This is a genomic window from Maribacter sp. 6B07 (assembly GCF_002700155.1).
Lineage (GTDB): Bacteria > Bacteroidota > Bacteroidia > Flavobacteriales > Flavobacteriaceae > Maribacter > Maribacter dokdonensis.
The window spans coordinates 2277305-2334975 of sequence record NZ_PDUT01000001.1 but is presented as its reverse complement, the minus strand read 5'-3'; the positions used below and the strand labels follow the sequence as shown (position 1 = coordinate 2334975).

Sequence of the window (57671 nt, the reverse complement as noted above, 5' to 3'; positions counted from 1 at the left end):
ATAAATGAACCTTTTCCAACTCCCGATTCAGAACTCGTCTTCCTCGCTAGCGGGGTGCAAATCTACAACCTATTTTCTAATGTACAAGACTTTTTTGCAAAATAAATACAAGGTTTTTTATAACGCCCCATACCCCCCTGATTCAACGGAGGTTAGAAAACAAGGAAAGCTACACATTGCTTCAATTTTAAGCATCTGAATTTAAATGACACTTAAAGACCTTATGTTTTACATAGCTTTTTTAATCAAGAAAAGAAATTCCATACCAAACCAAAACGTATAACAAAGTCCCGATAAGGGTAATTTGGTGCAGCATAATAATCATAACCAGAAAACGAAGCGTTAAAATGTTCTGCCTTTAAATAAATTCTAGTCTGTTGTATTCTTGCATTAATAAAGAAATCCAACAAAGGGTACCCACCCAACTCTTCTTTATTTTGAACATAAAATTCACCCAGTACAGGATTATACCCATTCATATTATAGGCAGTAAAGTATTTAAAGGTTACACCCGTCTGTAAAAACATTGCTTTCTTAAAAACATCAGAAGAAAAATACAATGTGTTTCTAGTTACCAGTTGCGGAACATTGAGTACTTGAGAATCTTGAGTCACATTTTGATACATGACCGTATTATTCAATGCAAACATTCCAACCTTAAATTCTTTTTGATATTTCACTTTTAGATGAGATACCGTATTACCCTCTTGCAACGGTTTTATAAATGCATTATCCAACCCATCGGCAATTACCTCTTCTGATACAGGGGCAAAATATGTATAGTTATCTAAATTACTATACTTCACCATTAAGTGTCCCCAAGTTTTGGACAACAACTCACCTTTTAAACTACTTGCTCTTTCCTTTTCAAAAACATTACTATTATCCCAGTTATAATTAAAATATTCACTTTGATACAATAAGTAGTTAAAATTGGGCAACCTAGTAGAATTGTGCAGGGCGAACCTCACCTTATTATTATCATTAATATTATAGGTTGCAGAGGCATTGAACACATTACCCGCCAACTCACCTGAAAGATTATATTTTAAATCCGCATTAAAATCAAAACCACCTATTCGTTTCTCATACTTTCCCACCAGTCCAAACTCAGTTCCGTTCAACCTATTGGGTATTACCGTTCCATCTGCTTCAATAAGCCTGCTATTGAAATAATAATCGTAATTATACATATTAACACCGCCTGTTAGCCTACCAAGTGCCTTGTTGTAAAATTCTATATCAACCTCGTTATAAAACGTCTTCAAAATTGCCTTATCATCTATAGCACTTAAAATTGCATCACCAAATAATGTATCATTCGATGTTTCTATAAACTGATAATACTTGGTCTCATAATCAAAACTATGTCCTATAGATAATGCCGTTTTTTCAAACCGGGTAGAATCTAACCGTTTTCTCACCAATTTATATTGATGGTCTAAGTAATATCTTTTACCTAATATCTTATTTTCAGCATCATCTAACAAGACATCTACCCTTGGTCTATTTATAAAATCCTCATCACCAGATTCAAATTGCTCTTCTTTTTCTGCCAAGCCTCCATTTTCTTCAGACGAAATATTCTGTGCAGCTATGTGCGCTCTTAACGAATATCTACCGTTTTTAGATAAATAATTTGTAGTAGTTATAAAATTACCTGATTCTATTTGAGTATCATTATACTTACCAAGGGAACGAAAGCCTATATAACCAATAGAAAAATTTAACCTTCTAGAGGTATTGAAAGTCAAATTTGCGTCTAGTAATTGACCTTCTTCCAAAGTTGTTTTAAAAAACAACTCGGTCATTGGGGTGGCTACATTATAATAATTAATTTGTTCTTTCTCTAGGTATTTACGGTCTTTTGCCAGTGCCCCAAGATTTGGATAGCTCCCCACCCTTTCAAAATCAACCCCAAGTTCGTTATAGGCTTGCCCAATGTTGGAAAAAGACATTAACTCAAAGTCATCTTCACGCAAGTAGTTATACTTATATTCCTTTTGGATAGTCAAGGTTGTATCTAAAAAAGTAGTATCTCTTTCAAAAGAAATTATTTTATAATCTTCTATAGTTAAAGTTATAGAATCATTTTTAAGCTTGTCTTTTGGATTTATTGGCTTTGTTTTCTTTACCAATGAAAGCGAATCGCCTTTTTTCTGTGGTTTTCCAATTACATCTTGTCCTAAAACAATTGACGTTGTAAAACACAATAAAACTAAAATTATATATTTCATGAAGCAATGTTACCCTTGCAAAGTTAATTTTTTTGTTGCTAAGTAAATGTGAAAGTTTAAGGGAGTTTAAATCAGTGGTCTATAATTGTTTGACCAAAAAGTAATACATCGAGATAATTAAATATATAATTTCGTATTAACAAATAAAAGTGGAGACACAATACTTGAGTCAAGTACTAATTAAAACATACAGCAGACTATAAAATTTACTCAGTTAAAAATGAAATTGCGGTAGCATCAAAATTATAATGATATGTTCGCCAATAGAACCCATCTCCTTGAAACTCCCATACTACTTGTTTGGTATCTGTTACTTCTATAACACCAAAAGTGCCAGAAGTAATCAAGGTATTTCCATTATCTAGACGAATTGCACCGGAGACCCTAGGAGCATACAACCCTTCTCTAGTATATTCCCAAACTACATCCAATTCATTATCCGTATTAGGTTGCAGATTAAATTGAGACGGCACATTAAACTCATAGACTACCGACTGTTCAGAACCTCCATTTCCATTTCCAAAGACCAAAATATTACCTTTTCCCGGGACATCTTCATCTAAAATATTCGGGAAATGCACATTATAAAAAAGTCTGTTACCCTCATTATCATAAGTGTTTGGATTACCGAACCTATAAATTAAATCACCTCCTTTACCATAGCGGCCACCACTACTCGTTTCAGATTCATCAACTGTTGTACTATGATCTATAACCCAAATTTCACTATAATTATTTACACTTAAATAAATAAGGTCATTATCTTCATCATAATCCAATCCATTAGCATGCATAATGTCGCCATCAGGATTTTCATCATCTCTTAGTATATCAACATAGTTTATATTGATCAATTGGGGGTTTTCATTTACTAAACCATACTTCGATTTAGAGGCGTCTACATTTTGCACAATATGATCCCACGAATCCCATTTCCAAACAATTTCACTGGAATTTGAATCTATTTCAATTATAGATTCAGTATAAATTTTTTCTTGATTTCCCAAATAACCTATTTCATCTAACTCGGTCCTAGTTTTTAAATTCCAAACAATAGCCAGAATGTTTCCATTCGGTAACATTTCTACATCATGGTGGATTAAATACTTCTCATTAGATAAGGTATACTCCCATTCAACATTGCTATCAGGATTAAGAATTTGAATAACACCTCCAAATCCTCCAAAACTAAATTCAGGTGAGACCACCCCTAAAGACGCCAATAATTGTCCATTATTTAACAATTCCACATCATTCCCCAATCCATATTCAAGCTGCCATTCATGTACAATTATAGCCGAATCCTTTTGCATTAAATAAACACGATCATATGTAGCTTCATTAATTAAAACAAGTCCATCTTTTGACAAATCTTGGTCATAATCCAAAACTTCCCCTGTGGCACCCCTAATCGGATAGACAACTTCTACAGGAACAGGTGATACATTTTCATCTTCCACGACTTCTTGATCAATTTTCTTTTCATCAGTAATATCATCTGAAGAACAAGAAAAACAAAACAACAAGGACAACAACGCAAAAAAGACAATTTTGAAAATAATATTTGCTCTCATGAATACCAAAATTAACCAGATTAGTCTTGCTCAATAACCTTAAAAGTAACTTAAAATAAAGAACCCCGCAAAAAGCAGGGTTCTTAATCAAAAACTTAATCAAGTTTAATAACCTTCATTCTGAACCATGTTTGAATTTGCATTGATTTCAGATAATGGAATTGGCCAAGCAAACGCATTATTTGGGTACGTTAGGGTACTTATTGTATTACCCAATGAGCCTGTTGCATCTACCGACTGTCCCGTTCTCATTAAATCATCGAAACGAAAACCTTCAAAAACCAACTCTTTTCTTCTTTCATTAAGAATATCATCTTTAGTTACCGAAGTATAAGCAGCTGCTCCTCTATTTGATGTAATCAAATTAAGCTGAGTTAATGCATCGCCACCAGTTTCAAATAATGCTTCTGCATAATTTAAAATTACTTCTTCATATCTAAATAATGGAATATTATCAGAACCAGTAGCCGTATCTGGGTATTTACCCATATTTCTTAATGCCGTTCCACCATTTTGATAACCCAATATACCTAACCTAACATCACCTTCATCATAAATATCTATTAAATCAGAATAAGCTTGAACATCTCCATAACCTGCAGGTTCATCACCTGGATACCTATAGATATAAGACAATGCATTTGAACCTAAATTATCAGAACCACTAAAAGCAAGTTCAAACAAAACATTAGATCCACCGTCTGCTGCCCAACTAGAAACATAAGAATCTGCGCCAATAATCGAATATAATCCAGAATTAATTACAGCTTCAGAAGCCGTAACAGCTCTAGACCAATCTCCAAAATATACAGCAACTCTAGCTTCAAGAGCCTTTGCAACATACTTAGAAACTATGATTTTAGAAGTATCATATGAAGAATCCATCATACTAAAAGCCATCTCCAAATCAGCATATATGGCTTGCTTAACTTCTTCTACAGTTGCTCTTGAAGGAAATAAGTCTTCACCTTTGAAGGTCGTTACAATTGGAACTCCCAATGTACCACCTGAATTTTGCTGTCCGTAAATTCTAATCAAATCATAATTACCTAGCGCTCTCAAAGTCAACGCTTGACCTTGTATATGCGCACCATAGTCTAAATCACCTTCTAAGGTAGATAAATCGGTATTGATGATAATATTAACATTTGACATCATTTCAAATACGTCATCCCAAACATAACCAGTATTTGAGTTGTAGGAAAATTGAGATTGCGTACTGAATCTACCTGAGTTACCATTAGAAAAACAATTATCAGATCTTACCTCATTAGTAGCGATTATATCTCTACCATAATATTCATCATCAGTAAGCACATTATGTGCTCCCTTTAAAATACTATATAAGTTATCCACTTTGGTTACACTACCTTCAACACTCTTACTTTGAGATAATGTTGGCTCTAAATCCTCACTAGAACATGAACTGACAATTACCGCCATTGAGGCTAGTAATATTATTAAAAATTTATTTTTTCTCATTTTTTTCTTTTTTTAGAAGTTCAAATTAACACCAACCGAGATTGTTCTTGCAGGAGGAGTTTCCAAACCAGTTTCACCAGGAGTAACATCACCACCTTGACTATCAACATCAACTTCTGGATCAAACAACAAATTATCATCTTTAACCCATGTAAAAAGATTATTACCTCTTACAAAGAATCTCAATTTATTTATACCTAATCTATCTACCGTTTGTTGAGGAAGATCAAAACCAACAGTTAATGACCTAAGTCTTATAAAGTCTCCATCATATAAGTATTTAGAATGTCTTTGCCATCCAGCATCTCCGGTTGTAAACTTACCATTACGAGCAACATCACCAGGCTCTTGCCATCTATCTAATAATGAAGTATATCCATTAAAAGCAAGAATCGGATATACGTTAGAAGTATTCAAATACCTATGCCATCCTTCATAGATTTTATTACCACCTGAATAGTACCCATTAGCGCTTATGAAAACATTTTTATATTTGAAATTTAAGTTAAGACCGGCTGTAAAAGTTGCTACCGCGTTACCTCCTTGAAAAACAGCTTCTGCTTCATTAAAATTAGTTGTTTTTTCACCATCAATACCGTTAATAAACCACTCATCTACACCTGTTTCAGTATTTACACCTGCCCAAGTTGGCATATACCACTCTCTAACAGGATGACCAGTTTCAATTCTAGTAGTTGTAGTTGTGATAGTTCTTTCAACACCATTTGGATCCACCGGCAATTCGGTAACCTCATTATCAACAGTAGCGAAATTACCACCAACTGTAAATTGAACATCTTCAGTATTTACGACATTGAAATTAAAATCTACTTCAATACCTTTGTTAGTCAACTCTCCTATGTTAGCATATTGACTTGCAAAACCAGTAGTTTGAGATAATGGAACATCTAACAACAAATCTTCTGATGTTCTTTGAAAATAAGCTACACTACCACTAAATACGTTATTAAACATTGCAAAATCTATACCAACATCGAAAGTTTTAGACAACTCCCAAGTTAAGTCCTCATTACCAAAAGTATCTACATATTGAGCACCTTCACCACCATAATCAGCACTAAAGCCAAATAAGGATTGATATTGGTTCAAATCTATATTTGCATTACCTGTAACACCATAAGATCCTCTTAATTTAAGATTATCAATAACTTTAGAATCTGCTAGAAAATCTTCTTTTGCAATATTCCAAGCTGCACCTACAGAATAGAAGTTACCCCATCTATTATTCTCAGCAAATCTTGAATTACCCTCTCTACGGTAAGATAAATCTAAGATATACTTACCTCCAAACGCTGCATATTTGGCAAGACCCATATATGCTCCAACATAAAAATCGTTGTAACTAGAACTTACCGAAACAGGCGTACCAACATTATCCAAATAATATAGACCATCATCAGCGAAGTTATTACCGGCACCTCCTAAGAAATATCTGCGATTTGATTGATATTCCTGTAAAACTTTAAAGTCAAATCTGTGATCATCATTGATATCAAAGTTATAATCAAAATAATTTTGAAATACATAAAATACATTGGTTCTATCATATTGCTCCGCATCACCAGAAGTAGGAACACCATAGCCATAATTTCTATTAGAATAATTTCTATAGTTATACCCTTGGTAATCCACATTAAATGAAGATCCAAAAGAAAGACCATTACCTAAATTCCAATTTAAATTGTTATTAGATATAATTCTTGTAAGCCTATTTTCATAGATATTATTTTCATTGTTGTACAATGGATTTGGCAGAGAACCACCAAATTGATTAATAGAGCCATCTGCATTATATGGCAACAACAACGGAGACAAGAAATATTTAGCAGATCTTGGGCTTTCAAAATAAGCACTAGTCTCTAAAAAAGCATTTTGCAAAGAATGCGTTGCAGAGTTATTAGAACTAAAAGTTATGTTCTCCGTTAAATCCTTAGAGAAGTTTATCGCTCCCGAAATTCTCTCGAATGAAGGTCCAATCACCGTTCCTTCTTGATTCATGTAACCTACAGAACCATAAAACGTATGATCTTCACCACCACCTGAAGCAGAGATACTATGTTGCTGAACGGATGCCGCATCATTTCTAACAGCTCTATCCCATCTAGCCTCTGGTCTACCGGCAGCATCCCAATCAGCAAAACTTGAAGCCAATAATTGATCAATAGCCTCTTGTTTAGATGCAGTTATACCGTCATTATAATAAGCCTCTGCAGTCAGCTCCAATCTATTAGCCGCAGTTAAAGGCACTGGGCCAGTAATTGCATCACGCTGAAAACCATAACTAGAATTCACATCAAATACAGTTTGACCAGCTTTACCTTTTTTAGTAGTAATCAAGATTACACCATTCGCACCTCTAGCACCATACTGAGCAGTTGCAGAAGCATCTTTCAAAACTGTAATAGACTTAATGTTATTATTATCAAGACCCGCCAATGGAGACAACGAAGAGAAAGCTGCACTTGCCCCCGCATTATCATTACTTACCGGCGCACCATCAATAACATATAACGGCTCATTACCAGCAGTAATTGAACTAATCCCACGAATTCTAATATTCGCAGTTGAGCCTGGAGTTCCTGAGGTTGCAGAAACCGAAAGACCAGAAACATTTCCTTGCAAAGCCTGTTCCACACTTGGCGTAATTATCTCTGACAACTTATCAGAATCTACTTCAACAATCGACCCAGTAATATCAGATCTCCTTTGCGAAGTATACCCGGTAACAACAACTTCTTCCAATGCCTCAGCATCTTCTTCCAATTGTACATTAATGGTATTGGAAGCTCCAACACTCATCGTCACTGTTTTTTGACCTAAATAAGAAAATCTTAATTTTTCGCCTTGATTTACGTTAATGGCATAGTTACCATCAAAATCTGTTTGAGATCCGTTCGTTGTACCAACAACTACAACAGACACTCCCGGTAAAGGCAAACCGCTTTGATCGGTTACAACACCGGTCACTGTTTTTTCCTGTGCAAAGGAAAATGTCATGAAGAACACCAATAAAGGCGTCAACATCCACGTCAACTTCTGTTTCATAAAATTTGTTTTTGAATTAGCTTGCGCCAAAAGTCCAAAAATTTGCTTAGTATTCCAAAAGCTATCTTAACCCAAAAAAGTTATATGTTAAAAAAACACTTATTATTATTTTTTTTTCTGTATTTCATCGATTTTGTTGAAAATAAAACAATTATTTAACAATAAATCAATATTTAAAATTCAAAATTTTAAGTTAAAAAAAACATAATGCTTCTTAAATTTTACAAAAACATTAACGAAACCGGTACTGACGAGGCGGGAAGAGGTTGTTTAGCGGGACCTGTGACCGCTGCAGCAATAATTCTGCCAGAAACATTCGAGAATTCAATTTTAACAGATTCAAAACTGTTATCAGAACACAAAAGACAACTTCTAGAGCCATTATTAAAAGAAGATTGCATTTGTTTTGGAATTGCCCATATACAGCCAGAGATCATAGATGACATCAATATTTTAAATGCTTCTATTCTAGGAATGCACCAGGCAATATCCAAATTATCGCAAATCCCAAGCCATATCATTGTTGACGGCAACAAATTCAAACCTTATAAAAAAATATCCCATACCTGCATTGTCAAAGGTGATTCTAAATATTTGAGTATTGCCGCAGCTTCTGTCTTAGCAAAAACAGCACGTGATGCCTATATGCTGAAATTGCACGAAGAATACCCTATGTACAACTGGAAAAAGAACAAAGGTTACCCTACCAAAGAGCATAGAGAAGCAATTAAAAAATATGGTATAACCAAGTACCACAGAACAAGTTTCAAGCTTTTGCCAAACAACTAATATAGTTTTACAAATAGTATAACTTTGTATAAATTTCTATTCATGAGACCTTTTCTAGCATACCTAATTATTGCCTTTATTTGCTATAGCTGTACTTCCAAAAAAAAGAACGATAGTTCACCTTTAAAGGTAATACCTGAAAACGCTAGCTTAATATTTCAAATCAATGATTTTGAATCGGTTAAAAATGAATTTTCTTCCAATGAAATTCTGAACGGTTTAACACTGAATAAACCATTTTCCACTTTAAAGAACACCCTTAAAGACTTAGGCCTTTTATCCAATCAAAAAAGCGGATTGGTTGCGCTCTCGGTGGACAGCTTAAATATAGATTACACATATATCACAAAAGATAGTCTCTCCATAGATAACTGGGCAGAACTAACCAGTAAAAGTAAAGAGGACCTCACTTTCAACGGCTACACGGTTACAAAATACACAGTTGATAATGCAATATTCTACACCACATATCTTAATGATTTCTGGATTATGTGCTCTTCTCAACCCCTACTTCAAGAAAACATTAATTCTGTAAACTCACCTCAAAAAAACAGTTCATTTAAACAACTTTACGAAGTATCCAACCATGAAAAGCTCATTAACATTTGGCTTGATATAGATAAAGGAACCACAATGCTTAACAATCTTTTAGGCAAAGACCAAAAAGTCTCCAATTTTGGCAGTTGGTTAACACTTGATGTCACTGTGCATGGTAACGAATTAGTTTTAAGCGGCATAGCACAGCCAAATGACCTTAATCAATATTACTTGTCATTATTCAAAAATATAAAACCTATAGATAACAAAGTTTGGAATTTGGCTCCTAGTAATAGCAAATACATAACCTCATTTGGTTTTGATGAATTCAATAAGTTCATTGAAAATAAAACGCTAAACAACTACCCCACCCAACCTTTAGATTCACTATTAAGTACTGTTGAGGAAATTGGTATTTCCGAAATTGACCAAGAAAAAATGCTGTTTTTAAAAACTTATGGTACCGCTACTTTACTTGACTATTTAAATACCGAAAAAGTAAGTACTGAAGAATTCAGTGGTAATGAAATATGGGAACTACATTCTGACAATACTATTTTTGCAACACTAAAACCTTTAATTGGTGATATCACATTCACCTTCGCCAGTATTACCGAAAACACCTTTATTTTTTCAACATCTAAAACCACCCTAGAATCAGCCATTTCCAAAATAAAGACTGGTGACACCTTTGATAAGACACCTATATATAAAACCATTGAAACCAACCTTGCCCAATCATCGAGTGTGCTTTCAATTTCTAATTTTGACGGCAACGCTACCTTCTTAAACGAATCAGTTTCTAAAACCTTGGGTAGCTCGTTCAGCAATAGTCATTTAAAAGATTATGTTTTTGCATCACAGATTATCGCAGATAATGGTTTCTACCACACTAACTTCTTAATTAAAAAAGTTACTAATGGAGATGTTCAAAACACAGTTTCACAAGCATTTGAAATTCAATTTAATAATGACCTTGCTACATTGCCCCAATTTGTAACCAACCATAATAATGGTAGAAAAGAAATTATAGTACAGGATCAAGAGAATATACTTTATTTAATTTCCAATACCGGCAAAATTCTCTGGAAGAAACAGTTAGATGGTACAATTCAAGGAAAAGTACACCAAGTAGATCTTTTCAAAAATGGTAAATTACAATTGGCATTTACTACAAACAACGAGTTTTTAATTTTAGACAGAAATGGAAAAGAGGTAAAACCGTTTAAAATAAACTATTCTGGCGGCAACCTTAATCCACTAGCGGTTTTTGACTACGAAGGAAATAAAAACTATAGATTCATAGTCACACAAAACAAAAAAGTACATATGTACAATAATGAAGGTAAAACAGTAAAAGGATTTACATATGATACTGCCGAAGCCAACATACTAAATTCTCCCCAACATTTTAGAATTGGAAAAAAAGACTACATTGTTCTTAAACTTGATAATGGCAAACTAAAAATATTAAATAGAGTTGGCAAAACCAGGATAAACATAAAAGACAAGTTTTCATTTTCCGATAATGAAATTAGGTTATACCAAAACAAATTTACTTTTACCTCGATGGATGGTATTTTATACCAAATTGACTCTCAAGGAAAAATTTCATCGAGCAATCTAAATCTAGCCAAAGATCACGGTATAGATGCCACATCTAGAACTTTAGCCATAATGAACGACAATATCTTACAAATACGAGACAAAAAGGTTGAACTTGAGTTAGGGGTTTATACCAAGCCCGTTATTTTCTACCTCAATGATAAAATCTATGTATCTGTAACGGATATTCAAAATCAGAAAATATACATGTTTGACAGCCAAGCCGAAGCCATACCAAATTTTCCGATTTTTGGTAATTCCGTCATTGATATGGCAGATATGAACAGAAACAAAAAGCCCGAACTTGTATTCAAGGATCAAGAAAATAGTATTAAGGTTTATAAAATACGATAACACACCGAAAGTTAAGGTCTACAAACATTTATATACCGACCATACATTTAATCAACATAATTCTTAGGATTTTCATAAATTTAAATAGTTATAATTCAGAACCTTAACTATTATAAAATGAAAACTAAATTATTATTTACACTTGCCCTTTTAACTTGTATCACCACCTCTATAGCTCAAGATAATTGTAGTAAATTCTACCCCATGAACGAAGGTGTTTCTATGGAATACACTAATTATAATAAAAAAGGAAAAGTAGAGGGTGTAAGCTCATATAAGGTCGTAGAGGCCATAAATAACGGAAACGTCACTAATGCCACCATGGCTATAGACCTGAAAGATAACAAAGGGAAGGACGCTTATAGTACCACGTACAATTTAACGTGTACCGGAAACATGGTAACCCTAGATTACGAATCTCTTCTACCCTCTGAAATGATGGAACAGTATGGCGATATGGATATTGAAATATCGGGTAATGATATAGAAATACCAAATGACCTTAGCGTTGGCCAAAAACTTAACGATGCCAATGTTGCCATGAAAATTAGTATGAGCGGTATAAATATGAATATGACCGTTGACATGACCAATAGAAATGTAGAGAAAAAAGAAAGTATCAGTACTCCTGCCGGTACTTATGACTGTTACGTACTATACAGTGAAAACCGATCAAAAATGATGATGGCAAACCAAGTATACCCTTCTAGAGTGTGGCTTGCAGAAGGTGTGGGTATGGTTAAACAAGAAACTTATAAGAAAAATGGAGACCTTATGAGCAGTACCTTACTTACTGCACACAGCAAATAGACTAATGTCAAAACATAAAAAAACCGAGGCTTACACCTCGGTTTTTTCATTTACCTCAGCTTCAAAAAGTATTTGAAAATGCTTTAATAATTTTTGCTTCACTACTTCCAAATTAACTTCTTTCTTACCTAACTCCACGTTTAAAGAAGTAACCGCCTTACCTTTTATTCCGCACGGGATCATTAAATCAAAATAACCTAAATCAGCATTGACATTTAACGCAAAACCATGCATAGTTACCCAACGCGATGCTCTTACACCCATGGCGCAAATTTTGCGTGCAAACGGAGTACCAACATCTAACCACACTCCAGTTTCACCAGGCGAGCGCTCCGCTTTCAATCCATACTCCTTTAAAGTCAAAATGACCATTTCTTCCAAAAAACGAAGGTATTTATGTATATCCGTAAAGAAGTTATCCAAATCTAAAATAGGGTAACCTACTATTTGTCCAGGACCATGATAGGTGATATCCCCCCCTCTATTAATCTTATAGAAAGTGGCTCCTTTATCCGCCAAAACTTTTTCATCTACCAAAAGATTGGAAATGTCTCCGCTTTTTCCCAAAGTATACACATGGGGATGTTCAACATAAAGAAAATGATTGGGAGTTGCTAAATTCAACTCTTCTCTCCTATTGCGTATTTTAAGATCAAGCGTCTCTTGAAATAGCTGTTCCTGATAATCCCAAGTTTCTTTATAGTCTTTAAGACCTAAATCTTGTACTTGTACCTTCTTGTTCATTTTACAAAGGTACGAAAAGCTATAGCCTATTTCTCTAATTCCACTTCAATGACTACAGATTCTGGGTCTTTCATCATTTCTAGAAAATTAACTTCATGTACCATAGTTTTTCCATCCATGGAAAATGTAGCTTCTTCTATGTTGGTAGATTTTACACGTCTTGGAAAATGATACTTAAATGTATATGTAGAGCTAGATAAAAACATTTCTGCACCTACTAAACTATCTATGCTCCTTTCAAATAATGTTTGATCAAGAATTACTGTCTCTCGTTTGAATTTGTTCTTCTTAAAAGTATAGTTGACCTTTGTTGCTTCTTCTGGAGCACCACCCGGCATAGCATTACCCCCAGCAATGGGACCAATGGAACTTGCATTTTGAAAAGAATTAAATGCATCATTGACTTCTGATACTTTGTTGAATTCAGTAAACATATCAAAATTCATTATTCCTTTATCCGGATCAACGTTCATATGAAGTTTAAAAGGCTCTAATCTTTTTAATTTTTCTTGCTCCTCTAAAGGTAATTTAGCTATGCTATCTTTCTTTTCTATCAACAAATCTCTAAATACCAAAGTGGAGTCTATAGCCTTTTCCAATTTTGTAGAATCTGTTTCTGGCAACATTTGCAACATTTCGCCCCCATCAAAAGAAATACTCATTTTGCCTGAGCCATTTTCATTAAAATAAATTTCTTCTGTAAAATTACAGGCAACAAAGAATACTGTTATTAAAACAGCAGTGAAGGTTTTTAAAAGTTTCATGAAAGATTTTTCTAATTAGGATTGTTCAAAATGACCAATGCGGCAATTACGCCAGGCACCCAGCCGCAAAAAGTTAAAAGTAAAACAATTAGAAAAGAACCACAACCTTTGCCCAAAACCGCTAAAGGAGGAAAAAAAATGGCGAGCAATACGCGAATTAAACTCATTTGATTATTATTTTGATTGATTGATGTACCTTATACGTCGCAAGTATAACCACTTTGTTACAAAAACCAATCTTAAAAACTATCATTATTTAACCAATGCCTAAAAAGTTATTTTTAATTTACCTGCTATTTTCTTTTTCCTATTGTGCCGCACAATATAGTTTTAAAGGTCAAATTGCAGAACAACAGTTTGGCAAAACTATATACCTTTCCATTATTGAAGATTACAGAAAGTTCGACAAAATTTCAATGGAACAGATTTTAAAGAAGACTACAACAGATTCTTTGGGCTATTTTAATTTTAGCGGAGATAATTTAATGGACCAAAACAGGATTTATAGAATACACGTGGATGAATGTTCTGATCTTGGCACTAATTCCGATCATTTTTTTGGTAGTTGTGAATACAGCAAAAGTATCTTGTTCATTGCCAAAAACACCGACACCATTATGTTTCCGACATCATTTGACAATGAGACGCTATGTGAAATTTCTTCCACTAATTCTTCATCTTCTATGTTTTTGGATATTGATGTCCTAAAAGAGCAAATGGCATATGAATTCAATGAATTTAGAAGTAATGCAAGTAAAAAATTAAACTCAAAAAAATGGTTTACCTCTTTGCAAGATTATGGAGCTAACCTAAATGAACCACTGGCAGAATTATATATTTATAGCTTTTTATCCGATAGAAAAAATGATACTTACTCCTATTACTTAGCTGATATCAACAATTCGGATTATTATACATCTCTAGGTAATCGTTTACGTTCTAAATACCCAAAAATTAACCTGACTACATTATATAATAACGAAATAGCGATTGACCAACAAATTGCTGACCGTAAAGCCCCTTCAGCCAAACTATGGCAATGGGTATTGCCGTTTTTACTTGTTATTTCTATCGGGTTCAATATCTTTTTAATTCTAAAATCAAAAAAAGATAAAACAAAACTACAAATTTCACCTTTGACCAAACTTACAGAGCAGGAACAAAATATAGTATCCCAAATTCTTAAGAGCAAAACCAACAAAGAAATTGCCAATGACATGTTTATTAGCGTTAGCACCGTAAAAACACACATAAACAACGTTTATAAGAAATTGGGGGTAAGTACAAGAGATGAAATAAAGCAACGTTTTCAATAACCCTATAAATCTCCACCCTGGGTCTAGTACCCATTTCCACCCCTTAAAACCTAATTTTCCCTAATAATTTCTAGAATTTTCAGATCTAATCTAAAATTATAGATCATGAAATTTTCCTTATTAATTATTGCATTTATTTTAAGCTACACTACTACAATCAATTCTCAAAAAATTAACCAAGAAGTGCATATTGAGAATCAACAACCATTTCTACTTGGCAAAATTACACCCGAAGCTCTTTCCGCAAACACCTATAAAACTTGGTATCTTCCTAATTTCAGCAACTATCAAGCTGATACCGAAAAAATAAAACTCATTAAAAAACACTTAAACGCTTACAAAATATTAATATTTATGGGCACTTGGTGTGGTGATAGCAAACGAGAGGTTCCGCGATTTTTAAAAATTCTGGAGCAAGCTGAATACCCTAATGAAAACTTAAAAATCATTGCCCTTGACAAAAGAAAAGAAGCCTATAAAAAAAGTCCACAAGGTGAAGAGTGGGGATTAAACATTAGAAGAGTTCCTACTTTTATTTTTTATAAAAATGGCAGAGAAATAAATAGAATTATTGAAACTCCCATCACCAGTTTAGAAGACGACATTTTAAAAATTGTTAGCCAACAAGTCTACCTACCCAATTATGGGACATCATTACATTTTGACTGACAACAATTGATATCATCTAGCTTATGATTAATCGAGTATTTTATAATTAACTAAAACCTTTACAACTATTCTTACGTTAGATAATTATGAAATACTTGAACAAGTTATCCCTTATACCGCTAATAGGTCTTCTGTTTACTATATTACCATCTTGCAGCCAAACCGAAGATATTAGATCCGCACCTTTTTCAGAAGATCTAAACAACCAAGAAACCATAAACTATTTGGCTCTTGGCGATAGTTATACCGTTGGAGAAAGCGTTGCGTTTGAAGACAGCTTCCCAAAACAATTGAGTTCCACTATTGAAGAAAATAAAAACTATAAGGTCAATACTACTGTTATTGCACAAACCGGCTGGAGAACCGATCAATTATTGGCATCAATTGGTGGTAGAGCATCTGCCGAGTATAATTTAGTCACGCTACTTATTGGTGTAAACAATCAATTTCAATCTAGACCATTTTCTCAATATGAGACAGAATTTGTAAAATTAATTGATAAAGCCATTAGTCTTGCGGGTAATGATTCTAACAAAGTAGTCGTGCTTTCAATTCCAGATTACTTTTATACGCCTTATGGCCAAAGTAACGGTGATGACCAAATCTCAAGGGAACTTGACAGGTATAATGATTTTGCCAAATCTACCTCAAAATCCAAAGGAGTTACGTTTCTAAATATTACCGATATTACCAGAAAAGGTTTAAACGAACCTGAATTGGTAGCAAATGATGGTTTACACCCTTCTGCCCTTGCATATGAAAAATTTGTTGAAAGACTCTATCCTTTAGTGCGTTCTAGATTGAAAGATTAAGACATATCGATTATATTTGCCAGCTAAATAAACGACGGCATGCAATTATCGGAGCAAGAGCTTATCAGAAGAGAAAAATTGGAAAAACTAAGAGCATTGGGTATCAATCCTTATCCAGCTGCTTTATACCCTGTAAATGCTACATCGGCAAGCATTAAATCTAATTATGAGGAAGATAAACAGGTTATTGTTGCCGGTAGACTCATGTCTCGTAGAATTCAAGGTAAAGCTTCTTTTGCCGAGCTACAAGATAGTTCCGGTCGTATTCAAGTTTATTTCAATAGAGATGAAATCTGTACAGGTGATGATAAGTCTTTATACAATGATGTCTATAAAAAATTATTGGATATTGGTGATATTATCGGTATTGAGGGTGACCTATTTACTACCCAAGTAGGCGAAAAAACCATTATGGTCAAGAAATTTACCATGTTGAGCAAATCGCTAAGACCTTTACCATTACCAAAAAAAGATGCAGAAGGCAAGGTCTATGATGAGTTCAATGACCCAGAATTACGCTACCGTCAACGTTATGTAGATTTAGTGGTGAACCCAAAGGTCAAAGAAACATTCATTAAAAGAACCAAGATCACCAATAGTATTCGTGAGTTCTATAACGACAAAGGATATTTAGAGGTTGAAACACCAATTTTACAACCAATACCAGGTGGTGCTACGGCACGCCCTTTCTTAACGCACCATAATGCGCTGAACATTCCTTTGTATTTACGTATTGCCAATGAACTTTACCTAAAGAGATTGATCGTTGGTGGGTTCGATGGTGTTTATGAATTTTCAAAGGATTTTAGAAACGAAGGTATGGATCGTACCCATAATCCGGAATTTACGGTAATGGAACTGTATGTAGCCTACAAAGACTACAATTGGATGATGAATACCACTGAAAAATTATTGGAGAAAATTGCGATGGATGCCAATGGGACTACTAAGGTAACCGTAGGCAAACACGAAATTGAATTCAAAGCTCCGTACGCAAGAGTACCTATTTTAGAGGCTATAAAAATACACACAGGCATTGATGTTGCCGGTATGCCAGAAGAAGAACTACGTGAAACGGCTAAAAAATTAGGTCTAGAGGTTGACGAAACTATGGGTGTGGGCAAACTGATCGATGAGATTTTTGGTGAAAAATGTGAGCACCATTACGTGCAACCAACATTTATTACAGATTACCCAAAGGAAATGAGCCCGTTGACCAAAGAGCATAGAGACAACCCTGCTTTAACAGAACGTTTTGAGCTTATGGTAAATGGTAAGGAGTTGGCAAATGCTTATTCTGAGCTTAATGACCCAATTGACCAAAGAGAGCGTTTTGAAGATCAACTGAAGTTGTCCGAAAAAGGTGATGACGAAGCTATGTTCATTGACCAAGATTTCCTTAGGGCATTGGAATACGGTATGCCACCTACTTCTGGTATTGGTATAGGTATAGATCGTTTGGTTATGTTGATGACCAACAATGCATCTATACAAGAAGTATTGTTCTTCCCGCAAATGAGACCAGAAAAGAAACCTCTTCAATTATCCGATAATGAAAAGGTTATTTTTGATATCCTTAAATCAGAAAAGAAAATGCAATTAGACGCGCTTAAAAACAAAGCGGATCTAAGTAACAAAGCATGGGACAAAGGCATTAAAGGGATTACAAAACAGCAACTGGCAAAAATCTATAAGGACGACGATGTTCTTTTTGTTGAAATATTAAAATAGCCATTTACCGTAAAAATAAAAAATAGTAGTTTAGAAGCTGGCAAAACCAACCAGCATGAATTTAAGCAGTAAAATAGGTCTGTTTACAGGTCCTATACTATTTTTTATAATCATTTTTTTACCAAGTGTATTGATTTCAGATAGTGCGGACGCCGTCATTGCCGTTGCACTTTGGATGGTTATATGGTGGGTAACTGAAGCGGTTTCTATTTCCGTAACCGCACTATTACCCCTATTGCTCTTTCCAATTTTAAAAATTATGCCAGTTGGTGAAGTTGGAGCAAACTACGGTAGCCCCATAGTTTTTTTATTCTTTGGCGGCTTTGTAATGGCACTGGCGTTAGAGAAGGTAAATCTGCATAAAAGAATAGCACTCACTATCATTAAACTTACCGGTACCTCTGCCAATAAGGTGGTATTAGGTTTTATGATCGCTACTGCCGTACTGAGCATGTGGATCAGCAATACTGCAAGTACGGTAGTTATGTTACCGATCGCCATGTCGGTCATCAATCTATTGATCGAAGATGAAGACGGATTCACTACAAGAGATCGCAATTTTGCCTTAAGTGTAATGCTTGGCATTGCCTTTTCTGCCAATGCGGGTGGTATTGCAACGGTGATTGGCACCCCTCCAAATTCTGTCTTAATAGGTTTACTTGAAAACCAATATCAAATAGAAATATCATTTTTAAAATGGATGACTATAGGGCTACCCTTTTCCCTTATCATGATTTCCATTTGTTACTTTGTTCTCGTAAAAGTCTTTTTCCCTACTCGGGGTTTAAAATTTAAGGCTTCAAAAACCATTATTCATGAGGAACTGGATAAATTAGGACCTACTTCTGGGAAGGAAAAAATGGTCTTATCCATTTTTGGGGTCACAATATTTCTGTGGGTGTTCAGAACATTGATCAATTCCATTTTCCCCAATTTAGGTCTATCGGATACCCTTATAAGTATTTTTGCCGCTATAGCGTTATTTACACTGCCGTATAATCTAAAAAAAGGAGATTTTATTTTAGAATGGAAAGACACCCAAAAACTGGCTTGGGGAATTTTAATACTATTTGGCGGTGGTCTATCACTGGCAAATGGCATGTCCGTTTCGGGTATTGTAGATTTGGTTGCCCAAGTTATCGCAGAAAGCAACCTAAGTATATTGCTTACGGCTTCTTTACTGATCGTTCTAATGCTATTTATGACAGAATTAATGAGCAATGTTGCTCTTGTTGCAGTATTAGCTCCTGTTGTTGCGGGAATAGCCATAGGGCTGGGTCTGCCCATAACCTATCTACTTATTCCCATCACTATTGCAAGTAGCTGTGCTTTCATGCTACCAATGGCCACGCCACCAAATGCCATAGTTTTCGCTAGCGGGTATATTAAGGTACATGAAATGGCACGCGCGGGGATAATTCTTAATCTTATAGCGGTTCTCTTACTGATCCTCTTATTTCAATTTTTTCTACCTCTTTTATTTTAATAAGAATTTATTATAAAAATAAAGCCCTTGCATATTGCAAAGGCTTTATAATCGACTAATTCAGAATGAAAAAATGTTTATTCCTATTTAAAAGACGCCTATTGATCATGATTGTTACAAATAGGCTTAAGAAATTATTAACTATTTGTTACAGATATTATTTCAATCTTTGGAAGATTACCTAACTAACTCACAAATGAAAAGAAAATTACTTGTAAAATTATTACTATTACTGTGTGTTTTTGGCTACCAGAATGCTGACGCCCAAATTTTCAAAAAGAAAAAGAAAAACACGGAACAAGAAGCTAACAAGCCTTCTAAAGATAAAATTCAACCTTATAACAAGGTTATAACAAAAGATGCCAAAAGTGATTCAGGTCTATTTACTACCCACGTAGTAGATGAAAATCACTATTTTGAAATTCCAGATTCCCTATTCAATAAAGAAATGCTTATGGTAAGTCGTATTTCCAAAACTGCATCGGGCATTGGTTTTGGTGGTGGAAAAATAAACACCCAAGTACTTCGCTGGGAAAAGAAAGATAAAAAAGTATTACTTCGTGTAGTATCCCATGATGTTGTTGCCGCAGATTCTTTACCGGTACATGAAGCCGTTGTAAATTCAAACTTTGAACCGGTTTTATTTTCCTTCGATATTAAAGCTATTCAGAAAGACTCGCTCAACCCTACAACCGTAATCGAAGTAAACGATATTTTTACGAAGGACACCAAAGCTTTTGGTATGCCAGATAGGTATCGCAAAAGATATAAAGTATCTCGTTTAGATGAAGGCAGAGGGTATATAGAATCTATTAAGAGTTACCCATTAAATGTTGAAGTACGCCATGTGAAAACGTATTTGGCGAGCAACCCTCCAAGTAATTCTACCTTAGGTTCAATTTCTGTGGAAATCAATAACTCTATGGTACTATTACCTGAAGAACCTATGAAACGCAGATATTTTGATGAGCGTGTAGGTTGGTTTGCACGTGGCCAAGTAGATTATGGTCTAGATGCTCAAGAGAGCAAAACGATCAAGTTTTTAGATAGATGGCGCTTAGAGGTTAAAGATGAGGATATAGAGAAATTCAAAAATGGCGAACTAGTTGAACCAAAAAAGCAAATTGTATACTATGTAGATAGGGCTACACCTAGAAAATGGGTACCTTTTATTAAGCAAGGTATTGAAGATTGGCAAACCGCTTTTGAAGCTGCAGGTTTTAAGAACGCCATTATTGCAAAAGAACCACCTACAGTTGAGGAAGATCCAGAATGGTCTCCTGAAGATGTGCGTTATTCAGTGGTACGTTATTTAGCATCACCTATACCAAATGCCAATGGTCCGCATGTTAGCGATCCCCGCAGTGGTGAAATATTAGAATCTGATATTAACTGGTACCATAATGTAATGACCTTATTGAGAAACTGGTATTTTGTACAAACAGCAGCTATCAATCCTGCTGCCAGAGGTGTATCTTTTGATGATGAAGTTATGGGTCGCTTAATTAGATTTGTATCATCACATGAAGTTGGCCACACGCTTGGGCTTCCACATAATATGGGCAGTAGTGTTGCATACCCTGTAGACTCCCTTCGTTCTAAAACGTTTACAAAAAAATATGGTACGGCACCATCAATAATGGATTATGCCCGTTTTAACTACATTGCGCAACCTGGTGATGAAGGTGTTGCCTTAATGCCAGATATTGGGGTATATGATAAATATGCCATTCAATGGGGGTACAAACCAATTTTAAACACTACAGCAGAAGAGGAAAAAGCTATTTTGGACCAGTGGATCTTAAAACATGCAGGTGACCCTCTTTACCGTTTTGGCCATCAACAAGTAGGTGATATAGTTGACCCAAGTTCACAGACCGAAGATTTGGGAGATGACGCTATGAAAGCTAGTGAATACGGTATTGCCAATTTAAAAAGAATTGTTCCCAAACTCATAGAGTGGACCGCAGAAGATGGTAAGAACTATGAAGACCTTGATAAACTTTATGGGCAAGTATTCGCTCAGTTCAATAGATATATGGGCCATGTTTCCAATAATATTGGGGGCGTATATGAGCACCACAAAACCTATGATCAAGATGGCGCCGTGTATACCGCCGTACCTAAAGAACGCCAGCAAAGAGCCATGGCTTTTCTTCAAGAACAGTTATTTAATACTCCAATGTGGATGCTAGACCAAGATATTTTGGAGCGTACAGAGTACTCTGGCTTTTTAGAACAAATGCGGGCTATGCAAGTACGTACATTAAATAATGTATTAAGCTTAGGCAAAATGGCAAGGTTGATAGAAAATGAAACAATGGATAAGTCCGAAGCTTATTCCCTTGCCCAAATGATGAGCGAATTAAGAAAAGGTATATGGTCTGAAACAAGGAGTGGCAAAACGGTAGATACCTATAGAAGGAACCTACAAAAAGCCCATATTGACCGTTTAGCATATTTGTTGACTGCAGAAAATCAAGCCAAGGCTTCGGATTTTGGTGGCTACAGAAAATCAACAGTTGTCAACACCAGTCAATCTGATATTCGAACCATTGCGAGAGCCGAATTGAATATTTTGAAGCGCGATATTAGAAACGCACGTAACAGAACCTCTGACTTGATGACAAAATATCATTACGACGATGTTTCTGAGCGTATTAACGATATTTTAGACCCTAAATAATTGCATGTAATTGTGGTCAAGATTTCAACGTTATCGATGAAAAACCAATATCATCGATGAATGAAATGTGTTAACCACATTTTAAATATTCTAGACATCAAAAAAAGCCCATTACACAACAATGGGCTTTTTCATGCGTTTATCTTTTTTAGATTAGTAAAGAATTTAAACCCCCAAATCATGACCAATAAAATAAAAAGTCTTATCTACCTAGCTTGTTTTATCTGTGCTTCTGTTGTTTATCACCAGAACACAAATGATACCGTTAATGAAGATATTGTAACAAACACCTACGAACAAGAGGCTGACATCGTTATTAATCCATACAAAACGATGGAAGGACGAACACAGACCAATTAAAAAATTCAAAGAACATACCTACTTAAAAGCGCGGCCCAAAAGCCGCGCTTTTTAATTATCATAATTTATCTTTTTCCGTTAAAAAACTATTAAAAATTAAATTACACTTAAACCTAATTGAAAATTTCATGTCAAAGTAACAAATACATAAAAAAATAAACATGAAAAAATTAGTAATGGCCATATTGATTATGGCAGGCATAACTGCAACGGCACAAGATCACCAAAGAAAAGGAAAAAGAGGTGACATGAAAGATTTGACTCCTGAACAAGTAGCAACTATTCAGACCAAAAAAATGACTTTGGCCTTAGACCTTAATGAATCTCAACAAGGAAAAATCAAAGCAATACTTACTGAAGATGCCACTGCTCGAAAAACAAAAATGGAAGAGAGAAAAGCCCAAAAAGAAGAAGGTAAAAAGGTATTGACCGCAGAAGAAAAGTACGCTATGCAAAATGAGCGCTTAGACCATCAGATTGCCAGAAAAGAGCAAATGAAATCTATACTTGATGACGAGCAATATGAAAAATGGGAAAAAATGGACCATAGACGAAAAATGCGAGGTAAAAACAATGAAGGTAGAAAAGGAAAACGCTCTGCCAGACAATAGCTGCTTATACAAACCCAAAAAAAAGACTTGCTTTCGGCAGGTCTTTTTTGCATTTAATCGATATCTCAAACTTTCCAAAACACCTTATAAACCAAGGCTAAACCCTTAAACCATACATTCATGGATGAAATTGCATATTTGACCAATAAATTTTAAGCTAACACCTTTATGCTTGTACTTAGAATCTTCAAATTGAAGACAGCAACATGCGTCTCAATTTAGATTTTAAGACACCAAACCATGATAGCAAAAAAAATAGGTTATTTATCTCTACTTATAGCCTTTACTCTTTTAACCGGTTGCCAACAAGAACTTTACAAGTCTAATAACAAATTTAATATTCCGGAAAAAAGTACAGAGGAGCCTTTGGTTCAGTTTTTAATAGAGCCAACAAATTACAGCGCTATTTTAGAAACTGAAAACTTGGCAAAGGCTTTTGACTATTCTAAAATTGCACACAAAACGTTATGGGTAAATCAATTTAACGAAAAATTGAATATTGCACCAACCACAAGGGTCGTTACCGTTCATGAAACTGCAGGTTTAAGTACCGTTGCCATTGACAGTCTCTTAAAATTCGTTTCTAAAGGTGGAACCTTATTGATTACCAAAGCAGCAAAAGATGCACGTATGTCCTATTTTTTTGGCATGACCCCTGGGGCTGATTGGTCTACGAACAAAGTAGCTTCGGGCCTGTTCTTTAACAAACCTTTGTTTCCAGGTATGCAAGGTCGCGGCTTTGATAATGAAACAACACATTTAGGTTTCAATACTTCCAATTTCTCCAGTAACGTTAATGTACTGGTATCTGCATATAATGATAATAATTACCCTGTTTTAGTTGAAAATCAAATTGGCAATGGTAAGGTCATCCTGTACAATTCATCCCAAGTACTTAAAAAAGAAATGAGGGGATTGTTATTTTCAGCCAGTTTGCTTGGACTTGAGGGCATACCCTACCCAATTGCAAATATTGGAACGCTTTTTCTTGATGATTTTCCATCGGCTGTTTATGACGAAAATGGTAAAGCAATAACCTTAAAAAATAGAGAGGGAAAATCTGAGTTCTTAAAAAAAGATTGGTGGCCTAAAATGAAAAAGTTTTCCCAAGAAGAAGATATAAAATTCTCTGCATATGTAACTTTTAATCCCGATGACAAGAACACCGGTGAGGCTAACTTTAAAAGTTGGGACCAAACTGGGCTATTGGATGGAAAAAATGAAGATGGCACCAATAAATGGATGACCAACGAGTTTACCAACCGTGGTCATGAATTAGGTTTTCGTGGTTATAACGATCTTTCATTGTCCAAAGAATTATGGCAAGACACTGATCTAATTCTTGAAAATATAAAGGCGTCTGAGAAAAAATGGGAAGAAAATATATCCAAGTCCTTACCCACATCATATGTGGCACCAAATAATAAAATTGATAGTTTAGGGCTAATATCATTAAAAAAAGGTTTTCCTAGTTTAAACTTTGTTCATACCTCTTTCTTAGGAGATTTGTATAAAGGTGGTAATAGGGAGTTTGACCCAGACCCATTGAACAATAGATTTTTTGATTATCCACGTTTAAGTAGTGGTTATACCATTTCAGATAAAGAATTATGGGCTATAGAGTCTACCTATCTATATACAGGAATTTGGTCTCACGCCTTAAGTACTGAAGATGTCGTTGAAATGGGAAATGTCGAAAATGCAATCAATTCACTTAAAAATCATATTGCAGACTACAAGAATAGACACCCCCAAATGCAATTCTTAACCGCTAAAAAGTCTACAGAGGCAGTTATGGATTGGCGCTATCAAAGTATTCGCCATTTAAGTTATGAAGGTCAGTATGAAGTATCTAGTTCCTTAAACTCAGATGCCAATAAAGACTCTTATTGGTTAATGTACGTTAGCGAACATAACAATGTCAAAGTACATGAAAAATTATTCTTTGACCAGACAGAATTTAGCGCAACCCCATTTTTAAATGGTTTTCTATATAGCATTAAAACAAAGTCCCCAAATTTAAGTGTACCAGATATACGACCAGAAATTAGAACATTAATTGGTACAACCTCAACTTTAATCACCAATACAAATAACGATTATAAAGCTTATAACCGGAGTAAGCAGACCATGGTGCCTTTAAAGAAAAAAATCAACAGATTGGTGGTTGAAGAAAAAACCAAAGAGGCAACAAACTTAATGGAAAAACTATTTGACAATAATAAATTCATTAACAGCCAAGAAATAGTTACTTATGCAGAAGGTATGGAGGCTCAAGGCAAAACCGAAGAGCTTTGGTCACAATTAGACCAACTATACCAAAAAAACCCATCAAGTTCTTATGCAGATTTTTCTAGGGACATTAGTATTGTCAGTAATTACCCAACACCTACCATTAAAAAAATGTGGATAGAGAGGCAGATGGAATGGGGACAAAATGACCCCGCCCTTCTTAAAGAATATTATCAAAATTTCAATACCGAAGATAATACCGAAATTATAGAACAAGTACTTAGCGTTCTATATTCTTTAGAACCAACTGATGAGAACCAACATACATACTATGATTTTTTGGTAAAATCCAATAAAGATGATTTGCTACAGAAACTAGATGAAATAGAACCTTGTAGTATATCCAATAAAGATCTGGCCACTTCAATTAGTAAAGCGTATGCAGAGAAACTTAATTTTGACAAGGCAGAACTTTGGCAAAAATGTGGAAATATTTCTCCAGAAGTGGTCAAGGAATGGAAAGAAAAAACAAAGACCATTGCAAGTAAGAAATTTACAGACTTTGAGTACTATCTAAGATATCTACTGGTCAATGATCCAGACAAAGCCTTAGAGGAAGCCCAAGAAATAGAGCCCTGCAGACCCGATTTAATTAGACTATCAAAGAACATTGCTCTTTTATTTGCGCAATACTCACAATACCAGAAAGCTTTAGATTGGAGCACGTGTACCAATACCATTTCTATTAAACATATTTTAGATTGGAATCTTGAATACGCCAATGGCCGGTATTTAAAACAAGTATATGCCAAACATATAGAAAAGAATCCTAGGGATTATAATACCATGAACCACATGGTGAAATTATTATTATTAAAGGGTGATGTAGATGGTGCAGGTAAAATAGCCTTAAGCATACCACAGAACAAAATTGATCCCGATTTTAAAATTGCATTCAACAATGAGGTAAAATCTGAAACTAACGAAAAGCAATCTTTATATGTAAGCAAGTACAAAGTTTTAATGGATGACGCTATTGTAAAAAAATCTGAAATTGAAGCTAGAAAAAAGAAAGGGCACTCCATAGGACTTACCTCATCTGCTATTGCAGATGAATTTAACCCAACCTTGTTCAACAATGCCTTCCATTTTGGTTTTTATAATACAAAACTCGACTTTCATAAATTCTCAATTGTTCAAGGTACCGCATATTCAGTTCTTAAGGACACTATAGTTCCTAATGATATTGATAGAGATTTACTTGGTGTTGCATATCAATATAAAACAGAGTCCAATGAGAAGAAACCTTTTTCCGTTGGCGCCAAAGTAGAATTAGATAATTTTAATAAGGTATTCTTTCATTTTAATACCGGTATAGATTTTATTGGTGACAATAGCACATCTTCATTAGCTTTAAAAGTACACCCCGTTACTACAGGACCGGGTTACGAATTAAACATTTATGATATTCAGGTAAAAGCAGCACAGCAGTTTGAGTACTCATCTAACCTAGATCACCAATTTTATGTAAAAGCAGATTACTACACTGATAGTCAATACTACGCTATTGGTGGCACCAAAGTAAAATATAATTTGCTGAATTTGGACAAATTTAAATTTGGTCCATTAATAGAAGGTGCTTACGGTGTTGGCTCTGAAGAGAGAAGAGACGGTTTTCCTTACTGGCTTACCGAAGATAGACTTTATGCCGGTGGAGGATTACAATTCACCATTGGTAACGAAGATTCAGATTTTAATTGGCAAAGCGACTTTTCACTTTTTGCGGAGCAGGAAGAAGATAGTTTTCAGCGTTATGAAGGTAAACTATCTTACAGGATCATGAATTTTACAACCGTACATTTAAATTACTCCTATTTTACTATTGACCGGTTTTTCTCTAACGCCGTTCAGCTGGGTATTCAGTATAATTTCAAATAATAAAGAAAGCCCTGAAAACAGGGCTTTCTTTAATTACCAATTTACAATATAATTGTTCTACTTATAATTCTATTTCTTTTAACGCATTGATAGTTGCATCTAAATCTTCGTAACTTAAAGCATCATTTAAAAAATAGCTTTCAAAAGCACTTGGGGGCAAGTAAATACCCTTATTCAACATACCGTGAAAATACTTTTTAAACGTTTCATTATTGCCCTTGGCAGATGAAGTAAAGTCAACTACTGGCTCATTGGTAAAATGAACGGAAATCATACTACCATATCGGTTAATTTGATGGTCAACATTCTTTTCTTTCAATACCTCTCCAATGCCCTTATGTAAGTATTCGGTTTTATCGGCAAGACTTTTAAATACCCCAGGGTTATTGTTCAATTCTGTCAACATTGCCAATCCGGCACTCATAGCAAGAGGATTACCACTTAAAGTACCAGCTTGATAAACGGGTCCGTCAGGAGCCAGATAATCCATTATCTCCGTTCTTGCAGCAAAGGCACCTACAGGTAATCCACCACCGATTACTTTACCGTAAGTGACTATATCCGCTTTTATACCAAGTACTTCTTGAGCCCCACCTTTCGCTAGACGAAAGCCTGTCATAACTTCATCAAAAATCAATAAAATTCCTTCTTGAGTACAGATTTCACGAAGTCCTTGAATAAATTCATCCGTAGGTATTATGCACCCCATATTACCTGCTATAGGCTCTATAATAATTGCTGCCAGTTCTCCTTTATTGGCTTTTACCAACTCCTTTACACCGCTCAAATCATTATAAACCGCCAACAACGTATCCTTTGCCGTACCCTGTGTTACACCCGGACTATTGGGACTACCAAAGGTAACCGCGCCACTACCCGCTTGAATCAAAAACGAATCTGAATGTCCGTGGTAACATCCGGCAAATTTTATTATTTTTTCTCTACCGGTAAAGCCTCTTGCCAAACGCACAGCACTCATACAGGCTTCGGTTCCACTATTGACAAACCTGATCTTATCCATATTGGGCACCATTGATATAGCCAATTTCGCCAGCTCTGTCTCAATTTCCGTAGGCATACCAAACGAAGTTCCGTTCTTAGCCTTTTCAACCACTGCATTAATTACAGGCTCATGGGCATGACCTAAAATTAAAGGACCCCATGATGCTATGTAGTCTATAAGCTTATTACCATCTTCATCATACAAATAAGCTCCTTTCGCTTTTTTTACGAATATTGGATCACCACCAACTGCTTTAAATGCGCGTACCGGTGAATTTACGCCACCTGGTATATATTTCTTTGCCTCTGCAAACAAGGCACTACTTCTTTGATAAATCATATGCTCTATTGATTTTTTACTACTTTTTGACTTTAAGTGGCTGTCCAATTGACAGATCAGAGCTATGCAGATTATTCAACTGCATTAACTCATCTACACTTAAATAATATTTTTTGGACAAGGAGTACAGGGTATCTCCTTTTTGTACCGTATGAATATTGTCCGCACCAGTAACCACCACCGTATTATCAGTATAGCCAGCCTTTTTTATTTGCTTGTCATACTTATGCAGATCATACTTCTCTATTAAATAAATTAATTTCTGCGGATACTTTGGATCTGTGGCATAACCAGCTTTACGCAAACCCCTTGCCCAACCTTTATAGTCTGTATGTCTCAAATTGAACAAGAACGCATACCTGGACCTCGTTGTTAAAAATATACTATGGTCTCTAAAGGAATACATAGGATGATTGTATTTTCTAAAACATTCCCCTTTTTCATCGTCATCATGAAAATCGTAGTCACCTTCCCACCCTTTATGGCATTTAATACCAAAATGATTGTTGGTTTTCATAGCCAATTCTCCTTTACCATTACCGCTTTCCAATAATCCCTGCGCCAAAGTAATACTTGCCGGTATACCATACCCCATCATTTCTAATTGGGCAGTTTCAGCAAAAGTTTCTATATATTCGGTTGGTGAGTCTATTTTAAACCTAATAAATTTTGAAGGCTCAGCAGGCAAATCTGCCTTTTCCCCTTTATTAGGACTATCTGCTTTAGAGTTTCTTCGCTCATTTTGAACATTCTTGGTTCGTAATTGATCCGAATATCTTTTTTTCGATTTACATGAAGTAAGCGCCACGCCCACCAACAAAATCAATAAAATTATCTTTTTCATATATGCAACAAAGGTAAATTTTTCTTTTTCAGTATACTATTCATACCGGTAATACCTTGCAGACCACCAGTATGAATTGCCAAAATTTTTGATCCTGGCACAAAAGTATCATGCTGGATCATTTGACACAACCCAAACATCATTTTTCCGGTATAAACGGGATCTAAAGAAATTTGCGTTTTTGCTTTAAACTCATTGATGAACCTTACCAATTCTTCCGTTATTTTAGCATAGCCGCCAAAATGAAAATCATTATTTATTTGCCAATTATCTTTCTGTACCAACTTCTCTATTTCAGACTTCAAAAAAGCTCCTTTTAATGCTGAAAAACCAATGATTTGCTGCTTAGCAAAAGAAGCATTGATTAACCCAGACACAGTACCACCAGTACCCACACTAGCACAAACACAATTGAATAGTTCATCTTCTTTGGTTAAAATTTCTTCACACCCTTTTATCGCCAAACTATTCGTACCTCCTTCCGGTACAAGATAAAAATCCCCAAACTCCCTTCTTAATAGGTCAATAAACTTTGAATCTTCCTTTTGCCTATATTCTTCTCTACTGATAAATTTGAATTGCATGCCATCTTCATGAGCTTTATGTAAAGTTGCATTTTGCCGCCAATTATGTTCCAGCTCTTGACCACGAATAATTCCAATAGCATTAAATCCCTTTTCTCTTGCGGCGTAAGCTGTTGCTGCAATATGATTGGAAAATGCACCGCCAAAAGTCAATAACGTGTTCTTACCTTCCGCTTGGGCAGCCAATATATTATACTTGAGCTTTCTAAATTTATTACCAGATATAAACGGATGTAGTAGATCTTCGCGCTTTAGTACTACCGTAACATTCTTTTCAGCGAATAAGGGAAGTTCAACAAGTTGATTGATGCTATGCAAGAAGGGCGATTTTTAACGCCAAAGATATTTAATAAAGCTAAAGGTTTTGCGATTGGACAAATAATCCATATCATTTTCATGCATGTAAGCTTCTCTCTCAAAGCTGAGATTTTGATAAGCTTTATAGGTATCCAAATAACAAACGGCTCTAATTGTCCACTCTGTAAGGTAAAGTATATAAAAAGGAAGGATCAATAATTCTTGCTGCTGACGCAAATGAATTTTCTCGTGATTTATAAGTACATCATCATTTTTTAAACTTCCATTTTTTAGAAATATGAAAGGCCAAAGTGAAAGACCCACATAATTTTTATAGAAGAAATGTCTAAATACCAGAATCATAGAATTACTTTGGTAATACTATTACAAAGATAAAGCCAAAAATAGTTCAACTAAAAATTACCGGTTTTTATTGCCAACAAAACCGATTAATGGTTAAAGTAGGGCTAAAGTACTTATGTATATAACTTGAACAGATTACACAACAAGGTTATCAACATAAAGAAGTAACTTTATATTCCTAAATAGTATGTTATACGATGAAGAAAATAATTCCCATTGAAGAGGGAGATTTTTACTGGTCCGAGAACGGTTATAGGGTCTTTACCAAACAATATCATCTTAAGCGAGGCTATTGTTGTGAAAGCGGTTGTAGACATTGTCCTTATGGTTATGATCCAAAAACAAATACCCAATAAGTTTTAACATAGCTCGGCATGATATTTGTGATTATTCCAATTAGAGAAAATTAAGTACTTAAAATATATAACGTTATGAAAAACATCAAACTACTTGGCTTGCCGCTACTTCTTTTAGTTTTTATTACTTCCTGTTCATCTGTAAGCGTACTTTCAGATTATGACCAGAAAGCTGATTTTAATGGTTATAAAACATATGCATTTTATAAAACAGGAATAGACAAAGCACAAATATCCGACTTGGACAAAAAACGAATTCTACGCGCCATTGAAACCGAAATGAGTTCTAGAGGTTTCGTAAAATCCGAAAAGCCAGATTTATTGGTCAGTATTTTTACCAAAGAGCAAGAACGCGTTGATGTTTATAATAACAACTACGGTTGGGGCGGCGCCTGGGGATGGGGTTACAACCCATGGGCTTGGGGACCTGGTTTTGGCTGGGGCGGCACAAGCGTAAGTGCCAGCACACAGGGTTCTCTTTATATTGACCTCATAGATAACAATACAAACGAACTGGTATGGCAAGGTAAAGGTGTGGGAACACTATCAAATACCAAGAATATTGCTAAAAAAGAAGAACGAATTAGAGAATTTGTATCTCAAATTCTAGAGCAATACCCACCTAATGCGGTTGCAATGAAATAATAAACACTTCCTATAAAATTAGGGCTTGCAGATGATTTCATCTGCAAGCCTTTTTTATTTACAATAATGGAAAATGCGTATCGTTCTTTACCTCATTTAAAACAAAAGCGCTCTTAACACCACCAATACTTGGTAAAGAAGCTATCTTAAATTTTGCGAAATTATAATAAGCATCAAGGTTGGCTACTACAACTTTAAGGAGAAAATCAAACTCTCCACCAACTACAAAGCATTCTACCACTTCAGGATACTTTTTTACCTGCTCAAAAAAATCATCCATCATTGCGCCTTTTTGAGCCTCTAAAGAAACAAAGCTAAAAACCGTTATGCTATCCTCAATTTTGTCCTTATCCAAAATAGCTACATAATTCTTTATAAACCCATCATGCTCAAGACGTTTAATACGTTCATATACTGGTGTTTTTGTCATTCCAAGTTGCTCTGCAATTGCCTTGGCACCAATTTTTGCATCTTTCTGCAAAATCTTTAATATCTCCCTATCTATAAAATCTAATTTTTCCATCAAAATATTTTCCTGAATAATGGCCTCTCGAGAACACTATAAAGTAATAATTACTTTTAAATTATCGAATTAAAGTCTTATTTCCTAATTAAATTAAATTTAACATTTAATTAGTCCTATAATCCTATATTTAATAGAAATAATATAGGCTTCAAAAGTATAATTATGGGTGAATTTACTTCTACATATGAAAGCAATCCTATTTTGGACAAACTTCCATCACATTTAAGGCAATACATTAAACCTCAAAACTATGAGGACTACACCCCTATAAACCAAGCTGTTTGGAGATATGTGATGCGAAAAAATGTAGATTACCTTAGCCAAGTTGCCCATAAATCATATACGGAAGGCTTACGTAAAACAGGCATCTCCATAGACAACATCCCAAATATGTATGGCATGAACCGTATTTTAAAAGATTTAGGCTGGGCCGCCGTCGCTGTAGATGGCTTTATTCCACCAGCCGCTTTTATGGAGTTCCAAGCCTATAATGTTCTAGTTATAGCCTCTGATATTCGCCAATTAGAGAATATTGCCTATACCCCTGCCCCAGATATCATTCATGAAGGAGCGGGCCATGCGCCTATTATTGCCAACCCTGAATATGCTGCATATTTAAGACGTTTTGGTGAAATTGGCTGTAAAGCTATATCCAGTGCTAAAGATTTTGAATTATACGAAGCTGTACGCCATTTATCTATTATCAAAGAAGCTAAAGGCACACCAATAGAAGAAATTCAAAAGTCTGAAAAGCATATTGAATTTCTTCAGGACAATATGGGTGAACCCAGCGAAATGGCGCTTATTAGAAACTTGCATTGGTGGACCGTGGAATACGGACTCATAGGAGCCTTAGAAGACCCTAAGATTTACGGAGCGGGACTTTTATCCTCTATTGGTGAAAGCCAGTGGTGCATGACAGAGAATGTAAAAAAACTGCCTTATTCCATTGAAGCGGCAAGAACCTCTTTTGATATCACCAAACCTCAACCACAACTTTTTGTTACTCCAGATTTTGCTTTTTTGAGTCAGGTTCTTGAAGACTTTGCAAATACAATGGCTTTACGAAAGGGCGGACTTTCAGGTTTACAGAAACTTATAGACTCAAAAGAACTAGGGACAATTGAACTAAGTACTGGATTACAAGTATCCGGTAATTTTGAATCATTGATTTCTCATGAAGGCAAACCTATATACTTTCAAACCAAGGGCAAATCTGCTTTAGCATACCGGGAAAAAGAGTTGGTAGGGCAAGATATCAATCAGCATGAAACCGGTTTTGGATCACCAATAGGACGACTTAAAGGCATTAACATACCCATTGAGGATATGAGTCCGCGCGACCTTAAAGCATATAAGATTTATGAAGGAGAAATTGTTTCGTTAGATTTTATTGGCGGAATCAATGTTACCGGTAAAATAGTTACTGGCACACGTAATCTTCAAGGTAGAATTATCTTAATTACTTTTGAAAATTGTAAGGTAACCCACAATGAAACCACCCTTTTTGAATCTAACGATGAACTGTACAATATGGCAATTGGTGAAGACATAGTTTCTGCCTACCATGGTCCCGCAGATTTGCATAGTTTTGACCTTTTAGACCATTCTCTAAGCCCTAGTAGTGTTAACAAAGATGAAGAGGGCTTAAATGAACTAGAATCTTATTATAAGACAATCAGGGATTTTAGAGAGGGAAAAAACACCATTGTTTCCAGAACAAAAATTTTTCAGGAAATACAGGAAAAATACCCAACAGATTGGTTATTGCCCGTGGAAATTTATGAACTGGCCATAAAAAGTAATGATGACAAATTAGCAAAAAATATAGAGCGACACCTTGAAAACATTAAACTTAACCAACCCAAACTAGGGCAATTAATTGATGACGGATTAGCATTAGCTACGGTAAAATCCCTGGCTTAATTTCTTGCAATGCCTCTAATGATTCAATAGTCTGTTCTTGGTAGGTTAATCGCCAACCCATAGAATTGGTAAGAATATAAAACTTCTGCAGCTCACTAATTAGTCTATTCTCCGCATTGCCCAATAATGAAGAAGCTTGCACTTTTTTCATTAATGATGCATTTACCGTTTTCTTTATTTTATTATAATCGGTAGCATCAAACTGGTTCAAATAATCTGCGGTAACATCGTAGTATTCAAAATCTGGATTTAAGTTAACCTCTGCATTTGGAATACTATTGATCTTAACTGTTTTTGTGGTTTCATCCACTTCAAATTCTATCTTACTTAAATCATAAGCCACGGTTACATCTGCATTTACCACAACCAATGCCTTTTTTTCTGCTCTCAATAACGGACCAAAAAGTTCTTTTGAATCTTTATAATTGTACACTTCCGCAAAATGCCCTTCAGTCACCACCAACTTGGAAACGTTGGTAATTTCTTGTTGAATGAGCATGGAGTTTTCTTTAAGAATAGATTTATTATCTCGTTCACCTTGGCACATTTGAAACGCAAACAATAATGTTACTCCGATTACCAAGCCTAAAAGAATCTTTTTCATAAAAAAGCAATGTTTTCGAAATTAAGGAACAAACGGATACGAAAGCCTATCGTTTTAACGAAAAATGACCTGAAAGCTGAATTTCAGTATCTCTATTGATGTATTTAAACCAATAATCAGATGAAGGCATTTGTTTGCCATTATAAATTCCGTCCCAGGACGAATTAGAAGTATTAGGGTCTAGCTGCTTTAATAGCTTACCGTAACGATCATAAATAAAAATATCTATATCACCTGTTCCAGAAAGTTTTGATGTATCCCAAACATCATGGTAAGCATCACTATTAGGTGTGAAAAATTTGGGTAATCCTAAAGATTCTACATCTTGACATGCAATAGGGTCAATACTTACGGAAAATCTAGATTGACCAATACAACCATTCTCTTCGGTAAAAATATAAATGGTCATGGACTCTAAAATTTCATCACCTGCCAGTAAAATTGTCCCACCTCCATCGGCTTCACTATAGTAATCTTGCCCATCAGGTAATGTTGGCAAGGTATATGTTTGACAAGTAATAACGTCATCTAATTCCGTAACCGAAACCTTGGTAATATCCACTAAAAAACTACTTTCATCAAAACAGCCTCCCGATCCCGATACATTTTCCGCATAAACATATATAATTTGCGATTCGGTAATTTCATCGCCAGCATTTAACATTAACCCGTTGCCACCAGCAGCAGTGTAATAGTTACCAGAACTTAATAATGGCAAGGTGTAAACATTACATTCATCAACATCTGGTAATACATCTGCAACCACCAAAGGGTTTACAATCAGACTAAAAACAGTCTCATTAAAACAGGTTTCAGATGCTTCAACAAGCACTGTAATGTCTTGCTGATATGGAATAGTATTGTCAAATGAATTAGATAACGCTATTGGGTTTCCTGCGGCATCAAAATAAGAAACCGTTAACCCTGTTTGCTCCCCAACAACTTGAGACTCTATAGCCGCCAAGTCTAAATTAAATGTAGCAAAACCATCGGCATCCGTATCACATATTATTACATCATCAATATCGTTTGCTATTGGTCCATTACTATCAACATTTACAGTTATAGGGTTTCTTTCCAGGATTAAATCTGTAACAATAGTGCTACTAATTTGACATGTATACACCCCTGAATCTGTTACCTGAAGATTTGTTAATACTAAATTCGGAGTATCTGAAGCTGGTATTGCCACACCGTCTTTAAACCATTCATATACATTTGCACTACCGCTTACCGTAGTGGTTAAGGTCAAAGAACCATCAACACATCCTGTAATGTTTTCAACATCGTTCACTAATGACTGTGGATTGTCAACAAATAAAGAAAAGCCTTCGTAATAATTAAATTCATCTTCAAAATCCCCAAATTGAAAACTATTGCCATAAATTCTAAATACTCCCTCATTCAAAAAATTAAAACCAGGTATATCTCCCTCTATATTATTGTTATAAATATCTAGAGAACTCAGACTGGTCCAATTCTCTAAACCTGCGGGCAAGATTCCTTCTATGTTATTATCATTAATTTCAAAAACATTAATATTAATTAAGTTTGAAAAAGAATTAGGTATTGTACCCGTAAAATTGTTTTGTCCTAATGATAAGGTTAATAGCGACTGAAGATTTCCTAATTCCTCGGGCAAATTTCCCTCAAATTGATTAAAACGAAGTACTAAGAGCTCTAATGAAACTAAATTTTCAACCAATGGAGAAATAGCTCCTTCTAGCTGATTAAATTCCAATAGTAAAGTCCTTAAATTAATTAAGTCATAAATAGCTTCTGGAATTGCCCCTGTTAGATTATTATATCTCAAAGACAAGGAAGTTAAATTTGAGAGAAGTCCCAATTCAGAAGGTATTTCACCCGAAAGTTCGTTAAAAGAAAGTCGGAGAACCCGTAGACTATTTAAATCTCCCAATTCTACAGGTATAGTTCCTGTTAGTTGATTTTCCGAAAGCAGTAAAGTTTCCAAATTACTTAAGTTACCAAGTTCGGGTGGTATTGTACCACCCAAATTATTAGCACTTAACCATAAAGTTACTAGATTATTTAAACTTCCTAGTATCATAGGTATACCATCAGACAACTCATTTCCATTTAAAAATAAGTGTTCAAGATTCAAAAGATTACCTATACTAATTGGAATAGGACCTGAAAGATTAGTTTGGTCAGACAAATCAAGAATTGTCAAGCTCTGCAAATTACCTATTTCCGTTGGTATTGTACCGATCAGGTTGTTTCCGGTATTGGAATTATTATCCAAATCTAAGGCTATAACACTATTAGCATTAACCGTTACACCATACCAATCATTAGTTACTACCGTAGCAGCTAACGGTACAGCAAAATTCCAATCATTAGTAAGGTCAGCATCTGTCTCACTAACCCAGTTAGGTCCTCCCGTAGCATTATATAGCGCTTGTAATGCTTCCAATTCAGCTAGCGGAAGTTGGGCATTAGCATTAAATATACCAAACAAACATATAATTAGACTACTTATTCTTTTAATCATTTTGAACATTAAACGGAAAAATACCTAAAAAAAAAGTTTATCATTTTATAACCATAAAAAACTCGACAAAATTCATGTTTGACCTAGAATTGTAAATGAGGGAATTCTGTCTGAATTTCTGATTTTAAAACGTTTAGTTTTACAAGGAATTTTTGATGTTGATCAGAATTTTCATTAAAGGGTTTATGTAGCATTCCTTTTTGGACCTTTTCTATTTTTTTCATAGTTGAAGATGTATTTGATGCCAACCACACCTCAACAAACTTCTCCCAGATATACTCTATTGCCGTCTCATTGGGGTGAATCATATCTTTGGCGTAAAAACGATAATCACGCAACTCATCCATCATTAATTCATAACTAGGAAAATAAGATACCCTATCCTCATTCAATACCTGATGAATGGCGGCAATAAGATGTGCTTTACTTCTTTGATTCTCCAGGAATCCGTCCTTTAAGTGCCTAACAGGTGATACCGTAAATATAAATTGTACTGTAGGATTTACAGATTGCACAAATGTGATAACTTGTTTTAAACTCTTAACCACCTCTTCAACACTTAACAGCTCTTTAGTAAAATTAGACTGCGGTACTTTATGGCAATTTGCCACTACTTTATTGCTAGAAGTCTTGCGGTACACCCAAGCGGTACCTAAAGTGATAATGATATGACTAGCTGTATTTACTTGCGTTGAAGTTCTACTTATTGCATTATTTAAATCTTCAATAATTTGTGCTTTGGACGGATTACTTAAGCTAGAATGCGCATCAAAACTATGCCATTGTTCATTCTCGTTAAACACATCTTCTTCAGTAAAGAATTCTTGATTTACCGACTTTTCAATTATCCTTTCAATTGCCAAAGGATGAAACAATATCCCAAACGGATTCTGTAATCCCTGAAATTTATAGTATTCTAATTTTGCTCCAATATTCTCAGAAAAACAAGAGCCCAACAATAATAACTGACTAGAGTAGTCAATAGGATTATTAGCTTTAGATAACGGTATTTCAGTTAAGAGATTCATTTTTTGATTCCTTATCGTTTTACGAATTTCTTAAACAATGCACAACTACTTCAAATAATCTTCTGCCTTTACCAAAGCCTCTTCAATACCACCAGGATTTTTACCGCCTGCAGTGGCAAAGAAAGGTTGACCACCACCACCACCTTGAATATACTTACCAAGCTCGCGAACAATTGTCCCGGCATTTAATCCTTTGGAGGCAACCAGTTCTTTAGATATATAACAGGACAATAAAGCTTTACCATTTTGCTCTGTTCCGAACAGTAAAAACAAATTATCCTTATTGCCGCCCATTTCAAAACTAAGGTCTTTAATACCAGCTGTATCTAAATCTACTTTTTTAGCTAGAAACTGCACTCCGTTGATTTCCTTAAGTTCCGAAAGTAAATCACCTTTTAGATTTTTTGCCTTATCCTTAAGTAATTCAGCTACTTGTTTTTTAAGGCTACTATTCTCTTCCTGAAGACTTGAAACCGACTTTAACGGATCTTGGCTATTGCCTAGAACATGTTTTATTTCTGATAGCAATTTGTCATTATCAGTATGAAGATCTTTAACGGCATCACCGGTAATTGCTTCTATTCTTCTAATACCTGCTGCAACGGCGCCCTCTGACTTTATTTTAAATTGCCAGATATCTCCCGTATTCTTTACATGTGTTCCTCCACATAATTCTATGGACTGACCAAAACGAATGGTTCTTACCGCATCTCCATATTTTTCACCAAATAACGCCATAGCGCCCTCTGCTAGCGCAGTTTTCATTGGTACGTTTCTTTCTTCCTGAAGCTGTAATTGTCCATCTATACGAGCATTCACAAAATTCTCAACCTCCTGCAATTCTTCCGGTGTCATTTTAGAAAAATGAGAAAAATCGAATCGTAAATATTTTGAGTGTACCGAAGACCCTTTTTGCTCTACGTGCTTACCCAAAACTTCTCTTAATGCCTGATGCAACAAGTGCGTTGCCGTATGGTTAGCTTCCGTTCTATTACGTTGCTTTTTATCTACGACCGCTTTAAAACTTTCATTTAAATGCTTTGGTAGGTTCTTGGCAAAATGAATGATCTCGTTATTCTCTTTCTTAGTATCGGTGATATAAATAACATCACCATGTGCATCTTCTAAATACCCTTTATCACCAACTTGACCACCCCCTTCGGCATAAAAAGGGGTTAGATTAAATACCAGTTGATATTGTGTACCTTCTTTTTTGGACGTTATTTTTCTGTATTTGGTAATCTTTACCTCAACATCAAGCATATCATAACCAACAAACTCTTGCTCATTATCCTCTTGTAAAACTTCCCAATCTTCTTTAGATACGGACGATGCGGATTTTGATCTATTCTTCTGCTTCTGCATTGCGGCATCAAAGTCAGCCTCATCTAACTCATATCCTTTTTCACTAAGAATCAATGCAGTTAAATCTATTGGAAATCCGAAAGTATCATATAGCTCAAAAGCTTTTCCGCCATCTACGACCTTTCCTTTTGTATTCTTTATGATAGTATCTAAAAGCAACAAGCCCTGATCTAAGGTTTTCAAGAAAGAGTATTCTTCTTCCTTGATCACATTTTCGATCAGTTGTTTTTGTTCTTTCAATTCCGGGTAAGCTGCACCCAAAGAATCCGTTAAAACATTTACCAAACGGAACATAAAAGGTTCTTTGGTATTCAAAAAGGTGAATCCGTAGCGTACCGCTCTTCTTAATATTCTTCTTATCACATAACCGGCACCTGTATTGCTTGGCAATTGACCGTCTGCAATAGAAAATGCCACCGCGCGAATGTGATCACTGATCACACGAATAGCTATATCAATTTCTTCATTTTTACCATAATCGGAATTTGTTATGGTTTCTATTTCTCGTATTAACGGCGTAAATATATCTGTATCATAGTTAGATTGCACTCCTTGTAAAACCATACAAAGACGTTCAAACCCCATTCCTGTATCTACGTGCTTCGCCGGCAAACTCTCTAACGAGCCATCTGCCTTGCGGTTGTATTGCATAAATACCAGGTTCCAAATTTCCACTACCTGCGGATGGTCTTGATTTACCAAACTTGCACCAGATACTTTTGCCTTTTCTTCTTTTGAGCGAATATCCACGTGAATCTCGGAACATGGTCCACACGGTCCTTGGTCGCCCATTTCCCAAAAATTATCTTTCTTGTTCCCCATGATAATCCTATCCTGTGGAACAATTTTCTTCCATAGCTCAAACGCCTCTTTATCCATATCCAATTGATCGGCATCTTCACTACCTTCAAAAACTGATACGTACAAACTATCCTTATCTATTTTAAATACTTCGGTCAACAATTCCCATGCCCAGGCAATAGCCTCTTCTTTAAAATAATCGCCAAAGCTCCAGTTGCCCAACATCTCGAACATGGTATGGTGATAGGTATCTTTACCTACTTCCTCCAAATCATTATGTTTACCACTTACACGCAAACATTTTTGAGTATCTACCACTCTTGAGCTCTTAGGCTGACTAATACCTAAAAAATATTCTTTGAACTGGTTCATTCCCGCATTTGTAAAAAGCAGGGTTGGGTCATCTTTTATGACCATAGGTGCAGAAGGCACAATTTTGTGTTCTTTACCTTTGAAAAAATTCAGAAATTGAGTTCTTGTTTCTTTGGAATTCATCTAAAATGCTAAGCTTTTACAAATTTTAACGGTTTATATAAAACTATTTTTATATTTGTTTGTTCCCTAATAATTAAAAAACAAAAATAGGATAAATAACATTCATGTCTAAGGTAAAATACTATTACGACCCAGATACGCTGTCGTACCGTAAAATAGAACCCCAAAAATCTAAACGTTATAGAAATATAACCTTCTTTATTTTGGGATCGTGCCTTTTTGGTCTGTTAGGTTTAATTCTATTACTGAACACCAATCTCGTAAACACACCTAGAGAACTTTCTTTGTCAAGGGAAGTAAAGAACTACGAGCTTCAATATGAACTGTTGAATAAAAAAATGGAACAGATTGAAGAAGTTCTGGGCAATATTGAAGAAAGGGACAACAATATCTACCGTCTATATTTTGAAGCCAACCCTATACCAGACGAGCAACGTAAAGCAGGGTTTGGAGGTATTAACCGTTATAAATCTTTAGAGGGCTTCAACAATTCCGAGATGATAATATCTACCACCAAAAGGCTGGATATTATTAAAAAACAAATGGCCATACAGTCTAAGTCTTTAGATGAAATCACAAAACTTGCCGAAGAAAAAGAAAAATTATTAATGTCCATTCCCGCTATACAGCCCATCAACAATGAAGATTTAACCCGCATGGCTTCAGGTTATGGTTGGCGTTCAGATCCTTTCACGAAAGCAAGAAAAATGCACTACGGCATGGACTTCACCGCACCTAAAGGCACACCGGTATATGCTTCTGGCGATGGTAAAATAATCAGAGCAGATAATAATTCATCCGGCTACGGTAAACATATACGTATTGAGCATGGCTACGGGTATTTAAGCCTTTATGCGCATTTAAGCCAGTATAACGTGAAGAAGGGTCAAAAAGTAAAACGAGGCGATTTAATTGGCTTTGTAGGCAGTACAGGTAGATCGGAAGCTCCACATTTACATTATGAAGTTTGGAAAGATAAAGATCGTATAAACCCTATTAATTTCTATTACGGAAGTTTATCTCCAGAAGAGTTTGAAAACATGCTTAAATTTGCTAATCAAGAAAACCAATCATTAGATTAATGCAGATAGACCTCCCAGAAAAAAGATATTATGGTATTGGTGAAGTAGCCCGTGCTTTCGGTGTAAACGCCTCGTTAATTCGTTTTTGGGAAAAAGAGTTCGATGTACTTCAACCAAAAAAGAACGCAAAAGGAAATAGAAAATTTACGCCACAGGACATTAAAAACCTTCAGCTTATCTACCATTTGGTAAAAGAAAGAGGCTTTACTCTTGATGGCGCCAAAATCCACCTTAAAGAAGAGAAGCAAAAAACACTTTCCAATTTTGACATTATTCAAAAATTGGAGCGCGTAAAAGCGGAACTAAATAAAATTAAAGACCAATTATAACACAACCATTATGAAAAAAGGACTAATCGCATTAATTGTAATCGCTGTAATAGCGTTTGGACTATACCAGTGGGGCGTAGGTTTCAATAACACAGCAATAGCGCTAAAAGAAACTTCTACAAAAACCTGGGCAAATGTTGAAAGTGCCTATCAACGTAGAAACGACCTTATAGGCAACCTAGTAAAAACAGTACAAGGTGCCGCTGATTTTGAAAAAGGTACTTTGACCGATGTAATCGAGGCAAGATCCAAAGCAACTTCGGTAAGCATTGACCCAACTAATATAACCCCAGAGCAATTAGCACAGTTCAATCAAGCGCAAAGTGGATTAAGCAGTGCACTAAGTAGATTATTGGTTACCGTTGAACGCTACCCTGACTTAAAGGCAAATCAAAATTTTCTGGAACTGCAATCTCAATTAGAAGGCACCGAAAATAGAATAAACGTAGCACGTGATAGGTTTAACGCAACCGTAGAACCATATAACCTTCACATCAAAAAATTTCCAAATTCAATTTTGGCAGGTATATTCAACTTTGATGAACTAGCATATTATAAAGCTGATGCAGGATCAGAAAATGCACCAGACGTAAATTTTGAATTTGATTGATATTTTATGTCCAAGGTAGAAGATTTTTTAACCGCCAAAGAAGAGCAAGACATAGTGAACGCTATTCTTGAAGCAGAAAAAAATACTTCTGGTGAAATTAGAGTGCATATTGAAGCACATACAGACAAAGACCATTACGAGAGAGCCAAAGAGGTTTTTCATTTATTAAAAATGGACAACACCAAACAAGAAAACGGAGTTCTCATCTATGTAGCCGTACACGATAAGAAGTTTGTAATTTGTGGTGATAAGGGTATTGACAATGTAGTACCTAAAGACTTTTGGCAAACTACTAGAAATAGCATTCAAACACATTTTGAGAAAGGAGCTTTTAAAGAAGGTTTAGTAGCTGGTGTTTTAAAAGCTGGCGAAGAGTTAAGAAGCCATTTTCCTTGGCAATCAGATGACACCAACGAACTAAGCAATGAGATATCTAAAGGTTAGCCTTGTAATTCTTTTTCTTTGGTGCACTCCGTCATGGAGTCAGTTTGAAATTCCTGAAAAACCGGCGTTACAGACCAGTGTTTATGATTACACCAATTTATTGAGCGACCAGCAGAAAGTAGCTCTTAGCCAAAAATTGGTTCGTTATTCGGACAGCACTTCTACCCAAATTGTAGTTACCATTATTGCGAGCACTAATGGCGAAAACATTAATTATTTGGGTGCCAACTGGGGGCAAAAATGGGGAATTGGTCAAGAAGGCAAAGACAATGGTATTCTCATAATTTTAGCTGAGAATGATAGAAAAGTTGCTATTAGTACCGGGTATGGTGTAGAAGGTCTACTTACAGACGCTATATCAAAGCGCATTATTGAACAAGTAATCCTTCCAGAATTTAGAGCTGGGGATTATTATGGTGGACTAAATAAAGGGTCAGATGTTATTTTTCAAGTTTTAAATGGTGAATTTGAAGAAGACAGAACCTTTGGAAATAACAGCAAATCCCCTTTCTCCTCATTTTTACCTTTTATCATTTTTCTCGTAATACTTTTTATACTTTGGAGTCGCAAAAACGACGACAATAACGGAGGAAGTAACGGTAGAAGACATAGGGGTCTTAGTCCTTGGGATATGATTATCCTAAGTAATATGGGACGTTCTAGTGGTTCTAGTGGCGGATTCGGTAGCGGCGGAGGCGGAAGCTTTGGCGGCGGTGGATTTGGAGGAGGTTTCGGCGGCGGCGGCTTTGGCGGTGGCGGTGCTTCTGGCGGATGGTAGTTTATTTTAAAAACAAATTGCTTCATTTTCAATATCCAGAGATATTAAATTCTGTTTATATCTATTCGCTTTCTAGTAACAACTAGGCTTAGGTCTATTGTATATAATTATACAGCAATCATACACATTATATTACCTTCCCCTTTATCCCCTCCCAAGAGGGGATAAATACGTATTTAGTTGCAGGCTTCTTGACAGTAAGAATTTTTGTCACAATAAGTACTACATGGACTGTTTTATTCAAAATCTTTAATTCAAGTTAGAAACTGTTCCCCTCTCGGGAGGGGCTAGGGGTGGGTTGTTGGTTAAAACTCCAAAAAAAAATGGTCAAATAATTATGCTGCGCAAAATATTTGACCACTTCTTATTTCCTTATCTAATGATTAGAGTTTATTTTTAAATTCTAACACCTGGATTTCTTAGCAACCTTACTTCTTCCTCATAAATACTGTAATAGGGACACCAGTAAAATCATACTCCTCACGTATCTTATTCTCTAAATAACGCTTGTAAGGCTCACGTACATATTGCGGCAGGTTACAGAAGAAAGCAAACTGCGGATATGGAGTTGGTAATTGCGTACAGAATTTAATCTTAACAAATTTACCTTTATACGCCGGCGGCGGATAATTCTCGATTATTGGCAACATTGTTTCATTGAACTTACGGGTAATAATCTTTTTATTACGATTATTATATACCTCAACTGCAGTTTCTATTGCCTTGAAAATACGTTGTTTCGTCAACACCGAAACAAAAAGAATTGGCACATCTGTAAATGGCTCAATAGCTTTTTTAATTTTATCGGTATAGTGCTTTATAGTATTGGTCTCTTTATCCTCTACCAAATCCCACTTATTCACAAGAATAACTATCCCTTTATGATTTCGCTGTGCTAGCCAGAAAATATTTTCTACCTGACCATCAAAGCCTCTTGTGGCATCTAACATTAAAATACAAACATCGCAATGCTCAATTGCCCTAATCGAACGCATAACGGAATAGAACTCCAAATCTTCTTTCACTTTTGCCTTACGACGAATACCAGCAGTATCCACTAGGTTAAATTCAAATCCGAATCTATTATATTTTGTATCGATGCTATCCCTTGTCGTACCTGCGATATCGGTTACAATATATCTATCCTCCCCAATAAGTGCATTTATAAAAGAAGACTTACCGGCATTAGGCCTACCGACAACGGCAAATCTTGGCAAATCACTTTCCTCTTCTACAACATCTGGCAACTTTTCTACCAAGGCATCTAGCAATTCTCCAGAACCACCTCCATTTATACTAGATAAGGTATAATACTCACCAAGGCCCAAAGAATAAAACTCAACAGCATCCTCAGCTCTTTTGGCATTATCAACCTTGTTGACCGCCAAAAAAACAGGCTTTTTCACTCTTCTTAGTAACTTGGCTACATCTTCATCCATACCGGTAACACCAGTTTCAACGTCTACCATAAAAATAATGGCATCAGCTTCTTCGATCGCCAATTCAACTTGCCTATCAATTTCCTTTTCAAAAACATCATCACTACCCACAACGTATCCGCCGGTATCAATAATTGAAAACTCTTTTCCGTTCCAATCACTTTTACCATAATGGCGATCACGAGTAACACCGCTAACGGCATCAACTATAGCCTCACGTCTTTGAATTAATCTATTAAAAAATGTTGATTTTCCTACATTAGGTCTCCCTACAATGGCAACAATAGCACCCATAGCTTAAATTTGGGGCAAAGGTAATATTTAAACTGGCATTTACACCATAAGTTAAACAGAGAGATTAGACGTAATCACTTCAAAAGATTCCTTTTCAGAAAGTTGCCGCTTTTTAGGAGTGGATAGATAAGGTTCACCAACTGACCGTTTTCGAACAATTCTTGCTGGTGACCCATAGGCAATTACGTTATTCCCAAAATGATCAACAACTAAAGACCCAGCTCCGATTACGGTATGTTCACCTATCTCAACACCATTTACCAATGAAGCTCCTAAGCAAATTGAAGAAAACTTACCAAGAAAAACATTTCCTCCACAACATGAGGATGGAGCTAAACTGGCAAAGCTCTCCATTACAGAATCATGCTCTAAAATAGAATTCGAATTAAGTATACAGAAATCATGAATAAGTGAATTTGAATTAATTATTGCCCCAGGCATAATTACATTCCCACAGCCCATCAATACATCTTTACCGATTTTAGCACTAGGATGAATGGTATTTATAAAATTAAAATTAGGTGCTATTTTTGAAATTTTATCCACAACAAGCTTTCTTGTCCAGTTATCGCCTATGGCAACAACTCCACCTCTAACATTAAATCTGTTTATTAAAAAAGGTAAGTCATATTCACTACCTAAAACTTGATAACCATTAACTATTGTCCCTTTTACCCTGTAAGAATCTACAAAACCAATTACATTATACTCCCCCTCTTTCTCTAAACAATCCAAAACAACACTACCGTGCCCAGAGGCACCAAAAATTATCACGTTATGCATTTCATCGGGGTTTTATGACAGTTTATCGATAATTCAAAAATAGGCTTTTCTTTACAACTTGAAGAATTAAAACGTACTTTAAGATAAAAATTAGTCGGATAAAGTCAATAAGCAGAAGACTTCTGATGCAAATGCCTGACACTAAAGGGTTCATATATCACCCCAGATTAGATAAAAAGTTCATTTTTATCTAAAATTTTTAATTACCCCTATTTATTGTAGCCAAAACGCTTTAATTGACGTGCATCGCTTCGCCAATTCTTATTCACTTTCACGTAGAGTTCGATGTGAACCTGCTTACCAAAAAATTTCTCTAAATCTTTTCTAGCTTCTACGCCAACGCGCTTTAAAGCTGCCCCTTTGTGACCAATGATAATTCCTTTTTGAGAATCGCGCTCAACCATAATTACGGCACGCATACGAATGATATCCTCATCTTCAAAAAACTCTTCGGTTTCTATTTCTACCGCGTAAGGAATTTCCTTTTTATAATTTAGTAATATTTTTTCCCGGATAGTCTCATTCACAAAAAAGCGTTCTGGCTTGTCGGTTAACTGATCTTTAGGATAATAGGCAGGCGATTTTGGAAGTAGCTCAACAATACGTTCAAAAACTCCCTTTATATTAAAATTAGATAATGCTGAAATTGGATGCAACTCTACCGTAGGTAATAAGTCTTGCCAATACTGAACTTGCTCTTCCAATAATTCTTGGGTAGCTGTATCTACTTTATTTAATAATAGTAAAACAGGAATTTTACTGTTTTTAATTTTCTCGAAAAACGCTTCATCTTTTAAAGCCTTCTCCCCTATCTCTACCATATAGAGTAACACATCGGCATCTTCAAAAGCAGATTTTACGAAATCCATCATACTACTCTGCAGTTCGTAGGCAGGTTTTATAATTCCAGGAGTATCTGAAAGAATCATTTGAAAATCATCCCCATTTACAATACCTAATATACGATGCCTAGTAGTTTGTGCCTTTGATGTTATAATGGATAATTTTTCACCCACAAAAGCATTCATCAATGTCGACTTACCAACATTTGGATTTCCTATTATATTTACGAAGCCTGCTTTATGATCTGCCATCCTTCAACTTTATTATGTATTTCTTTAATTCCACATTTACCTTTGGAGCCAACAAAAGTACGGCAATCATATTAGGTATTACCATTAAGGCATAGGACAAATCAATTAAATTCTTTACCAGCTCTAAAGAGGCCACTGCCGCAAAAACGATCATAATCACAAAATACCAGTTATACAACTTACCTATTTTAGCATTGGTCAAAAAGGATAAAGATTTTACTCCGTAATAGGAATAGGTAAACAAAGTGGATAGTGCAAATGCCGTAACTATTACCATTAACAATATATCTCCCCAACCGAACAGGGTTCTTTCAAAAGCTGATAAGGTCATTACAATTCCACTAGAATCTTCTAAATACGCTCCACTGAGAATAATTACGATTGCCGTAAATGTACATACCAAAATAGTATCTATAAACGGCCCCAACATAGCCACCAAGCCTTCGCGAATAGGCTCATCGTTTTTTGACTGCCCGTGATACATTGGCGCGCTACCTAAACCTGCCTCATTTGAAAACATTGCCCTACGGACACCAATAATTACCAATCCCCAAAATCCGCCAGTAGCTAAAGATTTAAAGTTCCAAGCTTCCGTAAATATCATTTTCAGAGCTGGGAATATTTGACCAGAATTCATCGCCATAACCGCTATAACAGCAATTAAATATACCGCGACCATAAATGGTACTATGGCTGAGGCAACCTTAGCAATCTTTGTCAATCCACCAAATATGACAAATGAAGTAATAATGGCCAGAATTAAACCAATGGTCCATTTCCAATTTTCATCACTCATTTCAATGATGTTGGAACCAGGTTCAACTACACTCATAAATGTTTCCGTAAACTGATTGGCCGTAAATACACCCAAAAAGCCAAAGAGACCACATATCGCAAAGAAAATAGCCAAAGGTCTTGCTTTCTCACCCAATCCTCTAGTTATATAATACATGGGGCCTCCCTGTAATTTACCGTCTGAATCTGTACCACGATACATAATTGCCAAACTACAAGAGTAAAATTTGATACACATACCTATTAATGCTGTCATCCAAATCCAAAAAACCACTCCCGGTCCACCATCATGAATGGCAATAGCTACCCCAGATATATTCCCCAAGCCAACTGTAGCAGCAACTGCAGCCGAAAGCGCTTGAAAAGAACTTACCTCACCTTTTGAATTTGAATTATCATATTTACCTGCTGTAATTGCTATAGCGTGACCGAAAAAACGATAGGGCATTAATTTGGAATAAAAAACCAAAAAGAGTCCGCCGCCTATCAACAAAAGAAACATTGGCCACTCCGTATACGGCAGGGCATTGGCTATAAAGTCGTTAATTGTATCCATAAAATTGTAAAAAACCGAAGTTATGGATTTAAAGTTTTTTAAAAGATAATGCTCCCAAAAAATATTCTTTAAATAAGTTTTGAAAATAGAGAAAATGTATTGTATATTTGCACCCCGCTACGAATAGTAGCACACCTTTATCTCGTCAGCTTAATGACCTGAAGTTGCAAAACAAGTGAGATAAGAACCCATATCGCGGGGTAGAGCAGTAGGTAGCTCGTCGGGCTCATAACCCGAAGGTCGCTGGTTCGAGTCCAGTCCCCGCTACTAAATTTTAAAAGAAGGTCCAGTTTTTACTGGACCTTCTTTTATTTAAATTTATTAATGATTTTACATAATCAGTTTAATAAATACTTCATGAGTACCGTTGGATTGTGTAGAAATCTCATTATCGTAAGGGGTTTCATAAGCATATCCCATATTAATCCAATTGGACGCATTAAATATAAATAGCCCACCTATTCCTTCGTCATATCTATACGTAGGTCCTACCTCAACTCTATTATTAAAACTAAATGCCGCAGTAATATCAATTGAAATAGGACTAGCTTCAACATACCTGAACATTGTTGAAGGTTTGAACAGAATGCCCTTAGAAAGCTCAAAGTCATAACCACCAGCCAAATATATATGTGCTTTTCCGGACGCATATGTGGCTATACCATCTTCACGTTCCAAACGATCATTACTTAATATTGCAGGCACAGACAATGAGGCAAAAAAGCGCTCACCTTTTAGTAATGCCCCAGCACCCACGTTAGGTTTAAAACTACCATCAATATTACTTAAGCTTGGATCAGAACCTATACCGAAAGTCATTAAACCTGATAGATTGGCATCATACGAATTTGCTCCTGCCTTTACTCCCAAATATAATTCAGTAAATGCGGATATTTGTAATCTATATGAAACATCAATATTTAATGAAGTACTATTTTCTATAAACGTTTGGTCATTGACAATAGAAACACCCAACCCTAAGTTGTTGCCCATAGGAGTACCAAAAAAAACACTTTGGCTTTCAGGCGCGCCTTCTACATTTACCCATTGACTTCTTATATTCAGACCCACCTCTGAACTTTGAGGTCCCTTAGTACCCTCAACACCAATAGTAGCACCGGCGTAAGCAGGATTTACCAAATTCATGGTATAGCGATAAAACGCTCTGTTAGGATCTTGTTGTCCCATTACACTGGCAAATGTTAATAACGCCAGTAAGTATAGAACGGTCGATTTAATTGTATTGTTTCTCATATTATATTTTTAAGCTACCCTAGGGAAAATCGAGTCCTTTCATTAAGTACTCTCTTAACTTGACCTTCCTTAAAGCAGCAGTATTAGTTTTAAATTTTATTTAGTAGTTGATAAAAATCCAGCCATCTTGAGGAGCCGAACCGTCATTTAAGTTAATGATGTAATAGTAGGATCCCGTTGGTACTTTCTCGCTCCTATTTTTATACACAGCCCCCCAATCATTTTGGTAACCTTTAGCAGAGAAGACTTCATGCCCCCATCTGTTGTATACTTTTACAATTGATGCAGGATAATTTTCGATTCCCGCTATAACCCAACCATCATTTATACCGTCACCATTAGGAGTAAAGGCCTGTGCCGAAACAACGGTTACTGGTATTTCAACCTTATCGCCTTCTTTTTGACTATCGGAACAGCCCTCTACATCCACGGTTTCACCATTAGGTGTATCGGCACATTGATCCAAATTGTTCATGACCCCGTCATTGTCATCGTCTTTCTGACTCTCGGCACAGCCTTTAACATCCACTACTTCATCTTCAGGAGAATTGGGGCATTGGTCCTCAGCATCACTGACACCGTCAAAGTCTGAATCTTTCTGGCTATCAGAACATCCATCAGCGCCAACCGTTTCGCCAGCTGGGGTATCTGGACACATATCCAGGGTATCGTTGATACCGTCACCATCACTATCAGAATCTTTTTGGCTATCGGAACACCCATTGGCATCTACAGTTTCACTTACCGGTGTATTGGCACAGATATCGTTTTCATCTAAAACACCATCATCATCGTCATCGGTATCGGTATCGGCATTGTCGCCCATACCGTCACCATCGGTATCGGTATCCTCATTTGCATCCAATGGAAAAGCATCTTCAGTATCCAACGTGCCGTCATCATCATCATCGGTATCGGCATTGTCTCCGGTGCCATCATTATCGGTATCAACATTCTCGTTTTCGTCTAATGGGAAAGCATCTTCTGAATCCGGGGTGCCATCATTATCGGTATCTTTTTGGCTATCGGAACAACCATTGGCATCTACGGTTTCACCTACAGGGGTATCGGGACACAAGTCTGTATCGTCCTGCACACCGTCTTGATCCGAATCGACAATGTCGCAATCTAGACCGAAATCGGCAATGGTCCAACCGTAGGTATCGATAATACTTTGGCGAGCAGTTGCTCCTTCACAATAACCGACACTACACCCAAAGGCTACATCATTTTGCAGGGTCAAATCACTCCAGCCAATTAAGATCTTATCGTAATTGGCGGTCGACATACCTGAAAGTCTAAAAATAGCGGTCATTTCGGTCACATTACTTACATTCCAATTACTTAGATCATTATTAAAAACCGAAGCACCATCGAACATATAGTACATATTAGTAACATTGCTCACATCCCAATCGCCAATATCTTGGTTAAATGCCCATGCCCCGGCAAACATTTGAGGCATACTGGTCACACTGCTTACATCCCAATTACTTAAATCATTATTAAAAACCCTAGCCCAATTGAACATATACGCCATGTCGGTCACATTGCCCACATCCCAATCGCCAATGTCTTGATTAAAAGCTGTGGCACTAGAAAACATCTCCGCCATGTCAGTCACATTACTCACATTCCACTTCCCGATATCTTGGTTAAAAGCTATGGCAAGAGCAAACATCCCCGCCATGTCAGTCACATTGCCCACATCCCAATCGCCAATATCTTGGTTAAAATTTGAATTATAGAACATATACGACATGTCGGTTACATTGCCCACATCCCAACCACTGATATCTTGGTTAAATGCACTTGCATTGTAAAACATGTCTGACATATTGGTCACCTCGGAAAGATCAGGTAAATCAACCGCATTGATTACCATATTATGGCAACTTTGAAAACTTTTTTCCATAGATTGCCATACTTGGCCTCCCCATTGCTCAACGGATAATAAATTAGTCCTATCAGAAGAACTAGTCAATTGAAAATGAGGAAAAACCCCGCTGATACTTACAGTATAGGTCCCTGCTGTGGCATAGGTATGGGTGACATCGCGCGTATGAGAACTAGTTGAACCATCCCCCCAGTCTACAGTATAACTATAGGTATAATCTGAATTTGTAGGGATGGTCAATGATCTATTTGTACCACTTATTCCCCAGGTGGTGATGAAGGGGCAATCTTCTCCGTCATCGTTAATATCCCACCCATAGTTGCCCTCTAAATCTTGTTTTGCAGTTGCCCCGGCACAATAGGTGCTATTGCCGCCTTCGAATGTGATTCCTGTTGGTATTTGTGTTTCCCCTGAGCTTGTATCCAAAGTGTTCCAGCCTATTAGGGTGTCATCGTAATTTGCCGTGGAAAGTTTGGCACCTGTAAACATATCGTCCATGCCTAAAACACTACCTATGTCCCAGCCGCCTAGATTTTGATCAAATGCTGTTGCTCCTTCAAACATATTAAACATATACTTTACCTCACCAACATCCCAGGAGCCAATATCCCCATTGAAAGCCGTAGCACCTTGGAACATAAAGGACATGTCTACAACACTGGAAACCTCCCAATCATTAAGGTCTTTGTTAAATAACGTGGCTTCAGAGAACATTCCTCTCATATCAGTAACGTTGCCCACATCCCAATTACCAATATCCCCATTGAAAGCCGTAGCCTCATAGAACATAATGAACATGTTTTCAACACCGGAAACATCCCAATCATTAAGGTCTTTGTTAAATGATGTGGCACCAGAGAACATTCCCTCCATATTAGTAACATTAGAAACATCCCAAGCACTTATATCCCCATTAAATTTAGTTGCCTCGGAGAACATATAAACCATATTGGTAACCAAAGAAAGATCTGGCGCATCCGTGGCATTGTATTCCAAATTTTTACAACCCCTAAAACTTTCATACATACTCGTCCATTGCTGGGTTCCCCACTGTTCTATAGATACTAATTTATCCCGATTAACATCAGGGCTTGACCAAAATTTTGGGTGCGGAAAATCACCGCTAATGGTTACCGTATAGGTATCCGCTGTGGCATAGGTATGTGTAGCATCGTCTGTATAGACTGTAGTATCTGTGGACCCATCGCCCCAATCTACGGTATAGGCAAATGTGCCATCACCTGTGGGTATGGTAATTTGATTGTCGTTTGATGAACCTTCATTATCGGTTTTCCAAGTAGTTACAAAGGGTAATGAGCAATCCTCTCCGGCATCCGTTATTGACCAATTATAGGTGTCAATTAAAGATTGTCTTGCTGTTACTCCCACACACAAGGTACTATTACCGCCATTGAATGTTATGTCTGTTGGTATTTTTGTTTCCCCTGCGGCTGTATTCAAGGTGTTCCAGCCGACTAGGGTATTATCGTAATTTGTTGTGGAAAGTTTGGCGCCGTCAAATATATCGTACATGTCTTCAACATTACTAATATCCCAACTGCCAAGATTTTGATCAAATGCTGTTGCTCCTTGGAACATTCCTTGACCTATTCGATATCCTGGTGGCATCATAGATTCCTCTACTGAGCCCATATTTTGAACATTACTAACATCCCAGCCACTTATGTCTTGGTTAAAGGCTGTTGCATCCGCAAACATTCCACCCATACCCAATACATTACTTACGTCCCAATTACCAATATTTTGGTTAAAAGCAGTGGCTCCTTCAAACATTCCCATATATGCCATTGCAAACCCAATGTTTGGATCTAAATAGGTCCCCATATAAATTACATTGCTTACATCCCAATTACCGATATCCTGATTAAAGGAAATAGCATCTGCGAACATACCGGACATATCTTGTACGAGACTTACATCCCAACTACCTATGTCTTGGTTAAAATTGGTAGCACTTTCGAACATACTACGCATAACCATTACTTTTGAAACATCCCAAGTTCCAATATCTTGATTAAAACTGTTTGCACCATTAAACATATCTTCCATATCTTCAACATTGCCTACATCCCAATTACCGATATCTTGGTTAAATTCATAAGCGTGTGTAAACATGTCTGACATGTTGGTAACATTACTGACGTTCCAGTTGCTAATATTTCCATCAAAAACGCTGGCAGAGTGAAACATAGTTTGCATATTAGTCACCTTGGATACATCCCAATCATTAAGGTCCTGATTAAAAGCAGAGGCCCCAGTAAACATCCTGTACATATTGGTGACATTGCTCACATTCCAATTATTTATATCCCCATTAAAGGCTTCAGCCTGACTAAACATACTGCTCATATCGGTTACCTGAGAAAGATCAGGGGCATCGATCGCATTGATTTGAACATTGGCGCAGTAATAAAAACTCTGTACCATAGATTGCCAAATTTGGTCTCCCCATTGTCCTACCGAAAGTATCTTGTCATGATCTGAGAAATAAATGAATTTTAAATGTGGAAAATCTCCGCTGATGCTTACCGTATAGGTGCCTGCTGTTGCATAGGTATGGGTGGCATTACCCGTGTATACAGAAGTATCGGTCGTGCCATCGCCCCAATCTACGGTATAGGCAAAAGTGCCGTCACCTGTGGGTATTGTAATTTGATTATCGTTTGATTCTCCATCATTATCCGTTTTCCAAGTGGTAATGAATGGTTCTTGTGCCTGCAAAAAGCCAAAGCCTAACAAGGCTATTAGTAAAAGCAGGGGATTTTTAAAATGCTTTTTCATAAATAATTTAATTGGTTTTGATTTATATGAATATCACATAACAAATATGTAAGAATTGACCTACTTAAATTGTGACAAACTTACAACGGGTGATTTGTTGGTATGATATTCCTACTTAAAACCAAATTGGTGCTTAAATATGATTTCGACATATATTTTCTCGGTTAAAGAAAAGGGATTAGTTGACCCATAATTCAAATAACTAACTGAAAATCAAGTTTTAAAATTTGACAGATAATCAAATATTAAAAGGGATTTTATTCATGAAATTTCTTGTGTGTTAAAGGCAAACTATGTGTCCAAATCCTATTCTGACATAGAATTATGTGTTTTAGCAAGAAAAAATTGTATTTTATCTAGGTTTCAGAAATACAAATCAATGCTATTTAAAGCACAACAAGGCAGTGTAAATACTTTGAAAAGTATCTAGACACAGCTATTTTCAACTATATCATTTCACTTCAGAAGCAAATTGAGTGATATTCTTTTGGGTAATTTTTTTAAATATTTTGCTAAATGAGCTTCTATTTGCAAAACCACATTGCTGTGCAAGTGCCTCTATAGTGCTCTTATCTAAATATCCAGAAGTAATAAGGTTTTTAGCATTTTCTATACGCACTTTATTTCTATACGTTGCAAAACTAACACCACGGTGTTGGTTGAGAAAATGTGATAAATGATGTGGGGGTATCTCTAATGCTTTGGAACAACTATTCAGATTAAAATCATGCTCATAGAACAAGCCTTTATCCTTCAGTGCATTTAATCCATCTTCAATTCGATCAACATCTAATCCAAATTTCAATTCTACCCCATCATCAGCAATATCGTGGTTTACAATAGCCTTTTGTTTAACTCTTCTTGGATAACCAAGCAATATAGAGGGGAAATATATAGGCATTATTCCTATAGCAAAAAGTATTATATAGAAAACAAAATTTACGGTTCTTAAAATAGGACCTGTGGATCTTAAAAAATCGACTTCAAACAATTTCTCAAGGGCAAAGATGGATGCCAATATAGACATTAACAGAAAAAGTGAATACAAAGAAACAACCCATACCAACAACTTCTTGTCTTTTTCTTTTAATAAGCTTTGTACGAAATCAACCAGTAAAGTCAACAAACTAATAAGTGCTAGAAATTGCCACAAAAAACGCATTGCATAATGTTGGTTAATATTCAAAATACCATACCTTACTTTTAATCGTTCAGACGGTTTTAAGTAAGCATTTGAAACTATAGTGTCATAAAACTCTTGAGGTTTGGCATAGACATTAATAACATCTACAACACCTATGATAAAAGGAATAAAAACAAGTAAATAAATCCAACGCCATACAAATTTATCTTTTATCAAGGTTTGAAAATAGAAAAATATTGGAACAGCTATTAGATTATATAATGGGAGTGGCCACACATAAAACCAAGTATATTTTAAAAGCAAACCAGACTCAATAACATAAGTTTGCAGCGTATAAATAGAGAATATGGTATAAAACAACCCTAAGAAAAAAGCCGATGCTTTATTTACAGATTTTCGGGTAAACAAAGAAACCGCCAATACCAACCCAAATACAGAAACTACTAAGAAAAAATTTTGCAAACTATTAAAATATTTACTTCACTTTTAAAAGCGACAAAATTACCAGAATTTGATAGCCAATAAAATATTCTATCCTGAAAAAATGATAATAAATTCGGTCTATTTTTAAAGACTACATAAATGAAAATATAGCCACCTTTCAAATTCTTGGTAAGTTTCCATTATTTTATGAACGCTGGGGTCTCCTAAAAATACTTTGCGCGCAAAATTATAGATAGCTTATGGTTACGCACAAGGCTCCAACCTAGTGGAATGAACTATATGGAATTTTGATTTTGATGCCAGGTGTTAAATTAAATCACAAAGTCATCGAAATAAACATCCAAAAAAAATGAACTGAAAATCTAAAGATTTACCTAAACATCTCAGAAATTAAACAAGAAGGCTCAGACAAGCAATATCAGGTAAAATATCTAA

General features: G+C 35.8%; 43 protein-coding genes and 1 tRNA gene. 21 read left to right on the top strand and 23 right to left on the bottom strand.

The window, feature by feature from the left end; translation table 11 throughout:
* Window positions 1-245: 245 nt before the first annotated feature.
* From CSC80_RS09790 to CSC80_RS09775, 4 genes are all read right to left on the bottom strand, one after another.
* Window positions 246-2237 (bottom strand): putative porin, encoded by a 1992-nt coding sequence (locus CSC80_RS09790; protein ID WP_099191338.1) that lies wholly within the window; start codon window positions 2235-2237, stop codon window positions 246-248.
* A gap of 206 nt (window positions 2238-2443) precedes the next feature.
* Complete coding sequence (locus CSC80_RS09785) at window positions 2444-3811, bottom strand: aryl-sulfate sulfotransferase (protein WP_236973356.1); 1368 nt, start codon at window positions 3809-3811, stop codon at window positions 2444-2446.
* A gap of 105 nt (window positions 3812-3916) precedes the next feature.
* Entirely contained in the window at window positions 3917-5293 is a 1377-nt protein-coding gene (locus CSC80_RS09780) for a RagB/SusD family nutrient uptake outer membrane protein (protein ID WP_099191336.1), read from the bottom strand.
* A 12-nt stretch (window positions 5294-5305) separates the two neighbouring features.
* A complete protein-coding gene (locus CSC80_RS09775) occupies window positions 5306-8359 on the bottom strand; it encodes a SusC/RagA family TonB-linked outer membrane protein (RefSeq protein WP_236973355.1) in 3054 nt (1017 codons plus the stop codon).
* A 207-nt stretch (window positions 8360-8566) separates the two neighbouring features.
* Between CSC80_RS09775 and CSC80_RS09770 the strand changes: the two genes are divergently transcribed.
* The 3 genes from CSC80_RS09770 to CSC80_RS09760 all read left to right on the top strand — a co-directional run bounded on the left by CSC80_RS09770 (window position 8567) and on the right by CSC80_RS09760 (window position 12454).
* Complete coding sequence (locus tag CSC80_RS09770; protein WP_099191334.1) at window positions 8567-9148, top strand: ribonuclease HII; 582 nt, start codon at window positions 8567-8569, stop codon at window positions 9146-9148.
* A 42-nt stretch (window positions 9149-9190) separates the two neighbouring features.
* Window positions 9191-11644: a ribonuclease HII gene (locus CSC80_RS09765; protein ID WP_099191332.1), complete on the top strand. Its 2454-nt coding sequence runs from the start codon at window positions 9191-9193 to the stop codon at window positions 11642-11644.
* A 117-nt stretch (window positions 11645-11761) separates the two neighbouring features.
* Window positions 11762-12454, top strand: a complete 693-nt coding sequence (locus tag CSC80_RS09760) for a hypothetical protein (RefSeq protein WP_058105246.1) — start codon at window positions 11762-11764, stop codon at window positions 12452-12454.
* Between the two features lie 30 nt (window positions 12455-12484).
* Here CSC80_RS09760 and lipB read toward each other — a convergent pair whose 3' ends face one another.
* Genes lipB through CSC80_RS09745 form a run of 3 tightly spaced genes read right to left on the bottom strand, consistent with a single transcriptional unit; the run spans window position 12485 to window position 14129 of the window.
* Window positions 12485-13198 (bottom strand): lipoyl(octanoyl) transferase LipB, encoded by a 714-nt coding sequence (gene lipB / locus CSC80_RS09755; RefSeq protein ID WP_099191330.1) that lies wholly within the window; start codon window positions 13196-13198, stop codon window positions 12485-12487.
* Between the two features lie 26 nt (window positions 13199-13224).
* Window positions 13225-13962 carry a hypothetical protein gene (locus CSC80_RS09750; RefSeq protein ID WP_099191328.1) on the bottom strand — a complete coding sequence of 246 codons (738 nt, stop codon included), beginning with the start codon at window positions 13960-13962 and terminating at the stop codon, window positions 13225-13227.
* 11 nt (window positions 13963-13973) lie between these two features.
* Entirely contained in the window at window positions 13974-14129 is a 156-nt protein-coding gene (locus CSC80_RS09745) for a YqaE/Pmp3 family membrane protein (protein WP_074669928.1), read from the bottom strand.
* A 96-nt stretch (window positions 14130-14225) separates the two neighbouring features.
* On the opposite strand from CSC80_RS09745, the gene CSC80_RS09740 reads away from it, so the two are divergent.
* From CSC80_RS09740 to CSC80_RS09700, 9 genes are all read left to right on the top strand, one after another.
* Window positions 14226-15278 carry a helix-turn-helix transcriptional regulator gene (locus tag CSC80_RS09740; protein WP_099191326.1) on the top strand — a complete coding sequence of 351 codons (1053 nt, stop codon included), beginning with the start codon at window positions 14226-14228 and terminating at the stop codon, window positions 15276-15278.
* Between the two features lie 105 nt (window positions 15279-15383).
* On the top strand, window positions 15384-15947 hold the full coding sequence (locus tag CSC80_RS09735) for a thioredoxin family protein (protein WP_091601920.1): 564 nt from the start codon (window positions 15384-15386) through the stop codon (window positions 15945-15947).
* Between the two features lie 86 nt (window positions 15948-16033).
* A complete protein-coding gene (locus CSC80_RS09730; protein ID WP_099191324.1) occupies window positions 16034-16759 on the top strand; it encodes an SGNH/GDSL hydrolase family protein in 726 nt (241 codons plus the stop codon).
* Between the two features lie 39 nt (window positions 16760-16798).
* Window positions 16799-18490, top strand: a complete 1692-nt coding sequence (gene lysS, locus CSC80_RS09725) for a lysine--tRNA ligase (protein ID WP_099191322.1) — start codon at window positions 16799-16801, stop codon at window positions 18488-18490.
* Between the two features lie 55 nt (window positions 18491-18545).
* Window positions 18546-19976, top strand: a complete 1431-nt coding sequence (locus tag CSC80_RS09720) for a DASS family sodium-coupled anion symporter (RefSeq protein WP_099191320.1) — start codon at window positions 18546-18548, stop codon at window positions 19974-19976.
* A 196-nt stretch (window positions 19977-20172) separates the two neighbouring features.
* Window positions 20173-22662, top strand: coding sequence for a zinc-dependent metalloprotease (locus CSC80_RS09715; protein ID WP_099191318.1), 2490 nt, complete (start codon window positions 20173-20175; stop codon window positions 22660-22662).
* 180 nt (window positions 22663-22842) lie between these two features.
* A complete protein-coding gene (locus tag CSC80_RS19320) occupies window positions 22843-23022 on the top strand; it encodes a hypothetical protein (RefSeq protein ID WP_143751736.1) in 180 nt (59 codons plus the stop codon).
* 161 nt (window positions 23023-23183) lie between these two features.
* The gene (locus CSC80_RS09705) at window positions 23184-23633 is read left to right on the top strand and encodes a hypothetical protein (RefSeq protein WP_091608843.1); all 450 of its coding nucleotides are present in this window, start codon (window positions 23184-23186) and stop codon (window positions 23631-23633) included.
* A gap of 240 nt (window positions 23634-23873) precedes the next feature.
* On the top strand, window positions 23874-27803 hold the full coding sequence (locus tag CSC80_RS09700; protein WP_099191314.1) for a DUF2194 domain-containing protein: 3930 nt from the start codon (window positions 23874-23876) through the stop codon (window positions 27801-27803).
* A gap of 61 nt (window positions 27804-27864) precedes the next feature.
* On the opposite strand, the gene hemL is transcribed toward CSC80_RS09700, so the two are convergent.
* Genes hemL through CSC80_RS09680 form a run of 4 tightly spaced genes read right to left on the bottom strand, consistent with a single transcriptional unit; the run spans window position 27865 to window position 31233 of the window.
* Window positions 27865-29145 carry a glutamate-1-semialdehyde 2,1-aminomutase gene (gene hemL / locus CSC80_RS09695; protein ID WP_099191312.1) on the bottom strand — a complete coding sequence of 427 codons (1281 nt, stop codon included), beginning with the start codon at window positions 29143-29145 and terminating at the stop codon, window positions 27865-27867.
* Window positions 29146-29164: 19 nt separating this feature from the next.
* A complete protein-coding gene (locus CSC80_RS09690) occupies window positions 29165-29989 on the bottom strand; it encodes a glucosaminidase domain-containing protein (RefSeq protein ID WP_099191310.1) in 825 nt (274 codons plus the stop codon).
* Entirely contained in the window at window positions 29986-30891 is a 906-nt protein-coding gene (locus CSC80_RS09685; protein WP_099191308.1) for a pyridoxal-phosphate dependent enzyme, read from the bottom strand. The genes CSC80_RS09690 and CSC80_RS09685 overlap by 4 nt, the downstream gene beginning before the upstream one ends.
* Before the next feature lie 12 nt (window positions 30892-30903).
* Window positions 30904-31233 (bottom strand): hypothetical protein, encoded by a 330-nt coding sequence (locus CSC80_RS09680; RefSeq protein WP_074669940.1) that lies wholly within the window; start codon window positions 31231-31233, stop codon window positions 30904-30906.
* 197 nt (window positions 31234-31430) lie between these two features.
* Between CSC80_RS09680 and CSC80_RS19460 the strand changes: the two genes are divergently transcribed.
* Both CSC80_RS19460 and CSC80_RS09675 read left to right on the top strand, forming a co-directional pair.
* Window positions 31431-31589: a DUF5522 domain-containing protein gene (locus CSC80_RS19460; RefSeq protein ID WP_167342570.1), complete on the top strand. Its 159-nt coding sequence runs from the start codon at window positions 31431-31433 to the stop codon at window positions 31587-31589.
* A 75-nt stretch (window positions 31590-31664) separates the two neighbouring features.
* Window positions 31665-32234, top strand: coding sequence for a DUF4136 domain-containing protein (locus CSC80_RS09675; RefSeq protein WP_058105229.1), 570 nt, complete (start codon window positions 31665-31667; stop codon window positions 32232-32234).
* A 58-nt stretch (window positions 32235-32292) separates the two neighbouring features.
* Here CSC80_RS09675 and CSC80_RS09670 read toward each other — a convergent pair whose 3' ends face one another.
* Window positions 32293-32757: an Lrp/AsnC family transcriptional regulator gene (locus CSC80_RS09670; RefSeq protein WP_071340263.1), complete on the bottom strand. Its 465-nt coding sequence runs from the start codon at window positions 32755-32757 to the stop codon at window positions 32293-32295.
* Window positions 32758-32922: 165 nt separating this feature from the next.
* On the opposite strand from CSC80_RS09670, the gene CSC80_RS09665 reads away from it, so the two are divergent.
* Entirely contained in the window at window positions 32923-34686 is a 1764-nt protein-coding gene (locus CSC80_RS09665; RefSeq protein ID WP_099191306.1) for an aromatic amino acid hydroxylase, read from the top strand.
* On the opposite strand, the gene CSC80_RS09660 is transcribed toward CSC80_RS09665, so the two are convergent.
* The 4 genes from CSC80_RS09660 to alaS form a co-directional block, all read right to left on the bottom strand.
* Entirely contained in the window at window positions 34664-35290 is a 627-nt protein-coding gene (locus tag CSC80_RS09660; RefSeq protein WP_099191304.1) for a DUF4230 domain-containing protein, read from the bottom strand. The genes CSC80_RS09665 and CSC80_RS09660 overlap by 23 nt on opposite strands.
* 46 nt (window positions 35291-35336) lie before the next feature.
* Complete coding sequence (locus CSC80_RS09655; RefSeq protein ID WP_180268595.1) at window positions 35337-37802, bottom strand: T9SS type B sorting domain-containing protein; 2466 nt, start codon at window positions 37800-37802, stop codon at window positions 35337-35339.
* 83 nt (window positions 37803-37885) lie between these two features.
* Window positions 37886-38830, bottom strand: coding sequence for a GSCFA domain-containing protein (locus CSC80_RS09650; RefSeq protein WP_099191300.1), 945 nt, complete (start codon window positions 38828-38830; stop codon window positions 37886-37888).
* 45 nt (window positions 38831-38875) lie between these two features.
* Entirely contained in the window at window positions 38876-41491 is a 2616-nt protein-coding gene (gene alaS / locus CSC80_RS09645) for an alanine--tRNA ligase (RefSeq protein ID WP_099191298.1), read from the bottom strand.
* Between the two features lie 104 nt (window positions 41492-41595).
* On the opposite strand from alaS, the gene CSC80_RS09640 reads away from it, so the two are divergent.
* The 5 genes from CSC80_RS09640 to CSC80_RS09620 are packed head-to-tail and all read left to right on the top strand — an operon-like array spanning window position 41596 to window position 44734.
* Window positions 41596-42573 (top strand): M23 family metallopeptidase, encoded by a 978-nt coding sequence (locus tag CSC80_RS09640; protein ID WP_099191296.1) that lies wholly within the window; start codon window positions 41596-41598, stop codon window positions 42571-42573.
* Window positions 42573-42902 (top strand): MerR family transcriptional regulator, encoded by a 330-nt coding sequence (locus CSC80_RS09635; protein ID WP_058105223.1) that lies wholly within the window; start codon window positions 42573-42575, stop codon window positions 42900-42902. Before CSC80_RS09640 ends, CSC80_RS09635 begins: the two co-directional genes overlap by 1 nt.
* Window positions 42903-42912: 10 nt before the next feature.
* Window positions 42913-43512 carry a LemA family protein gene (locus tag CSC80_RS09630; RefSeq protein WP_058105222.1) on the top strand — a complete coding sequence of 200 codons (600 nt, stop codon included), beginning with the start codon at window positions 42913-42915 and terminating at the stop codon, window positions 43510-43512.
* Between the two features lie 6 nt (window positions 43513-43518).
* Window positions 43519-43956 carry a TPM domain-containing protein gene (locus CSC80_RS09625; protein WP_058105221.1) on the top strand — a complete coding sequence of 146 codons (438 nt, stop codon included), beginning with the start codon at window positions 43519-43521 and terminating at the stop codon, window positions 43954-43956.
* Window positions 43937-44734, top strand: a complete 798-nt coding sequence (locus CSC80_RS09620) for a TPM domain-containing protein (protein ID WP_099191294.1) — start codon at window positions 43937-43939, stop codon at window positions 44732-44734. Before CSC80_RS09625 ends, CSC80_RS09620 begins: the two co-directional genes overlap by 20 nt.
* A 428-nt stretch (window positions 44735-45162) precedes the next feature.
* Here the strand turns inward: CSC80_RS09620 and der are convergent, their stop codons facing one another.
* The 4 genes from der to CSC80_RS09600 form a co-directional block, all read right to left on the bottom strand.
* Complete coding sequence (gene der / locus CSC80_RS09615) at window positions 45163-46467, bottom strand: ribosome biogenesis GTPase Der (protein ID WP_099191292.1); 1305 nt, start codon at window positions 46465-46467, stop codon at window positions 45163-45165.
* Window positions 46468-46518: 51 nt separating this feature from the next.
* Window positions 46519-47250, bottom strand: coding sequence for an acetyltransferase (locus CSC80_RS09610; RefSeq protein ID WP_099191290.1), 732 nt, complete (start codon window positions 47248-47250; stop codon window positions 46519-46521).
* A gap of 209 nt (window positions 47251-47459) precedes the next feature.
* Complete coding sequence (gene era / locus CSC80_RS09605) at window positions 47460-48344, bottom strand: GTPase Era (protein WP_099191288.1); 885 nt, start codon at window positions 48342-48344, stop codon at window positions 47460-47462.
* The gene (locus tag CSC80_RS09600) at window positions 48331-49695 is read right to left on the bottom strand and encodes an alanine/glycine:cation symporter family protein (RefSeq protein ID WP_099191286.1); all 1365 of its coding nucleotides are present in this window, start codon (window positions 49693-49695) and stop codon (window positions 48331-48333) included. The genes era and CSC80_RS09600 overlap by 14 nt, the downstream gene beginning before the upstream one ends.
* Before the next feature lie 194 nt (window positions 49696-49889).
* On the opposite strand from CSC80_RS09600, the gene CSC80_RS09595 reads away from it, so the two are divergent.
* Window positions 49890-49962: transfer RNA gene (locus tag CSC80_RS09595), tRNA-Met, on the top strand.
* 63 nt (window positions 49963-50025) lie between these two features.
* Here the strand turns inward: CSC80_RS09595 and CSC80_RS09590 are convergent.
* The 3 genes from CSC80_RS09590 to CSC80_RS09580 all read right to left on the bottom strand — a co-directional run bounded on the left by CSC80_RS09590 (window position 50026) and on the right by CSC80_RS09580 (window position 57008).
* Window positions 50026-50949 (bottom strand): type IX secretion system membrane protein PorP/SprF, encoded by a 924-nt coding sequence (locus tag CSC80_RS09590; RefSeq protein ID WP_099191284.1) that lies wholly within the window; start codon window positions 50947-50949, stop codon window positions 50026-50028.
* Between the two features lie 100 nt (window positions 50950-51049).
* Complete coding sequence (locus tag CSC80_RS09585) at window positions 51050-55648, bottom strand: BspA family leucine-rich repeat surface protein (protein WP_099191283.1); 4599 nt, start codon at window positions 55646-55648, stop codon at window positions 51050-51052.
* A 451-nt stretch (window positions 55649-56099) separates the two neighbouring features.
* Window positions 56100-57008 carry a helix-turn-helix domain-containing protein gene (locus CSC80_RS09580; RefSeq protein ID WP_143751735.1) on the bottom strand — a complete coding sequence of 303 codons (909 nt, stop codon included), beginning with the start codon at window positions 57006-57008 and terminating at the stop codon, window positions 56100-56102.
* Window positions 57009-57671: the final 663 nt, after the last annotated feature.

Bases quoted from the DNA above. Each gene is read 5' to 3' on its own strand.
- CSC80_RS09610 (WP_099191290.1), bottom strand. From the start codon at position 47,250: ATGCATAACGTGATAATTTTTGGTGCCTCTGGGCACGGTAGTGTTGTT.
- CSC80_RS09680 (WP_074669940.1), bottom strand. From the start codon at position 31,233: ATGATTCTGGTATTTAGACATTTCTTCTATAAAAATTATGTGGGTCTT.
- CSC80_RS09770 (WP_099191334.1), top strand. From the start codon at position 8,567: ATGCTTCTTAAATTTTACAAAAACATTAACGAAACCGGTACTGACGAG.
- CSC80_RS09665 (WP_099191306.1), top strand. From the start codon at position 32,923: ATGGGTGAATTTACTTCTACATATGAAAGCAATCCTATTTTGGACAAA.
- CSC80_RS09730 (WP_099191324.1), top strand. From the start codon at position 16,034: ATGAAATACTTGAACAAGTTATCCCTTATACCGCTAATAGGTCTTCTG.
- CSC80_RS09700 (WP_099191314.1), top strand. From the start codon at position 23,874: ATGATAGCAAAAAAAATAGGTTATTTATCTCTACTTATAGCCTTTACT.
- CSC80_RS09720 (WP_099191320.1), top strand. From the start codon at position 18,546: ATGAATTTAAGCAGTAAAATAGGTCTGTTTACAGGTCCTATACTATTT.
- CSC80_RS09590 (WP_099191284.1), bottom strand. From the start codon at position 50,949: ATGAGAAACAATACAATTAAATCGACCGTTCTATACTTACTGGCGTTA.
- CSC80_RS09600 (WP_099191286.1), bottom strand. From the start codon at position 49,695: ATGGATACAATTAACGACTTTATAGCCAATGCCCTGCCGTATACGGAG.
- CSC80_RS09790 (WP_099191338.1), bottom strand. From the start codon at position 2,237: ATGAAATATATAATTTTAGTTTTATTGTGTTTTACAACGTCAATTGTT.
- CSC80_RS09640 (WP_099191296.1), top strand. From the start codon at position 41,596: ATGTCTAAGGTAAAATACTATTACGACCCAGATACGCTGTCGTACCGT.
- CSC80_RS09780 (WP_099191336.1), bottom strand. From the start codon at position 5,293: ATGAGAAAAAATAAATTTTTAATAATATTACTAGCCTCAATGGCGGTA.
- CSC80_RS09775 (WP_236973355.1), bottom strand. From the start codon at position 8,359: ATGAAACAGAAGTTGACGTGGATGTTGACGCCTTTATTGGTGTTCTTC.
- CSC80_RS09660 (WP_099191304.1), bottom strand. From the start codon at position 35,290: ATGAAAAAGATTCTTTTAGGCTTGGTAATCGGAGTAACATTATTGTTT.
- CSC80_RS09715 (WP_099191318.1), top strand. From the start codon at position 20,173: ATGAAAAGAAAATTACTTGTAAAATTATTACTATTACTGTGTGTTTTT.
- der (WP_099191292.1), bottom strand. From the start codon at position 46,467: ATGGGTGCTATTGTTGCCATTGTAGGGAGACCTAATGTAGGAAAATCA.
- CSC80_RS09630 (WP_058105222.1), top strand. From the start codon at position 42,913: ATGAAAAAAGGACTAATCGCATTAATTGTAATCGCTGTAATAGCGTTT.
- hemL (WP_099191312.1), bottom strand. From the start codon at position 29,145: ATGATTTATCAAAGAAGTAGTGCCTTGTTTGCAGAGGCAAAGAAATAT.
- era (WP_099191288.1), bottom strand. From the start codon at position 48,344: ATGGCAGATCATAAAGCAGGCTTCGTAAATATAATAGGAAATCCAAAT.
- CSC80_RS09765 (WP_099191332.1), top strand. From the start codon at position 9,191: ATGAGACCTTTTCTAGCATACCTAATTATTGCCTTTATTTGCTATAGC.
- CSC80_RS09635 (WP_058105223.1), top strand. From the start codon at position 42,573: ATGCAGATAGACCTCCCAGAAAAAAGATATTATGGTATTGGTGAAGTA.
- CSC80_RS19320 (WP_143751736.1), top strand. From the start codon at position 22,843: ATGACCAATAAAATAAAAAGTCTTATCTACCTAGCTTGTTTTATCTGT.
- CSC80_RS09650 (WP_099191300.1), bottom strand. From the start codon at position 38,830: ATGAATCTCTTAACTGAAATACCGTTATCTAAAGCTAATAATCCTATT.
- CSC80_RS19460 (WP_167342570.1), top strand. From the start codon at position 31,431: ATGAAGAAAATAATTCCCATTGAAGAGGGAGATTTTTACTGGTCCGAG.
- lysS (WP_099191322.1), top strand. From the start codon at position 16,799: ATGCAATTATCGGAGCAAGAGCTTATCAGAAGAGAAAAATTGGAAAAA.
- CSC80_RS09705 (WP_091608843.1), top strand. From the start codon at position 23,184: ATGAAAAAATTAGTAATGGCCATATTGATTATGGCAGGCATAACTGCA.
- CSC80_RS09675 (WP_058105229.1), top strand. From the start codon at position 31,665: ATGAAAAACATCAAACTACTTGGCTTGCCGCTACTTCTTTTAGTTTTT.
- CSC80_RS09740 (WP_099191326.1), top strand. From the start codon at position 14,226: ATGCCTAAAAAGTTATTTTTAATTTACCTGCTATTTTCTTTTTCCTAT.
- CSC80_RS09670 (WP_071340263.1), bottom strand. From the start codon at position 32,757: ATGGAAAAATTAGATTTTATAGATAGGGAGATATTAAAGATTTTGCAG.
- CSC80_RS09750 (WP_099191328.1), bottom strand. From the start codon at position 13,962: ATGAAACTTTTAAAAACCTTCACTGCTGTTTTAATAACAGTATTCTTT.
- CSC80_RS09585 (WP_099191283.1), bottom strand. From the start codon at position 55,648: ATGAAAAAGCATTTTAAAAATCCCCTGCTTTTACTAATAGCCTTGTTA.
- CSC80_RS09760 (WP_058105246.1), top strand. From the start codon at position 11,762: ATGAAAACTAAATTATTATTTACACTTGCCCTTTTAACTTGTATCACC.
- lipB (WP_099191330.1), bottom strand. From the start codon at position 13,198: ATGAACAAGAAGGTACAAGTACAAGATTTAGGTCTTAAAGACTATAAA.
- CSC80_RS09690 (WP_099191310.1), bottom strand. From the start codon at position 29,989: ATGAAAAAGATAATTTTATTGATTTTGTTGGTGGGCGTGGCGCTTACT.
- CSC80_RS09625 (WP_058105221.1), top strand. From the start codon at position 43,519: ATGTCCAAGGTAGAAGATTTTTTAACCGCCAAAGAAGAGCAAGACATA.
- alaS (WP_099191298.1), bottom strand. From the start codon at position 41,491: ATGAATTCCAAAGAAACAAGAACTCAATTTCTGAATTTTTTCAAAGGT.
- CSC80_RS09655 (WP_180268595.1), bottom strand. From the start codon at position 37,802: ATGATTAAAAGAATAAGTAGTCTAATTATATGTTTGTTTGGTATATTT.
- CSC80_RS09735 (WP_091601920.1), top strand. From the start codon at position 15,384: ATGAAATTTTCCTTATTAATTATTGCATTTATTTTAAGCTACACTACT.
- CSC80_RS09620 (WP_099191294.1), top strand. From the start codon at position 43,937: ATGAGATATCTAAAGGTTAGCCTTGTAATTCTTTTTCTTTGGTGCACT.
- CSC80_RS09745 (WP_074669928.1), bottom strand. From the start codon at position 14,129: ATGAGTTTAATTCGCGTATTGCTCGCCATTTTTTTTCCTCCTTTAGCG.
- CSC80_RS09785 (WP_236973356.1), bottom strand. From the start codon at position 3,811: ATGAGAGCAAATATTATTTTCAAAATTGTCTTTTTTGCGTTGTTGTCC.